The sequence below is a fragment of the Methylobacterium sp. AC315 genome, assembly GCF_979253755.1.
Window position 1 is genome coordinate 109,987 of record NZ_CEEDEA010000009.1, and the last position, 57,010, is coordinate 166,996.

Annotated in this window: 48 protein-coding genes and 1 tRNA gene (2 of these 49 running past the window's edge); 19 read left to right on the plus strand and 30 right to left on the minus strand. The window is 69.1% G+C overall.

Going from position 1 to position 57,010, the window contains the following annotated elements; all coding sequences use genetic code 11:
* The 3 genes from AC0IY0_RS16885 to AC0IY0_RS16895 form a co-directional block, all read right to left on the minus strand.
* Positions 1-236: the 5' end (the start) of a hypothetical protein gene (locus AC0IY0_RS16885; protein WP_471764716.1), read on the minus strand. 523 nt of this gene lie to the left of the window's left edge; 236 of the gene's 759 nt are visible here — the first part of the coding sequence; it begins with the start codon at positions 234-236; its stop codon lies beyond the left edge, outside the window.
* Between the two features lie 118 nt (positions 237-354).
* Positions 355-430, minus strand: a tRNA-Lys gene (locus tag AC0IY0_RS16890).
* Positions 431-533: 103 nt separating this feature from the next.
* The gene (locus AC0IY0_RS16895) at positions 534-2,099 is read right to left on the minus strand and encodes a 2-isopropylmalate synthase (RefSeq protein WP_471764717.1); all 1,566 of its coding nucleotides are present in this window, start codon (positions 2,097-2,099) and stop codon (positions 534-536) included.
* 411 nt (positions 2,100-2,510) lie between these two features.
* On the opposite strand from AC0IY0_RS16895, the gene leuB reads away from it, so the two are divergent.
* The 3 genes from leuB (at position 2,511) to ubiB (ending at position 6,119) form a co-directional block, all read left to right on the plus strand.
* On the plus strand, positions 2,511-3,620 hold the full coding sequence (leuB, locus tag AC0IY0_RS16900) for a 3-isopropylmalate dehydrogenase (protein WP_461230986.1): 1,110 nt from the start codon (positions 2,511-2,513) through the stop codon (positions 3,618-3,620).
* Between the two features lie 86 nt (positions 3,621-3,706).
* On the plus strand, positions 3,707-4,489 hold the full coding sequence (gene ubiE, locus AC0IY0_RS16905; RefSeq protein WP_147853575.1) for a bifunctional demethylmenaquinone methyltransferase/2-methoxy-6-polyprenyl-1,4-benzoquinol methylase UbiE: 783 nt from the start codon (positions 3,707-3,709) through the stop codon (positions 4,487-4,489).
* A 67-nt stretch (positions 4,490-4,556) separates the two neighbouring features.
* Positions 4,557-6,119 (plus strand): 2-polyprenylphenol 6-hydroxylase, encoded by a 1,563-nt coding sequence (gene ubiB, locus AC0IY0_RS16910; RefSeq protein WP_461230985.1) that lies wholly within the window; start codon positions 4,557-4,559, stop codon positions 6,117-6,119.
* A gap of 58 nt (positions 6,120-6,177) precedes the next feature.
* Here ubiB and AC0IY0_RS16915 read toward each other — a convergent pair whose 3' ends face one another.
* Together AC0IY0_RS16915 and zapE are read right to left on the minus strand one after the other, a co-directional pair.
* Positions 6,178-9,132: a response regulator gene (locus AC0IY0_RS16915; protein ID WP_419829465.1), complete on the minus strand. Its 2,955-nt coding sequence runs from the start codon at positions 9,130-9,132 to the stop codon at positions 6,178-6,180.
* Positions 9,129-10,361 carry a cell division protein ZapE gene (zapE, locus tag AC0IY0_RS16920; protein ID WP_187193563.1) on the minus strand — a complete coding sequence of 411 codons (1,233 nt, stop codon included), beginning with the start codon at positions 10,359-10,361 and terminating at the stop codon, positions 9,129-9,131. The genes AC0IY0_RS16915 and zapE overlap by 4 nt, the downstream gene beginning before the upstream one ends.
* Positions 10,362-10,670: 309 nt before the next feature.
* On the opposite strand from zapE, the gene AC0IY0_RS16925 reads away from it, so the two are divergent.
* Positions 10,671-11,264: a GNAT family N-acetyltransferase gene (locus AC0IY0_RS16925; protein WP_419829463.1), complete on the plus strand. Its 594-nt coding sequence runs from the start codon at positions 10,671-10,673 to the stop codon at positions 11,262-11,264.
* A gap of 6 nt (positions 11,265-11,270) precedes the next feature.
* On the opposite strand, the gene AC0IY0_RS16930 is transcribed toward AC0IY0_RS16925, so the two are convergent.
* Both AC0IY0_RS16930 and AC0IY0_RS16935 read right to left on the minus strand, forming a co-directional pair.
* Positions 11,271-12,032 carry a ComF family protein gene (locus tag AC0IY0_RS16930; protein ID WP_471764721.1) on the minus strand — a complete coding sequence of 254 codons (762 nt, stop codon included), beginning with the start codon at positions 12,030-12,032 and terminating at the stop codon, positions 11,271-11,273.
* Positions 12,033-12,050: 18 nt separating this feature from the next.
* A complete protein-coding gene (locus tag AC0IY0_RS16935; protein ID WP_419829461.1) occupies positions 12,051-12,296 on the minus strand; it encodes a hypothetical protein in 246 nt (81 codons plus the stop codon).
* Positions 12,297-12,477: 181 nt separating this feature from the next.
* On the opposite strand from AC0IY0_RS16935, the gene AC0IY0_RS16940 reads away from it, so the two are divergent.
* Entirely contained in the window at positions 12,478-13,371 is an 894-nt protein-coding gene (locus tag AC0IY0_RS16940) for a methyltransferase domain-containing protein (protein WP_471764722.1), read from the plus strand.
* A complete protein-coding gene (locus AC0IY0_RS16945) occupies positions 13,368-13,736 on the plus strand; it encodes a DUF427 domain-containing protein (RefSeq protein ID WP_419829459.1) in 369 nt (122 codons plus the stop codon). The genes AC0IY0_RS16940 and AC0IY0_RS16945 overlap by 4 nt, the downstream gene beginning before the upstream one ends.
* A 110-nt stretch (positions 13,737-13,846) precedes the next feature.
* Here the strand turns inward: AC0IY0_RS16945 and AC0IY0_RS16950 are convergent, their stop codons facing one another.
* The 5 genes from AC0IY0_RS16950 to fabA all read right to left on the minus strand — a co-directional run bounded on the left by AC0IY0_RS16950 (position 13,847) and on the right by fabA (position 19,128).
* Entirely contained in the window at positions 13,847-15,376 is a 1,530-nt protein-coding gene (locus AC0IY0_RS16950) for a DUF6880 family protein (RefSeq protein WP_419829458.1), read from the minus strand.
* Positions 15,377-15,405: 29 nt separating this feature from the next.
* Positions 15,406-15,645, minus strand: a complete 240-nt coding sequence (locus tag AC0IY0_RS16955) for a DUF2188 domain-containing protein (protein WP_007559814.1) — start codon at positions 15,643-15,645, stop codon at positions 15,406-15,408.
* Positions 15,646-16,020: 375 nt separating this feature from the next.
* Complete coding sequence (gene fabI / locus AC0IY0_RS16960) at positions 16,021-16,851, minus strand: enoyl-ACP reductase FabI (protein ID WP_147906123.1); 831 nt, start codon at positions 16,849-16,851, stop codon at positions 16,021-16,023.
* Between the two features lie 371 nt (positions 16,852-17,222).
* Complete coding sequence (gene fabB, locus AC0IY0_RS16965; RefSeq protein ID WP_147937729.1) at positions 17,223-18,449, minus strand: beta-ketoacyl-ACP synthase I; 1,227 nt, start codon at positions 18,447-18,449, stop codon at positions 17,223-17,225.
* A 142-nt stretch (positions 18,450-18,591) separates the two neighbouring features.
* On the minus strand, positions 18,592-19,128 hold the full coding sequence (fabA, locus tag AC0IY0_RS16970) for a 3-hydroxyacyl-[acyl-carrier-protein] dehydratase FabA (protein ID WP_147906125.1): 537 nt from the start codon (positions 19,126-19,128) through the stop codon (positions 18,592-18,594).
* A 223-nt stretch (positions 19,129-19,351) separates the two neighbouring features.
* On the opposite strand from fabA, the gene irr reads away from it, so the two are divergent.
* A complete protein-coding gene (gene irr, locus AC0IY0_RS16975) occupies positions 19,352-19,867 on the plus strand; it encodes a Fur family transcriptional regulator Irr (protein ID WP_147854769.1) in 516 nt (171 codons plus the stop codon).
* A 516-nt stretch (positions 19,868-20,383) separates the two neighbouring features.
* Here the strand turns inward: irr and AC0IY0_RS16980 are convergent.
* Complete coding sequence (locus AC0IY0_RS16980) at positions 20,384-20,947, minus strand: SH3 domain-containing protein (RefSeq protein WP_147906127.1); 564 nt, start codon at positions 20,945-20,947, stop codon at positions 20,384-20,386.
* A gap of 358 nt (positions 20,948-21,305) precedes the next feature.
* Here AC0IY0_RS16980 and AC0IY0_RS16985 point away from each other — a divergent pair, with 358 nt between their 5' ends.
* Entirely contained in the window at positions 21,306-22,304 is a 999-nt protein-coding gene (locus AC0IY0_RS16985; protein ID WP_147906128.1) for a 2-hydroxyacid dehydrogenase, read from the plus strand.
* A gap of 15 nt (positions 22,305-22,319) precedes the next feature.
* Here AC0IY0_RS16985 and AC0IY0_RS16990 read toward each other — a convergent pair whose 3' ends face one another.
* Together AC0IY0_RS16990 and AC0IY0_RS16995 are read right to left on the minus strand one after the other, a co-directional pair.
* Complete coding sequence (locus AC0IY0_RS16990; RefSeq protein WP_147906129.1) at positions 22,320-22,946, minus strand: cyclic nucleotide-binding domain-containing protein; 627 nt, start codon at positions 22,944-22,946, stop codon at positions 22,320-22,322.
* Between the two features lie 90 nt (positions 22,947-23,036).
* Entirely contained in the window at positions 23,037-24,374 is a 1,338-nt protein-coding gene (locus AC0IY0_RS16995) for a flavin monoamine oxidase family protein (protein WP_471764778.1), read from the minus strand.
* Positions 24,375-24,563: 189 nt separating this feature from the next.
* Between AC0IY0_RS16995 and AC0IY0_RS17000 the strand changes: the two genes are divergently transcribed.
* Complete coding sequence (locus AC0IY0_RS17000; protein WP_147906130.1) at positions 24,564-25,268, plus strand: sulfate transporter family protein; 705 nt, start codon at positions 24,564-24,566, stop codon at positions 25,266-25,268.
* A gap of 91 nt (positions 25,269-25,359) precedes the next feature.
* Positions 25,360-26,658 (plus strand): efflux RND transporter periplasmic adaptor subunit, encoded by a 1,299-nt coding sequence (locus tag AC0IY0_RS17005; protein ID WP_471764725.1) that lies wholly within the window; start codon positions 25,360-25,362, stop codon positions 26,656-26,658.
* A gap of 289 nt (positions 26,659-26,947) precedes the next feature.
* On the opposite strand, the gene AC0IY0_RS17010 is transcribed toward AC0IY0_RS17005, so the two are convergent.
* Positions 26,948-27,325 (minus strand): cupredoxin domain-containing protein, encoded by a 378-nt coding sequence (locus AC0IY0_RS17010; protein WP_471764726.1) that lies wholly within the window; start codon positions 27,323-27,325, stop codon positions 26,948-26,950.
* 211 nt (positions 27,326-27,536) lie between these two features.
* Here AC0IY0_RS17010 and AC0IY0_RS17015 point away from each other — a divergent pair, with 211 nt between their 5' ends.
* On the plus strand, positions 27,537-30,416 hold the full coding sequence (locus tag AC0IY0_RS17015) for an EAL domain-containing protein (protein ID WP_471764727.1): 2,880 nt from the start codon (positions 27,537-27,539) through the stop codon (positions 30,414-30,416).
* A 38-nt stretch (positions 30,417-30,454) separates the two neighbouring features.
* Here AC0IY0_RS17015 and AC0IY0_RS17020 read toward each other — a convergent pair whose 3' ends face one another.
* From AC0IY0_RS17020 to AC0IY0_RS17050, 7 genes are all read right to left on the minus strand, one after another.
* On the minus strand, positions 30,455-31,837 hold the full coding sequence (locus AC0IY0_RS17020; RefSeq protein WP_461230974.1) for a class II 3-deoxy-7-phosphoheptulonate synthase: 1,383 nt from the start codon (positions 31,835-31,837) through the stop codon (positions 30,455-30,457).
* Positions 31,838-32,255: 418 nt separating this feature from the next.
* The gene (locus tag AC0IY0_RS17025) at positions 32,256-32,576 is read right to left on the minus strand and encodes an RNA polymerase sigma factor region1.1 domain-containing protein (protein WP_147906134.1); all 321 of its coding nucleotides are present in this window, start codon (positions 32,574-32,576) and stop codon (positions 32,256-32,258) included.
* Between the two features lie 54 nt (positions 32,577-32,630).
* On the minus strand, positions 32,631-34,013 hold the full coding sequence (gene gor, locus AC0IY0_RS17030) for a glutathione-disulfide reductase (protein ID WP_419829454.1): 1,383 nt from the start codon (positions 34,011-34,013) through the stop codon (positions 32,631-32,633).
* Positions 34,010-35,281: an O-antigen ligase family protein gene (locus AC0IY0_RS17035; RefSeq protein WP_471764779.1), complete on the minus strand. Its 1,272-nt coding sequence runs from the start codon at positions 35,279-35,281 to the stop codon at positions 34,010-34,012. Before AC0IY0_RS17035 ends, gor begins: the two co-directional genes overlap by 4 nt.
* Positions 35,282-35,481: 200 nt before the next feature.
* Entirely contained in the window at positions 35,482-36,045 is a 564-nt protein-coding gene (locus tag AC0IY0_RS17040) for a DUF2059 domain-containing protein (protein WP_147906137.1), read from the minus strand.
* Between the two features lie 31 nt (positions 36,046-36,076).
* Positions 36,077-36,790: a ribose-5-phosphate isomerase RpiA gene (gene rpiA / locus AC0IY0_RS17045; RefSeq protein WP_471764729.1), complete on the minus strand. Its 714-nt coding sequence runs from the start codon at positions 36,788-36,790 to the stop codon at positions 36,077-36,079.
* Positions 36,791-36,920: 130 nt separating this feature from the next.
* Positions 36,921-37,385 carry a hypothetical protein gene (locus AC0IY0_RS17050; RefSeq protein WP_147906139.1) on the minus strand — a complete coding sequence of 155 codons (465 nt, stop codon included), beginning with the start codon at positions 37,383-37,385 and terminating at the stop codon, positions 36,921-36,923.
* Between the two features lie 128 nt (positions 37,386-37,513).
* Here AC0IY0_RS17050 and gph point away from each other — a divergent pair, with 128 nt between their 5' ends.
* Positions 37,514-38,212 (plus strand): phosphoglycolate phosphatase, encoded by a 699-nt coding sequence (gene gph, locus AC0IY0_RS17055; protein ID WP_147906140.1) that lies wholly within the window; start codon positions 37,514-37,516, stop codon positions 38,210-38,212.
* 4 nt (positions 38,213-38,216) lie between these two features.
* On the opposite strand, the gene AC0IY0_RS17060 is transcribed toward gph, so the two are convergent.
* Both AC0IY0_RS17060 and AC0IY0_RS17065 read right to left on the minus strand, forming a co-directional pair.
* On the minus strand, positions 38,217-39,371 hold the full coding sequence (locus tag AC0IY0_RS17060) for a pyridoxal phosphate-dependent aminotransferase (RefSeq protein ID WP_147906141.1): 1,155 nt from the start codon (positions 39,369-39,371) through the stop codon (positions 38,217-38,219).
* Positions 39,372-39,449: 78 nt separating this feature from the next.
* The gene (locus AC0IY0_RS17065) at positions 39,450-40,109 is read right to left on the minus strand and encodes a DUF1345 domain-containing protein (RefSeq protein ID WP_471764731.1); all 660 of its coding nucleotides are present in this window, start codon (positions 40,107-40,109) and stop codon (positions 39,450-39,452) included.
* A gap of 135 nt (positions 40,110-40,244) precedes the next feature.
* Between AC0IY0_RS17065 and AC0IY0_RS17070 the strand changes: the two genes are divergently transcribed.
* The 4 genes from AC0IY0_RS17070 to aat all read left to right on the plus strand — a co-directional run bounded on the left by AC0IY0_RS17070 (position 40,245) and on the right by aat (position 44,100).
* Positions 40,245-41,051, plus strand: a complete 807-nt coding sequence (locus AC0IY0_RS17070) for a DsbA family protein (protein ID WP_147937743.1) — start codon at positions 40,245-40,247, stop codon at positions 41,049-41,051.
* 261 nt (positions 41,052-41,312) lie between these two features.
* Entirely contained in the window at positions 41,313-41,780 is a 468-nt protein-coding gene (gene accB / locus AC0IY0_RS17075; protein WP_147906144.1) for an acetyl-CoA carboxylase biotin carboxyl carrier protein, read from the plus strand.
* A 195-nt stretch (positions 41,781-41,975) separates the two neighbouring features.
* Positions 41,976-43,328: an acetyl-CoA carboxylase biotin carboxylase subunit gene (gene accC / locus AC0IY0_RS17080; protein ID WP_471764732.1), complete on the plus strand. Its 1,353-nt coding sequence runs from the start codon at positions 41,976-41,978 to the stop codon at positions 43,326-43,328.
* Positions 43,329-43,416: 88 nt separating this feature from the next.
* Complete coding sequence (gene aat / locus AC0IY0_RS17085; protein ID WP_471764734.1) at positions 43,417-44,100, plus strand: leucyl/phenylalanyl-tRNA--protein transferase; 684 nt, start codon at positions 43,417-43,419, stop codon at positions 44,098-44,100.
* Positions 44,101-44,103: 3 nt separating this feature from the next.
* Here aat and AC0IY0_RS17090 read toward each other — a convergent pair whose 3' ends face one another.
* Positions 44,104-44,760, minus strand: a complete 657-nt coding sequence (locus AC0IY0_RS17090) for a DUF2155 domain-containing protein (protein WP_147906147.1) — start codon at positions 44,758-44,760, stop codon at positions 44,104-44,106.
* A gap of 231 nt (positions 44,761-44,991) precedes the next feature.
* Complete coding sequence (locus AC0IY0_RS17095) at positions 44,992-45,408, minus strand: NADH:ubiquinone oxidoreductase subunit NDUFA12 (RefSeq protein ID WP_471764735.1); 417 nt, start codon at positions 45,406-45,408, stop codon at positions 44,992-44,994.
* A 514-nt stretch (positions 45,409-45,922) separates the two neighbouring features.
* Here AC0IY0_RS17095 and AC0IY0_RS17100 point away from each other — a divergent pair.
* Complete coding sequence (locus AC0IY0_RS17100; protein WP_471764737.1) at positions 45,923-49,654, plus strand: vitamin B12-dependent ribonucleotide reductase; 3,732 nt, start codon at positions 45,923-45,925, stop codon at positions 49,652-49,654.
* Positions 49,655-50,135: 481 nt separating this feature from the next.
* Here AC0IY0_RS17100 and AC0IY0_RS17105 read toward each other — a convergent pair whose 3' ends face one another.
* Entirely contained in the window at positions 50,136-50,438 is a 303-nt protein-coding gene (locus AC0IY0_RS17105) for a DUF3862 domain-containing protein (RefSeq protein ID WP_471764738.1), read from the minus strand.
* Between the two features lie 67 nt (positions 50,439-50,505).
* On the minus strand, positions 50,506-51,717 hold the full coding sequence (locus AC0IY0_RS17110) for an efflux RND transporter periplasmic adaptor subunit (protein WP_471764739.1): 1,212 nt from the start codon (positions 51,715-51,717) through the stop codon (positions 50,506-50,508).
* 135 nt (positions 51,718-51,852) lie between these two features.
* On the opposite strand from AC0IY0_RS17110, the gene AC0IY0_RS17115 reads away from it, so the two are divergent.
* Together AC0IY0_RS17115 and AC0IY0_RS17120 are read left to right on the plus strand one after the other, a co-directional pair.
* The gene (locus AC0IY0_RS17115; protein ID WP_471764741.1) at positions 51,853-55,005 is read left to right on the plus strand and encodes an efflux RND transporter permease subunit; all 3,153 of its coding nucleotides are present in this window, start codon (positions 51,853-51,855) and stop codon (positions 55,003-55,005) included.
* 241 nt (positions 55,006-55,246) lie between these two features.
* Positions 55,247-56,239 (plus strand): DUF808 domain-containing protein, encoded by a 993-nt coding sequence (locus AC0IY0_RS17120; RefSeq protein ID WP_471764743.1) that lies wholly within the window; start codon positions 55,247-55,249, stop codon positions 56,237-56,239.
* 249 nt (positions 56,240-56,488) lie between these two features.
* Here AC0IY0_RS17120 and AC0IY0_RS17125 read toward each other — a convergent pair whose 3' ends face one another.
* A protein-coding gene (locus AC0IY0_RS17125; protein ID WP_471764744.1) for an SDR family NAD(P)-dependent oxidoreductase crosses the window boundary here: on the minus strand, positions 56,489-57,010 show its 3' portion. Its footprint extends 207 nt past the window's final position; 522 of the gene's 729 nt are visible here — the last part of the coding sequence; its start codon lies beyond the right edge, outside the window; its stop codon occupies positions 56,489-56,491.

The following is a 57,010-nucleotide window of genomic DNA, read 5'->3' on the forward strand; positions in this document are numbered from 1 at the left end:
ATGTAGAGCCGGCCCGTCGCGATCGCCGCGAGGGTGATCTCCGGCGCCGCCGAAGCGGGTCCGCACCACGCCAGGGCGCCTGCTCCTGCCGCGGCGACAATCGAGGCGAAACGAACCAACCGACAAATCTCCGAGTTCAGCCCGCGATATGCGACAGCCAGACCATCTTCAGGCGGAGATAGTTCTAAACCCGAAATTGCACAGGCAAAACAAATTGTCTTCAGCTCTTTCGCCAAAGAATTGTTTTCGTTGTGCGTGGGTTGCGGCACGACGATGCAAAGCCGCCACGGCCCCGCGCAGCCTGTGCGGCGTCGATCCGACGAATGAGATTGTAAGGACCGTTCCGGGAAGTCTTGGTGGGCGCACTAGGGTTCGAACCTAGGACCCGCTGATTAAGAGTCAGCTGCTCTACCAACTGAGCTATGCGCCCGATCGCGTCTGCGACCCGCCCCGGTGGCCACCAAGTCCGTCCGGGGTGGCGGGCTGATACCAACGCATCCGGGGGCTGTCCACCCCCGAACGCGGGTTTTTTGCTATTCTGCTGCCGCGTGCTGTGCATGAACCCGCACGGCGTGGGCCGCGAGCTTGTTCAGGGCCGAGAGATAGGCCTTCGCGGACGCCACCAGCGTGTCCGGGTCGGCACCCCGGGCGGTGACGCTGCGGTCGCCGTCGCGCAGGCGTACCGAGACCTCGGCCTGGGCGTCCGTGCCGCCGGAGACCGCCTGCACCTGGTACAGCTCCAGTTCGGCCTTGTGCGGCACCAGGGCGGTGATCGCGTTGAACACCGCGTCCACCGGTCCGTTGCCATCGGCTTCCTCGATCCGGGTGCCGTCCTCGTCGGCGATGCGCAGGGTGGCGCGCTGGGGGCCCCGCGTGCCGGCGATGACCGAGAGCGAGACCAGGCGGATCCGGTCATGGGCGGTGGCGAGGTTCTCGTCGACCAGGGCCTCGATATCCTCGTCGTAGACGTGCTTCTTGCGGTCGGCCAACGCCTTGAACCGCTCGAACGCGTCCTGGAACTGGTTGTCGGACAGGTGCAGGCCGAGGTCGTCGAGCTTGGAGCGGAACGCAGCCCGCCCCGAATGCTTGCCCATCACCAACGCGGTCTTGCTCAGGCCGACCGAGGCCGGCGTCATGATCTCGTAGGTCTCGGCGTTCTTGAGCATGCCGTCCTGGTGGATGCCGCTCTCGTGCGCGAAGGCGTTGCGGCCGACGATCGCCTTGTTGAACTGCACCGGGAAGTTGGTGGCGTGGCTCACCAGCTTGGAAGCGCGGGTCAGCATGGTCGATTCGATGCCGGTCTCGTAGGGCAGCACGTCGGCGCGGGTACGCAGCGCCATGACGATCTCCTCGAGCGCGGCGTTGCCGGCCCGCTCGCCGATCCCATTGATCGTGCACTCCACTTGCCGGGCGCCGCCCTCGATGCCGGCGAGCGAGTTGGCGATCGCGAGGCCGAGGTCGTTGTGGCAATGGACCGAGAACACCGCCTGGTCGGCGTTCGGCACCCGCTCGCGCACCGCCGCGAACATGTCGCGGTACTCGGACGGCGTGGCGTAGCCCACTGTGTCGGGCAGGTTGATCGTGGTGGCGCCGGCGTTGATCGCGGCCTCGGCGCACCGGCACAGGTAGTCGATCGGCGTGCGGGTCGCGTCCATGGCCGACCATTCCACGTCCTCGACGAGGTCGCGCGCTTGAGCCACGGTCTTGAGGATGATCTCCAGCACCTCGTCCTGGGTCTTGCGCATCTGGTGCGCGAGATGGATCGGCGAGGTCGACACGAAGGTGTGGATCCGTCCGCGCTTGGCGTGCCGCACCGCCTCGCCGGCCCGGGCGATGTCGGCGGGAATCGCGCGGGCCAAGCCCGCGATGGTCGCGCGCTTGGTGCGCCGGGCGATCTCCGACACAGCCTCGAAGTCGCCGATCGAGGCGATCGGGAAGCCCGCCTCAATGATGTCGACGCCCATCGTGTCGAGGAGCTCGGCGACCGCCAGCTTCTCGTCATGGGTCATGGTGGCGCCGGGGCACTGCTCACCGTCGCGCAAGGTGGTGTCGAAGATGACGATGCGTTCGCGGGCGGCGGTGGTGCTGGTGGTGGTCATGGCTTTACCCTGTCGCGGGCCGCCCGGCATATTGCGCGGAGCGGCGTGGTGCCCCGGGAGGGGCTGAGGTTCGCGAGTTCCGACAATCCCCTGAAGGCCCAGGCGCGCGCGCCCGGACGGCCCTCAGGGGCGGGTAAGCAGAAGCGGAAGACGAAGCCGGGCACCAGGCGCGCGCAACCGCAACGCCGACGAAGCGGCGTGGGCGGTCTCGGACGCTGAGCCGGCTCTGGCCAAGGCTCGTCTCTCCCGGGTGAGTCGCGGACGGCGTGAAGCGGCATCCGCGCGAAGGGCCGCAGAGGTAGCCCCCGCGTGCCGGAAACACAAGGGCCGCCCTTGCCCGCCGCCTTGCCAAGCGCGGTCCGCCCTGGATAAAGCCCGCCGGCACGTCGAGAGAGAACCCGCGAGACCGCCATGGCCAGCTACAAGCTCCTGCTCCTGCCCGGCGACGGGATCGGCCCGGAGGTCGCGGCCGGCATGCAGGTCGTGCTCGGCGCCCTGAAGGAGACCGGCCTCGCCACGTTCGAGACCGAGACCGATCTCGTCGGCGGTTGCGCCCTCGATGCCCACGGCAGCCCGCTCTCGGACGAGACGCTGGCGCGCGCCAGGGCGGCGGACGCGATCCTGCTCGGTGCGGTCGGCGGTCCGAAATGGGCGGGCGTGTCCTACGAGAATCGTCCCGAGGCCGGCCTGCTGCGGCTGCGCAAGGATCTGGAGCTGTTCGCCAACCTGCGGCCGGCGATCTGCTACCCGGCGCTCGCCGATGCCTCCGCGCTCAAGCGCGAGCTGGTCGAGGGCCTCGACATCATGATCGTCCGCGAGCTGACCGGCGGCGTCTATTTCGGGGAGCCCAAGGAGATCACCATCCTGGAGGACGGCTCGAAGCGGGCGGTCGACACCCAGGTCTACACGACGGGCGAGATCGAGCGGATCGCCAAGGTCGCCTTCGATCTGGCGGGCAAGCGTTCCGGCCGGGTGGCCTCGGCCGAGAAGCACAACGTCATGAAGTCCGGCGTCCTCTGGAAGGAGGTCGTCACCAAGGTTCATGCCGAGCACTACGCCGACATCGAGCTGGAGCACATCCTGGCCGACAACTGCGCCATGCAGCTGGTACGCAGGCCGAAGCAGTTCGACGTGCTCGTGACCGACAACCTGTTCGGCGACGTGTTGTCCGACCTCGCCGCGATGCTCACTGGCTCGCTGGGCATGCTGCCCTCGGCGTCGCTGGGCGCGGTGGATGAAAGCGGCGTGCGCCGGGCGCTCTACGAGCCGTGCCACGGCTCGGCACCGGACATCGCCGGGCAGGACAAGGCGAACCCGATCGCCATGATCGGCTCGCTGACCATGTGCCTGCGCTACTCGTTCGGCCTCGGCGAGGCCGCGGACGCGCTGGACGGCGCCGTCATGGACGCGTTGGCCGGGGGGGGCCGTACCGCCGATATCGCCGGCGAGGGCACCAACGCGATAGGCACACGCGCCATGGCGAACGCCGTGGCGGACGCCCTGCGTGCCCGCGTCGGCTGAGGATCTGGCTCCGTCCGCGTCATAGGACGCATGGCGGATGGGCGCGGCCTTCGCTAAGACGCGCGGACGTGAGGAACGGGAGCGTCATGAAGGCCGGGGACGGGGCGACGGAGCGCGAAGGCGCAGATTTCGGTTTCGAGCGCGTGTCGCTCGACGAGAAGCAGGGGCGCGTCGACAGCGTCTTTCACTCGGTCGCCCGCCGCTACGACGTCATGAACGACCTGATGTCGGCGGGCCTGCACCGGGCCTGGAAGGCGCAGCTCGTGTCGATGCTGCGGCCGCCGCAGGGCCGGCCGTTCGCGCATCTCGACGTCGCCGGCGGCACCGGTGACGTCGCGTTCCGGGTCCTGGCCGCGGGCGGGCCGAAGACGCGGGTCACGGTGCTCGACATCAACGAATCGATGCTGCGCGTCGGCGCCGAGCGGGCCCGGGAGAAGGTCGAGGGCGCGGGCGACCGGATCGCCTTCGTCACCGGCAACGCCGAGACGCTGCCGCTGCCGGACGCCGCCTTCGACGCTTACACGATCGCGTTCGGCATCCGGAACGTGCCGCGGATCGAGACTGCCCTCGCCGAGGCGCGCCGCGTGTTGAAGCCCGGCGGCCGGTTCCTGTGCCTCGAATTCTCCGCCGTCGACATCCCGCTGCTCGACAGGATCTACGACGCCTATTCCTTTCACGTGATCCCGCGGATCGGTGCCCGGGTCGCCGGCGATGCCGAATCCTACCGGTACCTGGTCGAATCGATCCGGAAGTTCCCGAGCCGGGGTGCGTTCAGCGGCATGATCGAGCGCGCCGGCTTCCGCCACGTCACGGACCGGCCGCTCTCGGGCGGGATCGTGGCGATCCATTCCGGCTGGAAGGTCTCCTGATCTTGGCCGTCGAGCGCGATCTGATTCCCACCCCTGCATTGGGGGGCGGGAAGGTCTCGGTGCGTCCATGATCGGCGCCGCGATCAACCTGTTCCGCGGTGCCCGGGTCGGTTTCGTCCTGGCCCGGGAGGGGGCGCTCGCCCTCGCCGACCCGTCCGAACTGCCGGCCCACCTGCGCTTCGCCCTGAAGCTCGGACGGTCCCTGGAGCGCCGGGGTCTGGATGACGGCGCCGCCGGCCTGTCGTCGGCCCTGACACGGCTCGGTCCGTCCTACGTGAAGTTCGGCCAGTTCCTGGCGACCCGCCCCGATATCGTCGGCATGCAGGCGGCCTCGGACTTGGAACGCTTGCAGGACCGGGTACCGCCGTTCCCCCAGGCGACCGCCCTGAAGGTGGTCGAGATGGCGTTGGGCAAGCCGGTTCACGCGCTGTTCGTGTCGTTCAGCGAGCCGATCGCCGCCGCCTCGATCGCGCAGGTCCACAAGGCCGTCGTGCAGGATGCCGACGGCACGCAGCGGGCGCTAGCCGTGAAGGTGATGCGCCCGGGCGTGCGCGAGCGCTTCATGCGCGACCTCGAAGTCATGCGGTTCATGGCCCGGGTGGTGCACGCCCTCTCTCCGCAGGCCGAGCGGCTGCGCCCGCGCGAGGTGGTCGAGATCCTCGCCCGCTCGGTGCTGATGGAGATGGATTTCCGCCTGGAGGCGGCCGCCGCCTCGGAGATCGCGGAGAATACCCGGGACGACCTCGATTTTCGGGTGCCCAAGCCCGAATGGGAGCTGACCGCCCGGGAGGTGCTGTCGGCCGAGTGGATCGAGGGCGTGCGCCTGCACAGCGCGGCCGATCTCGTCGCGGCCGGCCACGATCCGCAGGCGATCGGGCGCACGGTGATCCAGAGTTTTCTGCGCCAGGCGATTCGCGACGGCTTCTTCCACGCCGACATGCACCAGGGAAATTTGCTGGTCGACGCCGAGGGCCGGCTGGTGGCGGTGGATTTCGGCATCATGGGCCGGCTCGGCCTGAACGAGCGGCGGTTCCTGGCCGAGATCCTGCTGGGATTCATCCTGCGTGATTACCGCCGGGTGGCGAAGGTACATTTCGAGGCCGGCTACGTGCCGGCGCATCATTCCGTCGAGGATTTCGCGCAGGCGATCCGGGCGATCGGCGAGCCGATCCACCAGCGCCGGGCCGACGAGATCTCGATGGCCAAGGTGCTGACCCTGCTGTTCGACATCACCGCCCTGTTCGACATGAGCACCCGCACCGAACTGGTGATGCTCCAGAAGACCATGGTGGTTGTCGAGGGCGTGGCCCGCTCCCTGGATCCGCGCCTCGACATGTGGACCACGGCCGAGCCGGTGGTGCGCAGCTGGATCGCCAAGAATGCAGGCCCGCTCGGGCGTGCTCAGAGCGGCTTCGAAGCCCTGCGTGTGCTCTCCGACGTGGTCGGCGACATCCCTGACCTCGCGACGCGGCTCAAGCGCGTGCTGATCCGCCTCGACGAGAGCGGGACGGGCGACGCCCAGCGCCTGGAGCGCTTCGCCCGCAACGAGCGCCGACGTGCGATCTGGTCGACGCTCGCCCTGTGGGGCATCGCGGTAGGGGCGCTGGTGATGGCGTTCCGGGGCTTCTGATCAGAAGGGAGACCGACAATCCCAACCGCACATCGTCCTGCTCGGGACGATGTGCGGGTCAGGCGACCTCGGTGTGCCCCGGCATCAGTGCCCGCAACTCGCGGGCGAGCTCGCTCAGTCCGGTCGTTCCCTTCGCGAGCACGCGGTCGGCCTGGCCGGCGAGGCGGCGGCGGTCTTCGGCGGTGATGTCCTTGGCGGTGAGGACGACCACGGGGATGTCGCGCCAGTCGGCCCGGGCGCGCATGGCCCGCAGGAAACCGAAGCCGTCCATCTCCGGCATCATCAGGTCGAGCAGCACCAGGCAGGGGCGCTCCGCCTCTAAGGTGTCTAGAGCGCGCAGGCCGTTCTCGGCCTCGACCACGGGAAAGCCCTCGCGGCCGAGATAGGCGCAGAGATGGGCACGCACGTCCGCCTCGTCCTCGACCACCAGGATCGGGCCGTCCACGGTCACCGGCCGGAAGCGGTCGATGACCTGCCGCAGGCTGCCCCAGTCGATCGGCTTCTGAAGATAGTCGGTGGCGCCGAGCGAGAAGGCGAGGTTCTGCTCGTCCAGTACCGTGACCATCACGATCGGCGTCGCGCCGATCTCGGGATCCGCCCGTAGGGCCCGTAGCACCGCCCAGCCGTCCATCTGCGGCATGGTCACGTCGAGTAGCACCGCCCGGGGGCGCAGGGCGCGGGCGCGTTCGAGGCCCCGGCGCCCGTCCTCCGCCACAGCCACGGAAAACCCCTCGCGCTCCAGGAAGCGGGCGAGCAGGTCGCGGGTCGCGGCATCGTCGTCCACCACCAGAATGGTCCGGCGGTCGCCGACGCCTGCGCCGGCCGCGTTCGCATGTTCGGCCTCCGGGCCCTGGAACTGCGCCGGCAGGGTCAGCGTGAAGACGGTGCCCTCCCCTTCCCGGCTCTCCACCACGATGGCGCCGCCGAGCATTTCCGAGAAAGCCCGGGTGATCGACAATCCGAGGCCGGTACCGCCGAAGCGGCGGGTGGTCGAGGCGTCGGCCTGGGTGAAGCGCTCGAACAGGCGCCCGACCTGCTCCGCGCTCATGCCGATGCCGGTATCCGCGATCGTGAAGCGGAGGGCCTCCGTGGTGCGGGCGACCCCGAGCGTGATCCGGCCGTTCTCGGTGAACTTCGCGGCGTTGCTGAGGAGGTTGATCAGGCACTGGCGCAGCTTGGTCACGTCGGTGTGCGCCGTGCCGACATCCGCCGCCAGGTCAAGCGTGAGCGTGTTGCCCTTCTTGGCGATCAGCCCCTCGACGGTGGCGGCGACGTCGTGGACCACTTCGGCGACGTCGAAATCCTCCGCGTAGATCTCCACCCGGTCGGCCTCGATCTTGGAGATGTCGAGCACGTCGTTGATCAGGCCGAGCAGGTGCCGGGCGTTGGATTCGATCTTCTTCATGTCGGCGATCAGGGCGGCCTCGCCCAGATCTTCGAGCTCCTCCTGGACCATCTCGGAATAGCCGATCACCGCCGAGAGCGGCGTGCGCAGCTCGTGGCTCATGTTGGCCAGGAACTGGCTCTTGGCTTCGTTGGCGGCTTCGGCCGCAGCCCGCGCCGCCTCGATGGCGGCCTCCGCTTCCTTGCGCTCGGTGATGTCGGTGTGGGTGCCGACCCATTCCCGCAGCGTGCCGTCCGCTTCGAGGATCGGCACGGCGCGCACGCTCATGTGCCGGTATGCGCCCGAGCGTGCGCGCATCCGGTGCTCGGTAGCGTAGGGCTGCAGGGTGGTCACCGCGCGGGACCAGTCGGCCTGGGTGTGGGCGCGGTCGTCGGGATGAATCACGTCGAGGAAGCCGAGGCCGGCATAGGCGGTCTCGTCCTGGCCGGTGAAGCGGCTCCAGGCAATCTGGCGCCGGTGCAGGCTGCCCTCCGGGTTCGCGGTCCACACGATCGCCGCGCTGGCCTCGATCAGCGAGCGGAAGCGCTCTTCGCTGCGCTTCGTCCGCACCTCCGCGAGGTGGCGGATCGTGTCGTCGACCACGACCAGGCCCACGCCCTCGACGTCCTGCCCGCTATCGGGCCCGGTCGCCTCGCCGCGCAGGGGGTAGAAGCTCATCGAGAACTGACGGACGCCCCCGGGCGCCGAGGGTGTCGGGATTGCCACCGGCACGTTGGGCGAGACCAGGCCCTCGTTGAGCGCCGCCGCGAGCTTGGGCGCCAGCGCCTCCTGCAGCGTCGGCAGCATCGCCCAGATCGGCGCCCCGAGATCGGCCCCGAAGCCGCGCTCGCTCATGGTGGCGAGCGCCCGGTTCATGTGACGGATCTTCAGGTCGCGGTCGAGGAATCCGAGGCCCACGGGGGCGTTGGCCAGCACCCCATCGAGCAGCCGCGACATGCGCAACGATTCCTGCCGCCGCACCAGGGCGAGGCGGGCGAGCAACACGATCGCGCCGAGCGCGGCCGCCCCCGAGAGCAGGAACAGGATCAGTCCGCGCCAGCGCTCCCGGGTCTGCACCTCGTCGAGGTGCTGGGCCGTGATCGCCTGGCGGGACGTCGCCTCCGCGCGGATCGCGTCCATCAGCTGCTTGCCCTCGCCGGTGCGCACGAGGTCGGTGGCCGCGTCGAAGCCCCGGTCCCGGCGCGCCGCGACCACCCGGGTGGCGAAATCGCGCTTCTGAGCCACGAGCCCGGCAAGCGACGGGCCGCCGCGTCGGACCGGCTCCTGCGCGGTCGCCCCGAGGGCGGCGAGCTCGGTCTCGAGCTTGCCGAGCGCGAGGGTGTAGGGCGTCAGGTAATCCTCGCTGCCGACCAGCACGAAGCCGCGCTCGCCGGTCTCCAGGTCCTTGACCTCGGAGAGCAGGCGCTCGACCCCCGTGATCGTGGCGTTGGCCTGCGCGGTGGCGCCCCGGTCGGCCTCACCGGCGATGTAGTTGGCCGTGCCCGCCGCGAGCGCGACGACCAGCAGGACGAAGGCGGCCGGCGAGCCGAGGAGCGGCCCGAGCGGACCGGCTCCACGCCAGTTCGGCCGACGCAGGCGGAAGATCGAGCCGACTCCCGGTCGGCTCATGTCTCCACCAGCCCGGTGCTGGCACCCGAGGCCTCGGAATCGGCCCGTCCGTGCGGCAGGGCAAGGTATTCCCGCGAGCGCATCTCGATCAGCCGGGAGACGGTTCGGTCGAACTCGAACGCCTCGCGCCCGGTCTCCGCCGTGTAGAGGTCCTGCGCCTCGGCCGCCGCCGAGGCCACGAGCTTCACGTGCCGGTCGTAGAGGGTGTCCACAAGGGTGATGAAGCGCTTCGCCTCGTTGCGCTCGGCCTCCCCGAGCACCGGGATTCCGTCGAGGATCACCGTGTGGAAGGCCCGCGCCAGGGCCATGTAGTCGGAGGCGCCGAGCGGCTGCCGGCAGAGATCGTCGAAGCCGAAGCGCGCGACGCCGTTGGCCTCCTCGGGGATCGCGACGTCTCGACCCTGGACCTGGATCGTCGCGGTGCGGCCTCGCGCCTTGCCGGTGAGCCCCTTGAAAGCGGCGTCCAGGGCTGCCCGGGCGGCCGCATCCGCCGGCACGTGATAGACGGCGGCGCCGCCGAGCTTCTCCAGCCGGAAATCGGTCCGCGAATCGAGCCGCACCACGTCCACCTGCTCTTTCAGCGTCGCTATGAATGGCAGGAACAGAGCCCGGTTGAGGCCACCCTCGTAGAGCCGGTCGGGCTCGACGTTGGAGGTCGCCACCACGATCACGCCGCGCCGGAACAGGTGGCCGAACAGGCGCCCCAGGATCATCGCGTCGGCGATGTCGGTCACCGTGAACTCGTCGAAGCACAACAGGGTCGCTTCGTCGGCGAGCTGGTCGGCGACGGGTCCGATCGGGTCGTCGCCCTTCACGGTGCCGGCTTTCAGCGCCTGTCGGTAAGCGTGGATGCGCGCGTGCGCGTCGGCCAGGAACCCGTGGAAGTGGACCCGCCGCTTGGGTCCCGGCGCGGCCTCGTGGAACAGGTCCATCAGCATGGTCTTGCCGCGGCCCACCGAGCCCCAGATGTAGAGCCCCTTGGGAGCCGGAGCCTCGTCCTTGCGCCGGAACAGCCAGCCCAGCGCGCTGGTCTTGTTGGCGCGCTTGCGGCGTCCGAGATCCTGGATCAGCCGGTCGAGGGCGCGCACCAGTTGCGCCTGGGCGGGATCCCGCTCGATGGCGCCGGTGCCGACCAGCGCCTCGTAGCGGTCATGGACCGGGCCGGGCGACACGGCGCTGGCCCGCGCCTCCGCGGATGGCGCGTGTTGCTTCCCGGATTGCTCGCTCACGCCACCGGTCCCCTGAAACACGATACGGCGCCGGACCCGGCACCCCCCGCCCCCGGTCGACCGTTCCCGCCGGGGGCGCATCCCTGTGCCGCGCAAGCTCGACGCGAATCAAGCCCGCGCGCCGAGGCAACCTGGAACACGGCGCAGCGAACCGTTCCAGAAAGCCGGCGCATGGCAGGCCTCCCGTGACCGCGCTCATTCATATTGCTGCATTGCACAACAAGCTCGGGGATGCGACATCAGCCTCGTCCTTCGGGAGGAACGTCCGGACCAACTTGCGCAACAACGCGCAGAGACCGGAGACCCACCATGGCCGTTCGACACCTCGCCGTGTCGGCCCACACGGTCCGGCGCCTTTGGCCGGCCGACCGCGTTGCGGTCCTCGACTACTTCCTGCGGCTCGATCCCGAGGCACGCGCGAATCGCTTCATGGGCAATGTCAGTGAAGCCGGCGTGCGGGCCTATGCCGCGCAGGCACTCACCGCCGACGGCGTGATGTACGGCGCCTTCGTGAGTGGAGAACTGCGCGGCTTGGCCGAGCTACGGCCGATGGCCCTCGGAGCGTCGCCCTACGGTCTTGGCCCACGGGCGGAGGCGGCCTTCGCGGTGGAGCGCGCCTACCGCCGTCAGGGTATCGGCGCGTCCCTGTTCGCCCGGATCGCCCGCGCCGCCCGCCATCGCGGCGTGGCCGACCTGCACGTGCGCTGCCTGTCCGGGAACGGACCGATGCTGCGGCTGGCGGCCAAGCAGGGTGCGGCGCTGCAGCGTGCCGGCACCGAGACGGAGGGCGCGCTTCATCTCGCCCGGCCGACGCCGTTCTCGCTCTGGCACGAGAGCATCGCGGAGGCGTTCGACTTCACTCTGGCGGTGAGCTTTCCGCATCGTGAGCGGGCGACCGTCTGAACCGCCTCATCCGGCTGCGTCACCGACCAGCGCGAAGGTGAGCACGTCTACGGACGCCGCCCCGCCGCGCAGCAGGGCCCGGGACGCGGCGTTGCCGGTCGCCCCGGTCGTCATGACGTCGTCGATCAACAGGATCCTCCGGCCGCGGATGAGGTGCGCCCGGGCGGCGTCCACCCGGAAGGCACCGCTCAGGTTCTCGGCGCGGGCCGGTCGGCTCAGGCCGACTTGCGAGCGGGTTGCCCGCACCCGGACCAGGGTGGAGGGCTCGAACGGAAGCTCGGCGCCCCGGGCGATCACCCGACCCAGAAGGGCGGCCTGATTGAAGCGGCGGCGCCAGAGCCGCCAACGGTGCAGCGGCACAGGGACGATACAATCCGCCTCGGCGATGAGGGCCCGGCCGCTCGCGGACATCATCCGGCCCATCACGGCGGACAGGTCGAGCCGATCCTCGTATTTCAGCCGGTGGACGAGGCGGCGGGCGACATCATCATAAAGGGCGACCGCACGCGCGCGTCCGAAGACCGGTGGTTCCGCGATGGCGCGGGGGGAGAGCAGAGGCCCGACCCCGAGATCGACCGCGAACGGCGTGCCGAAGCGCGGGCACAGGGGCGCCTCTATGAGACGCAGGCCGGTCCAGCAGTCTGAACACAGGCCTCCGGGATCGGCGGTGGCGCCGCCGCAGCCGGCGCACGTCGGCGGGTAGATCAACGACAAGGCCCCGCGCGGCAAGCCGCGCAGGGCCGATGCGACGGCCCGCAGGGCCGTCATCCGGGTCGCAGACGGGCGCTAGCGGGCCGAGACGGGACGCGCGCCCCGCTGATCGACCTGCTGATCCATCTCCCGGGCCTTGGCGTTCGCCCGGTGGCGGCCGATGGCGCAGCCGGCGGCGGCACCCATCAGGCCGTGATGGCCGGCATAGTGGCCGGCGATGCCGCCCACGATCGCACCCTTGATGCAGCCCTTCGCCTCGGCGCCGCCCGCGGCGGTGAGGGTGGCCAGCGCCATTGCGGCTCCGACGAGCATGCGCTTCATGACCTGCACTCCATAACCAATCTCGGCCTTGCGGCCAGTCGCAGCAGGAACGGCGACCCCGCCGAGTCGTTCCGCCACGTTATCCTGCCTCACGGCTCTGTGTGTGACGGCGATCGATCGGTTTCACAGGTGTCTTCGAGGGTGCTGGCAGGATGCGTTCGAAAGCGCCATCTGCACCGTCATGGATTCCCCGGCCGCCCTGTTCGACACCGTCCTCGCCCGCGCACGCCTCGCCCGTGCCGAACGGAACGGCTATGCCGGATTCCTGCTCGACCGCGTCGTCGAAGACATGGACGACCGCCTTAGGGCGGTGCTGCGCAATTTCGCGACGGTGCTCGACCTCGCGACGCCGGGTGCAGGCGCGAGGTCGGTATTGGCCGCACGCTACCCTGACGCCATGCATCTTCGCTTGGCTGCCCTGCCCAAACCCCGCGGGCCGAACCTGATCGTCGGCGATCCGGAATTGCTGCCCCTGGCGGCCGGAAGCCTCGACCTCGCGGTCTCGCTGCTGGCGCTCCAGGCCGTCAATGACCTGCCCGGCACGCTGATTCAGCTGCGCCGGGCGCTACGGCCGGACGGCCTGTTCCTTGGTTGCCTGCTGGGCGGTGCCACCCTGACCGAGCTGCGTCAGAGCTTCGCCCAAGCCGAAAGCGAGATCGAGGGTGGGATCAGTCCGCGGGTGGCGCCGTTCGCGGCGGTTCGCGAGGCCGGCGCCCTGCTGCAGCGGGCGGGCTTCGCCCTGCCGGTGGCCGACACCGACACCCTGACGGTGCGCTACGCCGACCCGTTCGGGCTGATGCGGGACCTGCGGGCGATGGGCATGACCAACGTGCTCACCGAGCGACGGCGTACGCCCCTGCGCCGGGCGACCTTGGTGCGTACAGCGGAGGTCTACGCCGAGCGCTTCTCCGATCCGGACGGACGGGTGCGGGCGACCTTCGAGGTGTTGTGGCTGTCGGGCTGGGTGCCGCACGAGAGCCAGCAGAAGCCACTTCGGCCCGGCACCGCCAAATCACGCTTGGCCGACGCCCTCGGTACTGTCGAACTGAAGCCCGAACCCGGGAGAACGCCGTGAAAAGCCCAAGCGCCGACCATCCGATCACGATCACGCCTGAGGCGCGCCGGGTGCGCGTTCTCGTGGCGGGCGTACCCGTCGCCGAGACGCGTCATGCCCTGCGCCTTCAGGAATCCCGCTACGAAGCCGTGTTCTACATCCCGCGGGCCGATATCCGAGCCGATCATTTCGTACCCACGGCACGGACCAGCCACTGCCCGTACAAGGGCGATGCCCGCTACTTCGATCTTCTGGTCGACGGCACGCGGCGATCCGATGCGGTGTGGAGCTATGAAACGCCCTTCCCGGCGGTGGCCGCGATTGCGGGCCACGTGGCGTTCTATCCCGATCTGGTCGATGTCATCGAGGTCTCGGACGCGCCATAGCGGGCGGCCATCCCGCTGGCGGCATCAGGGCGACACGACCGAAAGTCCTGCTCTATCGGGCTCTCTCGCGGCGAACACGCAACGTTGACGCGAACGGCAACCGGAGCCGTTCAATCCCTGAGCAAACCCCAGAAGGCGTGCTTGCGGCCGTGATCGCATCGAACAGCCTCCCGATAGGCAGCCGGGGCCGGGCTGATCGCACCCGTCTCCAGACGCTCGGCGAGGGTGTCGAGTTCCAGAAGGTAGCGGGCGCCGTGCGTGTACGCGGCGCTCCGGCCGGCATCGAGGATGCCGTCGAGCAGCCGCCGATACAGAATCGTGGCCGCCAGCGGATGATCCTGGGCCAACGCGTCGGCGGCCGGGGCCAGAACGGGATAGTGCTCGCCCTGCCAGACCTCCCGGTTCCCCTCGACCAGTCTGGCGGCCCGCATGAGGTCCGGCCAGGTCACCAGGAAGGCGAGTGCCCGGTGCGGATTGGCGAAGGATTCCACGTGATCCAGCGCCTTGAGAAGCGCTTCCTCGTCCTCGAAATCCGGGAGCTTGGCGAGGTAGGCGCGCAGCATCGGGGCATCGAGGTCGCGCGCGAAGAGCGCCCAGCGCAGCGCCTGCGCTTCATCGCTCCGGCCCAGTGCGTCGAGGATGTCTATCTCCAGCGCCTGGCGCTCGCGCTCGGGACCGCGCGGGTCGTAGCCGGCGATCAGGTCGGCCCGCGTGACGATGCGCAAACCCTTCTCCGGCGTGCGCCGGATCCAGTCCAGGGCCTCCTCGGCGCGGCCGGCAGCGAGCAGCCGCTGCGCGATCGACACGCGGTCCTCTCGACCCGAAGCGATCTCCGTCTCAATCGCGATGAAGGCGTCGGTATCGTTACGCCGGTCGGCGATGACCTGGCGCAGGCGCAGGATCTGGCCGCGGGCGGCGACGCGGCGGTATGCAGTCTCGTTCCGGGCTTCGCCACCCTTCGCCATCCCGAGAGCTGCCTCCGCGAGGGCGGCATCGATCTCCGAAAGGGTGTCCCCGTCGAGTAACAGGATGATCTCGCCGAGCAGCGTGCCGAGGGGACCGAACGGGTCGGCCGCGAATGAGCCGACGAGGCTGGTCGCGAGTTGAGCGACCGCTGCCGGCGGCAGATTGGCTGCTGTCTCGACGAAAGCTTCGCTGGCGCGCTCGTAGACGCCCTGCACCGCACCGGTGCTGTCGTCGACCCGGTTCAGCACCGCGTCGGCGCCGTCCAGGAACCGCCGGAGCCGCTCCAGGGCGGCGCTGGCGTCGAGGGGGCGCAATTCGTCGACGATGACCGTCACGGTGGCGTTGAGATCGGCCGCGAAGGCCCTGCGCTTCTGCCAGTCGATGTAGCCCTGCGCAGATTCCAGCGCAGCCAGGCGCCGGTCGATCATCGCCGCCACGGCGTCCGGCCCCTGCAGGGCGGCGAGCGCTGCGGTGACCAGCTTCTTGAAGGTGGAGTTGCGCGCGGTCTCTCCCAGGATCAGCCCGATCAGACGGTCGGGCCCCAGGGCCGCCAGCGTCTCGGGCGACGGGGTCGTGCGGCGGGCGCCCTTGGGGCGCGCCGCCTTCGGAGAGGCCTCCGGCTTCGACGGGGCCTGACGCCCCGCCCCCCGGTTCATGGCCTTCGCGCGTGCCATGGCACCACCCGCCGATCCGCCGGATCGGCCTAATCGACCACCTTGGCGCGGGGGCGGTCGCTCCCCTGCGCCGTCTCGTCGTGCCAGCTGCCGGCCTGATCCTGGTAACGGATACCCTCGGTCGAACCGGGGACCTGCTGCTCGGCGGCGGCAGCCTGGGCGGCCTGCAGTGCCTCCTCGCGGCTCGGGAAGGTCTCGGAGAACACGTCGCCGACCTTGTAGGCGAAGCCGCCATCGTGCTCGACGATGCGATAGGTAACCTCGGACATCTCGACTCCTGTACGCGCTGGGATTCGTTGAGCGCGAACACGTCGCGCGCCGCCGGGTTCCCGACCGGCCTCCGATCCGCCGGAAAGTCGAGCTACGGGCGACCGATGACGACGACGCTTCGACCGATCCTGGCCCTCGGCCTCCTCATTGCTTCGACAAATGTCCACGCCGAGGAGAGCTTTTTCGACTCCCTCTTCGGCGGCTCTTCGCGGTCTGCGCCGCCGAATCCGTTCGCTTCGAACTACCCGTCGGCACCCCCGAGCCCGGACGAGGTCCGGATCGAGCGCCAGCGTCCATTGGTCCGGGGTGAGCGTTCGCGCAGCCGCGGACCGGTGCCGCCAGGGCGGGTCCCGGAGGAGTAGCCGGCTCGCGGTTCAGGCGTCGCCGACGACGCCGGCCGCGTCCTGGGCCTGGAGCACGTCGGGGCGCGGCATCGAGATGATGTTGTAGCCGGCATCGACGAAATGGACCTCGCCGGTGACTCCGCCGGAGAGCGGCGACAGCAGGTAGAGGGCGGAGCCGCCGACATCGTCGAGGCTGACGGTGCGGCGCAGCGGAGCGTGGGCCGCTTGGTGGTTGAACATCAGGCGGGCGTCGGCGATGCCGGCGCCGGCCAGTGTCCGCATCGGGCCGGCCGAGAGAGCGTTGACCCGGATTCCGTCCGGGCCGAGATCGCTCGCCAGGTAGCGCACCGAGGCCTCCAGCGCCGCCTTGGCCACGCCCATCACGTTGTAATTCGGCATCACCCGGGTCGAGCCACCGTAGGTGAGGGTCAGCAGCGAGCCGCCGTTCGTCATGCGCTTGGCCGCGCGCTGGGCGATCTCGGTGAACGAGAAGCACGAGATCGTCAGGGTCCGGGCGAAGTTCTCGCGGGTGGTGACGTCGACGTAGCGGCCCTTGAGCTGCGCCTTGTCGGAAAAGCCGATGGCGTGGACGACGAAGTCGAGCCCGCCGTCGAAGCGCTCGTCGAGGGCCGCGAAGGTCGCGTCCACCGAGGCGATGTCTTCCACGTCGCAGGGCATGACGATATCGGAATCGAGCCGTGCCGCCAGCGGTGCGACGCGCCGGCCCAGGGCGTCGCCCTGATACGTGAAGGCCAGGCGGGCGCCGTGGGCGTGGAGGGTCCGGGCGATGCCCCAGGCGATCGAGTGATCGTTGGCGACGCCCATGATCAGGCCGCGCTTGCCCGCCATCAAACCTGTCATGCCGACTCACATTCCGTACGAGCACGCCGCCACCGAGGACCGGCGACGGGTCGCGATGCCGTTGTTCGGGCCGCGACGAGGGTGCCTTAACGCGGCTTGCCGCGCGATCCAAACCGGACCGGTCTCTGCATCGGGCAAAAAAAAGCCCCACCGGCGGGCGGGGCGTTCATCGCTGGGTGGATGAGCGGTCTAGAAATACCCGTCCGTATGCGAACGGGCTTCCTCAATCAGCGCTTGTTTGGCGTAGATTGCGGCGCAGCTTGCGAGCATCAGACCGCCCAGTGCACCGATCAGGAACGTACCCATCGTCACCACCTCATTCACCAAACCGTAAACGCCGCCCCCGTCGCGGTGGTTCCGAGAAGAGACAGTCAAGCGTCCAGTTGCTTCAGGACCAGGGTGGCGTTGGTGCCGCCGAAGCCGAACGAGTTGGTTAGGACGTGGCCGAGCTTGGCGTCGTCCCGGCGCTGGCGCAGGATCGGCATGTCGGCGAAAGCCGGATCGATCGTATCGATGTGGGCGCTCTCGCAGATGAAGCCGTTCTGCATCATCAGCAGGCTGTAGATCGCCTCCTGCACGCCGGTGGCGCCCAGCGAATGACCGGTCAGCGACTTGGTCGCCGAGATCGGCGGGCAATCCTCGCCGCGGCCGAACACCTCTCGGATCGCCTCGATCTCCTTGTCGTCGCCGACCGGGGTCGAGGTCGCGTGCGGGTTGATGTAGTCGATCCGGGCGCCCTTCAGACCTTCCATCGCCTGGCGCATGCAGCGCACCGCGCCCTCCCCCGAGGGGGCGACCATGTCGTGCCCGTCCGACGTGGCGCCGTAGCCGGCGACCTCGCCGTAGATCCGCGCGCCGCGGGCCTTGGCGTGCTCGAGTTCCTCGAGGACCAGCACGCCCGCGCCGCCGGCGATGACGAAGCCGTCCCGGTTGGCGTCGTAGGCGCGCGAGGCCCGGGCCGGCGTGTCGTTGTACTTCGACGACATGGCACCCATGGCGTCGAAGAGGGACGACAGCGTCCAGTCGAGATCCTCGCAGCCGCCGGCGAAAATTATGTCCTGCCGGCCACCCTGGATGATCTCGGCGGCGTTGCCGATGCAGTGGTTGGACGTCGCGCAGGCCGACGAGATCGAGTAGTTGACGCCGCGAATCTTGAACCAGGTCGCCAGCGTCGCCGAGGCGGTCGAGGACATCGCCTTCGGGACCGCGAACGGACCGATCCGCTTCGGGCCCTTGTCACGGGTGATCGCGGCGGCATCCACGATGATCCGGGTCGAGGGACCGCCGGACCCCATGATGATGCCGGTGCGCTCATGCGAGATCTCGGCCTGCTCCAGGCCGGAATCACGGATCGCCTGATCCATCGCGACGTGGTTCCAGGCGGAGCCGCCGCCGTGGAACCGCATGGCGCGCCGGTCGACCACGCCCTCGGGATCGAGGCTGGGCTTGCCGGAGACCTGGCTGCGGAAGTTGTGCTCGGCGTAGCTCGCGTCGCGCGCAATACCAGAGCGCGCCTCGCGTAAGGAGGCGAGCACCTCCTGCGTGGTGTTGCCGATGGATGAGACGATGCCCATCCCGGTGATGACGACGCGGCGCATGGTCGTGACGATTCCTCCGTCGCGGCGCCGGTCGCCCGGGCCGCGTCCCGGTCAGCTAAGGTGACGCGGACATAATCTCAACTGCCGAGGGCGCCGGGCGTTGCCGCCACGATGCGAAAGACGCCCCCGGAACGCGACTCGATCAGCTCTGGAACAGGCCGACCCGCATGTCCTGGACCTGGTAGACCCGCGCCCCGTCGGCCTCAAGCCAGCCGTCGCCGATGCCCAGCACCAGCTTGCCCTGGCGAACGCGCTTGACGTCCACGTTGTAGACGACCTTCTTCATCGACGGCAGCACCTGGCCGGCGAGCTTCACCTCGCCGACCCCGAGCGCGCGGCCGCGGCCCGGAGAGCCGAGCCAGCCGAGATGGAAGCCCAGCATTTGCCACAAGGCGTCGAGCCCGAGGCAGCCCGGCATGACCGGATCGCCCTGGAAGTGGCAGGGGAAGAACCAGAGGTCGGGGCGGATGTCGAGTTCGGCGGTGACGTGGCCCTTGCCGTGGGCGCCGCCCTCCTGGCCGATACTGGTGATCCGGTCGAACATCAGCATCGGCGGCAGCGGCAGCTGCGCATTCCCGGCGCCGAAGAGTTCGCCGCGCCCGCAGGCCAGTAGATCCTCGTAGGAATAGTGCGACGTGCGGCTCGCGGCCTGGGCTGGCGTCTCGGCGTCTTGCGGCATGAAGGTCGCTGTTTCCTCTGGATTGTCTTGGCGGGCAGGCACGCGATACGCGACAGGCGCCCGGTCGTTCGGCGCGCGGGTTAGCACGGGGCGCAGCACCGTCAAAGCCGTCAACGCCTCCGGTGAGCGTGTGAGCCGGCTCGGGTTGCGACCGCATGTCCAGTTCCGTATAGTATGACGAATCCCATTCCTTCAGGGTCCTCGTCGAGCGTTCAGTCCCGAAATGTCCGAACTGCTGCCCCTTCAGGCGATCCTCAACGGCCGGGTCCCCGCCCCCCAGCTGGAAGCGAACGGCATGCCGCGTCGCGGCTGCCCGCTGTCCGATCTGCGCGACCGTCTGCGCCGGGCCGGCTTGCGGCCGACCCGTCAGCGTCTGTCCCTGGGCTGGCTCCTGTTCGGCCGCGGCGACCGGCACCTGACCGCCGAGATGCTGTACGACGAGGCCATGCGCGCCAAGGTGCCGGTCTCGCTGGCCACCGTCTACAACACGCTGCATCAGTTCACCGAGGCGGGGCTTCTGCGCCAACTCGCGCTCGACGGGTCGAAGGCCTATTTCGACACGAACCCGAGTGAGCATCACCACTTCTATCTCGAGGACGAGAACCAGGTGATCGACATGCCGGATTGCGGCATCACGGTCGATTCCCTCCCTGAGGCCCCCGAGGGCATGGAGATCGCCGGCGTCGAGGTGATCGTCCGCCTGCGCCGCAGCCGCCCGGCTTCCCGCCGCCAGAGCTGAGTTTTCCGGGTCGGCTTCGGCCACCTGGACCGGCTTTGAGCCGCCCGATATCGGGCGGCTTTTTTATTGCGCGCCGGTTCTGGCCGAATGAGTGGCGGGTCCCCTCTCCCGTGCGGGAGAGGTCTGCTCTCGCAGAGAGCCAAGTGAGGGATGCGCCCGTTCCGGAGAGACCTGTCCCCTCACCCCAACCCTCTTCCGCACGGGAGAGGGGGCACGTGACGGACTGCATGAACAGGGTCTGAGAACCCGCGGCGCGTACGTGGGACGAGGCCTGCACCCCGCTTCGCGAAGGCGAGCGCCTGCCGGTCCTCAACCGAACGGCTGTCGGCCATTCTAAGCGCCGACCCTCCACCTCTGCCCCTCATCCTGGGACCACGGAACGCAATGGAGGCCTCGAAGGCGCGCTCCAGCGATCGCGCGGGTGTTGGAGGGGTCCGTCGCGGGCGAGTCGACACGCCGCCCCCCTCGGGACGAGCGAGGGATTTGCAGAAGCCGGGTCGCCGCAACCACGAAAACCTACTCGACGACTTCGTTCGGATACACGCCCCAGAGGCGGTTCTGGCGGATGTAGCCGTCCACCTCCCGGCGGTTCGGCAGGGTCACGATCAGCCGGCACCAGCCGCTGCTGCAATTCTTCACGTTGCCGATCACGCCGGTCTGGAGCCGTGCCTCGTCCGCCGCGCCCTCGTCCGCCTTCGCGCGCAGTGAGATCGCAGCCTTCTCGGCGCCCTTGTCGGGGCCGGCATTGACGATCGCGGTCCGGCGCCCCGAGAGCAGCGAGTGCAGCACCCAGCCCTCCGTGCCCTCCGAATCACGGATCCGCCGCCAAGTCTCGAACTCGCCGACGATCTCCACCGGCAGGCCGGCCCGCTGGAACACCCACAGGGTGCGGTGATCCTTGGAGGGACCCTCGCGCAGGTTGACGCGATCGGTCTTGAGGCTGGCGTAGCGCGGCAGCGGCAGCTTGGTCACGGGGCCGACGCCGGTCTCAGGCGTGGCGACCGGCGGGGCCGCGGCCGCCGGGGCGAGGCCGGCCAGCAGCAGCGCTGCGACGGCGAAGCTCAGGCGTGACGCGCGCATGGTCTTCTCCTTTTCCCGGGTCCAGGTGCCGTACGGAGCCGCCTCGGGCCGATCCGCGCGGTCGGTTGATTTTGCATCCCGCGAACCGGCAAGATCCCCCGTACGGGCCAGGTCTCCTGAACGGGCACGGGATGTCGACAGGACGGCCCGTCGATGCGCGGATCCCGCCGGCATCCGATTGTGTTCCGGCCCACCTCTGGTAGAGAGGCCGATGGGTCGGAACAGGCTCCGGGCCCGGTGCCTCGCACCTGACCTGTCTGGCCGAGTTCGGTTAACGGACGCTTGCCGCGGATGGTCCGGAACGGGGCCGCCGGGCGGGGATCGCCAACACGGCCGCGAGGCTGACGGGGAGAGAGACGTGTCGAAGCGCAAGCCGCTGGTGGTCGTGACGCGGCGCCTGCCGGATGCCGTCGAGACGCGGATGCGCGAACTCTTCGACGTTCGCCTCAGTCACGACGATGCCGCGATGCCGGCCGACGCCCTCGCGGCGGCGCTGCGCGAGGCCGACGTGCTGGTCCCGACCGTCACCGACGAGATCGATGCCGGGTTGCTGGCCCAGGCCGGCCCCAACCTGCGGTTGATCGCCAATTTTGGCAACGGCGTCGATCACATCGACGTGGCCGCCGCCCTGGAGCGCGGCATCACGGTCACCAACACGCCCGGCGTCCTGACCGAGGACACCGCCGACATGACCATGGCGCTGATCCTCGCGGTGGCCCGCCGGGTCACCGAGGGTGCGCGGATCATCCCGGACGACGACTGGACCACGGGCTGGTCTCCGACCTGGATGCTCGGGCGCCGCATCACCGGCAAGCGGCTCGGCATCGTCGGCATGGGCCGGATCGGCCAGGCGCTCGCCAAGCGCGCACGCGCCTTCGGCCTCCAGGTCCACTATCACAACCGCCGTCGGGTCCCGGCCGCGATCGAGAGCGCGCTCGACGCGACCTACTGGGAATCCCTCGACCAGATGCTGGCCCGGGTCGACATCGTGTCGGTGAACTGCCCGCACACCCCCGCGACCTATCACCTGCTCTCAGCCCGGCGCCTGAAGCTGCTCAAGCCCGAGGCGATCGTCGTGAACACCGCCCGCGGCGAGGTCATCGACGAGAGCGCGCTCGCGCGGCTGATCGAGGCCGGCGACGTCTCGGCGGCCGGACTCGACGTGTTCGAGCAGGAGCCGGCGGTGAGCCCGCGGCTGGTGAAGCTCGCCCGCCAGGGCAAGGTCGTGCTGCTGCCCCATATGGGTTCGGCGACCTACGAGAGCCGCACCGACATGGGCGAGAAGGTCATCATCAACATCAAGACCTTCATGGACGGCCACCGCCCGCCGGACCGCATCCTGCCGAGCATGCTCTGAGCGCAGGCGGCGACGCTACAGCGCGTCGCCGTGGGCTGCCACGGGCTGCGGGTCGTTCTGCACGCTCTGGAAAAGCCGTTCGCTGGTGAGCTTGAGGAAGTAGAATCCGAATTCCGGGTTCTGGTAGTAGAGCTGTTTCACGTCGGAATACGACACGCACAGCGCGTTGCCGGCCTCGATGCAGACCAGCGAGGCGGTGCGGGTGTTGCCGGGCGCGAGCAGGCCGAGCTCGCCGACGATCCCGCCCCTGCGCACCTCGATTCCGACCTCGGGGATCCGGAACGCGCCGCTCTCGACGTAGTACATCTCGCCGGCCGCCTCGCCCTTGCGGAACACCACCTCGCCGACCCCGAACGGGCGCTGCGACCCGAACGGACGCAGCCATTCGAGGGAGAGATTGCCGTCGGCTGCGGTCTCGACATCGCGCACCAGCCGCATCATCTGCCAGAGACGATAGGCGTTGAACGGGATCTGGATCGCCTCGGTGAGCACCACCGGCATACTGCCGATCAGGATGCCGTAGGTGATCACGGCGCAGCTGGCACAGAGCGAGATGATCCGCAGCGGGATCATGGTGCTCATCGCCGAGGCCGAGATGGTCAGCGCGGTACCGAGGTAGCCGATCGCCTCAATCCAATCCACGCGCGCCTCCACCACGTCCCGAGCTTGAGCGGGATGCCCGTCCCGCCGGGCTCCGGCAAGGCGCGCGGCCGTGGGCGGTGCGCGTGCGCCTCAGCCTGTGCCCGCGCGGATACGCTCGGCGGCGGCCGCGGCGGCGCGGGCGCCCTCCTCGTAGGCGCCGCCCACGGTGCCCCATTGCAGCCGCGACAGCGCCTCGCCGGCGAACCAGACGGTGTCGGCGAGCGGCGCGCGCAGGAAAGCGCGGGCCGGCGCGTGGCCGGGGGGCACCACCGCCCAGGAGCCGCGGGACCAGGGATCGTGCCGCCACGCGCTCACCGCCGGGATCGTCAGGTCGCGCAGCCGCCCCCGGCCGAACTGCTCGGCCAGGACCGCTCGGACATGGCGGCGCACCCCGTCCGGGCCCGAGCCAGCCGCGTCGAGTGCCTCGGCCTCGTGCACGTCGAGCTCGTAATAGTGGAACGGCGTATCGTCGATCCGGGTGAGCAGGCCGGCCGGCGCCGGTCGCGTGCCGTGGATCGCCGCCAGCCGGTCGCGGCCCCGGAACGGGCTGGACGGCCAGTGCAGCACCGCGTGCTCGTAGATCCCGGTGGAGAAGCCGTCGATCGCCGCCCGGACCGCGTTCGGCAGCGGCGGCGAGAAGGCCGGGCCGTTGCGCAGCACCATGACCGGCACCGTCACGATCACCGCCCGGGCCCGATAGGCGGTGCCGTCGGCCGTCTCCACGCGCACCGTGCTGTCCGACCAGTCGATGCGGGTCACCGGGCTCGCGAGCGCGATCGGCAGGTCGTTGGCGAGCCGGGCGATGTAGCTGCCGTAGCCCCCGGCCAGAAAAAAGTTCTCGCTGTATTCGAGGCTCGGGAAATCGTGGAGGGAGACCTCGTCGAGCGCTCGGCCCGAGACCAGCCCGTGGACCTGCGCAACGCGGTTGCCCCAGGTGCCGAGCCCCTGGGGAAGCGTGGTCTTGGCCGGGCGGTCCGGCCCCGGCTGCGCCGCGCCGCGGGTCATGGCCTGGTCCGCCCGGTCGAAGGCCCGGGCGTTGGCCCGGATCTCCTCGGGGCTGCCCCGGCGGCGGTCGACCCAGACGTGGCTCTCCTGGGGAGCCAGCTTCAGGCGCTCTTCGCGCGTCCGGCCCAACGCGACCAGCGGGTTGATCGGCCCGGCATGGAGCCAATGGGCCCCGAGGTCGAGGGCATGGCCGCGAATCGACACCGTGAAGGCCCGGCCGCCGATCCGCTCGCGGGCCTCCAGCACGGCGACACGCACGCCCTGCTCCACCAGGGTCCGTGCCGCGCCGATCCCGGCGGCACCGGCGCCGATCACCAGCACCTCCGGATCCCTGGGCAGCGGCGCCAGGCGCGGCCGGTAATCCGGCGCGCGCGGCGGATCCGCGGAGCGGACCTCAGCATGCGATGAAGTCGAGACCTTCACCCTGGTATCCTGCACGCGCGCTCCTGTCCGCTCGCTCCGGTGCGGCCGTGCCCGGCCTTGCGCCGGTCGCCACACCGCTTCACAACGCTGCCGCGCCGCTTCCGGCGCCGCGTCCCCGAGGTCTCGCGCTCCTTCGCGCCGAACCGGTGTCTCATCGGCGGCAAGCGCTCAAGCCGGAAACCCCGCCCGATGATCGTCGAGTCCGCCGCGGCGGCTTTGCGCCAGACCTTCTCCCCGCCGCTGCGGGCGATCCTGTGGAAATCCCTGAGCCTGACGCTCGGGCTCCTGGTCCTGCTCTGGTTCGGCCTGACCCACCTCGTCGAGGCGTTCCAGGCGAGCCACCACATCTCCGCCCAGTACCCGATCCTCGACAACCTCGCCTACTACCTTGCGGGCTTCGGCTTATTCGTGGTGCTGGCCTACCTCATGCCGGCGATCTCGATCCTGGTGGCCGGGTTCTTTCTCGACGATGCCGCCGCGATCGTCGAGCGCACGGACTTCCCGAACGATCCCCCGGGCCGGCCGATGCCGCTCGGCACCGCGCTCTTCTACGCGGTGCGCTTCGCGGGTGTGACGCTGCTCGTCAACCTGGCGGCCCTGGTGATCTTCTTCGTGCCGGTCATCGGGATCGCGGCGTTCTTCGGTGCCAACGCCTACCTGCTGGCGCGGGAATATTTCGAGATGGCGGCGGCCCGGTTCCGGCCACTCCCGGAGGCCGCCGACATGCGCAAGACCTTCGCATTCCGGACGCTCGGCGCCGGCTGCCTGATGTCGGCCCTGATGGTTGTGCCGATCCTCAACCTGCTGACGCCGCTGTTCGGGATCGCCCTGATGGTCCACCTGCACAAGCGGCTCAGCCGACGCCTGCGCTTGGAAGGGCCGGTGGCGCGATAGTCGCGATGCGGCGAAGCCTCGCTCTGTTCGTCGCGGTCTTCGGCCGCTACCGTGACGAGAAGAGGCGGTATTCGCGGCGGAGAGCCGAACGATGAAGGCGCAAGACGCGGCTCGAGACGCGGCTGAGGGTGGCCCTAAGGATATCCCCCCGCCGCCCGGCAAGCGCCCCTTCGTCCTCGTGGGCCTCACCGCGCTCGGATTGCTGGGTTACGGCGCCTACAACCACTGGCAGCGGGACGTCGAGGCCACCGCGACCCTGGAACGGATCAAGACCCTGGTCCCCCAGGTGCGCACCGTCGTGGCGGAGCGGGCCAACGGGCCCCTCGACCTGATGCTGCCGGGCGAGACACAGGCTTTCACGACCGCGGCGATCGCGGCCCGCGCCACTGGTTACATCGCCGAACGACGGGTCGATATCGGCTCCCGGGTCAAGGCCGGCGACCTGCTCCTGCGCATCGCGGCCCCGGACCTCGACCAGCAACGCGCGCAGGCCGAGGCTCAGGTCGGCCAGCTGAAGGCGCAGCTGCTGCAGGCTCAGGCGCAGGTCGAGCAGGCCCGGGCCAACGTCAACCTCGCCAACCTGACCAACAACCGCACCTCGACCCTGGCCGTCCAGGGCTGGGCCTCGCGCCAGAACGCCGACACGTCGCAGGCGAGCGTGCTCTCGCAGGCCGCAACCCTTGCGGCCGCCGAGGCGGGCGTGAAGGTCGCCACCGCCAACATCACGTCGCAGGAGGCCGTGGTCGACCGCCTAAAGGCACTCACGGCGTTCGAGCGGGTGGTCGCACCCTTCGACGGCGTGGTGACGACCCGCAACGTCGATGTCGGCGATCTGGTGAGAGCCGATAACGGCGGCACGCCGCTCCTCAGCATGGACCAGGACAGCGTCCTGCGCATCACCGTGAACGTGCCGCAGAACGATGCCGTGGGCGTCAAGCCGGGCGTCCAGGCCGAGATCAGCGTCCCGCAGATCCCGGGCCGCCGTTTCGGCGGCTTCGTCGAGCGCAGCTCGGTGGCGTTGAATGCCGCCTCGCGGACCCTGACCACGCAGGTGGACGTGCCCAACCCCGACCGGGCGCTTCGGGCCGGGCTCTACGCCACCGTGACGCTGAAGATCCCGCGCACCGAGGAGAGCGTCTCGGTTCCAGCCGAGGCGACCGTCTTCAACCGCAACGGTTTTCAGGTCGCGGAAGTCGGCGAGGACGACCGGGTGACCTGGCGCACGATCAAGGTCCGGCGCGATCTCGGGCGGAGTCTCGAACTCGAATCGGGCTTGGCAGCCGATAGCCACATCATCTTCAGCCCGCCTCCGGAGCTGCGCGACGGCCAGACGATCGAGCGCCTGAAGCCGGCACAGCAGACCAAGCCGATCCGGGCCGCGGAGCGGTGATCGGTTGAGGCTGGAGGAGGGTTCTCTCGGCGCCCTCGCCTCTACGAACTCTCTTTCATACCGGGCTGCTTCTCGGCACCCCGAGAGGCGTGGGAACTGATCCTCCGGCGCTCGGCGTCGCGAGTTGGCGGAACCTTCGCCGCACGTCCAGCCACCTTGCGAACGTAGCCGCGCAAACCACGGAGGCGTCACGGTCTGAGATCGCGCGCGGCACTGGATGGCTGCGTTGCGCGAGCAAAACGGCCTGAGATCAGAAGCAAAGGGGCTTCCCCGGACCGTCGAACCGGTCTCAGTTCACCCGCACCACGAGCTTCATCTTCGGGTGGATGCCGCAGAGCACCTGAAAGGTACCACGCTCGGTGAAGGTGACCGGCGTGCGGCTGCCCGGCTCCTGATCGCCGGAATCGAAGCTGAACGTATCCGATTCCACGAACACGTGGTGCAGCAGGTCGCTGTCGTCGTTGACGAACGTCACCGTCTCGCCGCGGCTGAGTGCGATGTTTCCCGGTTGGAACGCGCGGCCTTTCTGAGACACCAGCAATCCGGAGGCTTCCAGGTTGCCGACCAGGATCAGGCCGCAGATCAGGCCGAGGGCCAGCGCGAGGGTCGCCGGCAGAGCCGATTTCCAGCGGAGCGGGACGGGCATACTCGGCGCAGCGGGGGCCATGGCATTCCTCGGGCTGATCGAGGCAATCTACCTGAGACTTTATTGCGAAATCATTTTCGAAAACCCGCACGTTCCACGGAAATGGGCTGTTTGCGAGACCAGAAACGGCCCAAAACGTTTATCCATAAGACGAACCGATAATCGCTCCGGCTAATCGGCTCTTAACATGTGGCAATTACGGTTCATGGAACCTGTCACACGGCGCGGTGCGATGCGAGACCCCGAGAGAGCGACGGCTGAGCGACCGCCTTCGGGTCTGATGCGCTTTATGCGCGGCATCACGGGCGTTTCGGCGACGATCCGCGGTCGGATCTTCGTCGCGTTCCTGGGCATGAGCCTGCTCTCGGGCGCGCTCGGACTCTATGCCGTGGTGGCGATCTCGCATGTCGGGGCGCTCGTCAATCGCACCTATGACGAGTCGCTGATGTCGATCAATTACGCCCGGGCGACCGCGGCGGATTTCGCGAAGATGCGCAGCGTCTTCGCGCGCCGGACTCATGTCCGCGACGCCGCCCAGGCGGCTAAGCTGGATGCCGAGATCGCCGATCTCTCGACGACGCTCGCCGAAGACCTGACCATCGCCGTGGAGCGCTCGCAATCGGACCGGTCGGTGCGCACCGCGGGCGCTGTCCAGGCCGCGGTGGCTGCTTGGGAGGAGATGCGCCGCGGCCTCGACCCGGCCACCGCCCGTCCCGAGCGCTGGGACGCGCTGGACCAGTATGCCAGCGTGGTCGACAACCAGATCGACCTGCTGGTCAACTACACGGCGGGCGACGGCTTCACCTTCCGGCAGGCGGCCCGGATGCTGGTGGCCCGGGAGATCCACGTCAACGCCATCGCGGCGGGGCTGGCGGTGTTCGCCTGCGCGCTGATCGCCTGGCTGCTCAACCGCCGGATCACCGGCCCCCTGGCCGATGCCTCGGCGGCAGCGGAGCGGATCGCCAGCGGACGCCTCGACGACCGGATCCCGGCCGGCGGCCGGGACGAGCTCGGCAGCCTGCTCCGCGCGATGGCGGTGATGCGCGACAACATCCAGGCGATGATGCAGCGCGAGGTCAGCCAGCGCCGGGTCGCCGAGGCCCTGGTGACGGACGCGCTGCAGACCTCCCGCGAAGGTGTGGTGGTGGTCGACGCCGTGGGGTGCATCGCGCTCGCCAACGCCCAGGCGCTGCGCTTCTTCGACGGCCTCGAGGCCGCGATCCTGGCCGGCATTTGCCCGTCGGATACCGAGGACGGTTCCGGCACCGGCTCGCAATCCCTCGACGAGTGCTTCCTGGCGCTCGCCCGCGACGGCGACATCCGGCTTGCGGACGGCCGCTGGCTGCGGGTGAGCCGAAGCGCCACCCAGTCAGGCGGCTTCGTGGCCGTGTGCAGCGACATCAGCCTGCTCAAGGAGCAGGAGGACCGGCTGACCGAGACCAACCTGCGGCTCGACGCAGCGCTGGACAACATGTCCCAGGGCCTCTGCCTCTACGACGCGCAGCATCGCCTGATGGTGGTGAACCGGCGCTACAGCGAGATCTACGGCCTGGCCCCCGGGACGATCGTTCCGGGGATGTCGGCGCAGGACGTGATGCGGGCGAGCCTCGTGGTCGGCAACCATCCCGGCAGCGACCTCGCCGCCCTCCTCCACCAGGAGCACGAGGCGCATCGCGGTGGCATCTGGCACACGCAGTTCCAGGAACTCGCCAACGGCCGCACCGTCTCGATCGACCGCCGCGAGACCGCCGATGGCGGCTTCGTAGCGACCTACGAAGACGTCACCGAGCGCCGCCGCGCCGAGGCCCGCATCGCCTTCCTGGCGCACCACGACACGGTGACCGGCCTGCCGAACCGCGAAGCCCTGGGCCAGCAGATCGAGATGGCGGTGGCGCAGGCCGGACGCGATTCGGGCTTCGCCGTCTTCGCGATCGACCTCGACGACTTCCGCCCGGTCAACGAGACGCTCGGGCACGGGGTCGGCGACGAGCTGCTTGCGGCCGTCGGCGAGCGGCTCACCGCCTGCGTGCGCGAGATCGACTGCGTCGCCCGGCTCGGTGCGGACGAGTTCATCGTCGTCCAGCGCGGCGTCGACCGCCCGGAGGAGGCCGCGATCCTGGCCCGCCGGATCATCGCGGTGTTGAGCGCGCCCTACAGCCTGAGCAACCACGAGATCAGCGTCGGGCTGACCATCGGCATCACCCTGGCACCGAGCGACGGGGCCAGCTGCGAGAAGCTCCTGAAGAACGCTGAGGTCGCCCTCGACCGCGGCAAGACCGAGGCCCGGGGCTCGTTCCGGTTCTTCGAGCCCGAGATGGATGCCCGCCTTCAGGCGCGGCGGCTCTTGGAGCGCGATTTGCGCGACGCGCTGATCCGCGAGGCGTTCGAGGTCTATTATCAACCGATCTACAGCCTCGACACGGACCGGATCTGCGGCTTCGAGGCGTTGCTGCGCTGGGACCATCCGACCCGCGGCTTCGTCTCGCCCGCCGAGTTCATCCCGATCGCCGAGGAGCTGGGCCTGATCGTCCCGCTCGGCGAATGGGTTCTGCGCCGGGCCTGCGAGGAGGCCGCACGCTGGCCGGACGGGCTCAAGGTGGCGGTGAACGTCTCTGCGGTGCAGTTCACCTCGGCGAGCCTCGTCACCGCGGTGCGCGAGGCCCTCCGCCGGACCGGCCTGCCCGGCCGCCGCCTGGAGCTGGAGATCACCGAATCGGTCCTGGTAGCCAATCCCGGCGCGACCACCGCGATCCTGCACAGCCTGAAGGCGCTCGGCGTGCGGGTCTCGATGGACGATTTCGGCACCGGCTACTCGTCGCTGAGCTACCTGCGCAGCTTCCCGTTCGACAAGATCAAGATCGACCAGTCCTTCGTGCGCGACCTGTGCGTGAAGGACGGGACCGACTTCATCGTCCGGGCGGTGATCGGGCTGGGCTCCAGCCTCGGCATGACCACCACCGCCGAGGGTGTGGAGACGGAAGCGCAGCTCGCGCATCTGCGCGCCGAAGGCTGCGATGAGGTCCAGGGCTACCTGATCAGCCGGCCGGTCCCGGTCGCCCAAGTCAGCGAGGTCATCCAGCGCTGGAACGGCGCCGCCCGGGCGATCGCCTGAAAGCATCCCTCCCCCGGCGCGGGGGAGGGATTGGCGCCTTACTCGGCCGCGTCGAGGCGCGGGCGCTCGATGTGGCTCCGCTCGGTCTTGACCAGCTCGGCCGTGCGGAACGCCACCTCCAGCGCCTGCTCGGCGTTGAGGCGCGGGTCACAGTAGGTGTGGTAGCGGTCCTGCAGGTCGTCGGCCGTGAGCGCCCGGGCGCCGCCGGTGCACTCGGTCACGTCCTTGCCGGTCATCTCGAGGTGGATGCCGCCCGCGAACGTGCCCTCGGCCCGGTGGACGCCGAAGAAGCCCTCGATCTCCTGCATCACCCGGTCGAACGGCCGGGTCTTGTAGCGGCCCGCCGCGACGGTGTTGCCGTGCATCGGGTCGCAGATCCAGACCACCGATCGCCCTTCCCGCTCGACCGCCCGGATCAGGCCCGGCAGGTGGTCGCCGACCTTGTCGGCGCCGAACCGGCAGATCAGGCTGAGCCGGCCGGGCTCGTTCTCCGGGTTCAACTGATCGACCAGCCGGATCAGGCCGTCCGCCTGCATGGACGGACCGCATTTCAGGCCGATCGGGTTCTTGATCCCGCGGGCGTATTCGACATGCGCATGGTCCGGCTGCCGCGTGCGGTCGCCGATCCATAGCATGTGCCCGGAGGTCGCGTACCAATCGCCCGTGGTCGAGTCGACGCGGGTCAGCGCCTCCTCGTAGCCGAGCAGCAGGGCCTCGTGGCTGGTGTAGAAATCGGTGGTCCGCACCTCAGGGTGGGTTTCCGGGTTGATGCCGATCGCCCGCATGAAGTCGAGCGCGTCGGTCATGCGGCCGGCGACATCCTGGTAGCGCGAGGATTGCGGCGAATCCTTCACGAAGCCCAGCATCCAGCGGTGCGCGTTCTCCAGGTTGGCGTAGCCGCCGGTGGCGAAGGCGCGCAGCAGGTTCAGGGTCGCGGCCGATTGCCGGTAGGCCTCGACCTGACGGCGTGGATCCGGCGTGCGGGCTTCCTCCGTGAAGCCGATGCCGTTGACGATGTCGCCCCGGTAGCTCGGCAGGCTCACGCCATCGAGGGTCTCGGTGGGTGACGAGCGCGGCTTGGCGAACTGGCCGGCGATGCGCCCGACCTTCACCACGGGCGAGCCGCCCGCGAAGGTGAGCACCATCGCCATCTGCAGGAACACCCGGAAGAAGTCGCGGATGTTGTCGGCCGAATGCTCGTCGAAGCTCTCGGCGCAGTCGCCGCCCTGCAGCAGAAAGGCTTCGCCCGCCGCGACGCGTCCGAGCGCCGTCTTCAGCTTGCGTGCCTCACCGGCAAAAACCAGCGGGGGAAAGCTCGCGATCTGGGCTTCGACCGCCTGCAGCGCCGCCGAATCCGGATAGGCGGGGACCTGCTGGATCGGCAGGTTCCGCCAGTTCTTCGGTGTCCAACGCTCGGCCATGACCTCTCTCCGCGCACGTTCGTCGTGCGATCGCGCATGACGCGCGAAGCGCGGCTTATAGAGAGGTTCCCCAGCGCATGCGAGGGGCGGATTCCTGAGGGCTGGCAGGAGCCTGAAGCAGAGTTGGGGCCGGGTTTGCCTGCGGGAGATGGTTTGGACGCCAAACCGAGCGCGTGAGGAACATGCCCCCTGCAGGTTTGAAGGTTCACCGAGGCGCGAACATTATTCCCGTCATCCCGCGGTCGCGAAGCGGAACCCGGGATCCATAATCACCGCCGCCTCAAGCCCTTGCGTCCTCGGCGTCTCTGGATCCCAGGCACGCCTCAGGCGCCCCGGAATGGCGGCGGGAATTCTCCCGCGGCGTGAGCAAGCCGCATTCACGGATGCCTCAAGGCGCCTGTGTGGAGTCCCCGCTCGCTCAGGCTTCGCCGTCCTCGACCTCGATCCCGTGCTCGGCCAGAATCCAGAAGATCGCTTCCAGATCCTCCGCGGAGACGTCGCGCGGCGGAAGCGCCTCCTCGAGGTCGTCGTAGGTCAGGCAGCGGCTGCGCTGGGTCTCGGCCTTCGCGAGCAGCCGGTCGATCGCCCGGCGGATGTCGGCGGGCAGCGCGTCGTGGCTCGGCACCCGATAGCTGAAGGCCGGCCGGAGGGCATCGGCCAGGAGGCCGTCTATGATCGCCTGACGGCGCGCGTACGCGTCGTCCTCGCGATTGCCCTTGCCTGCGCCTTGCTTACCCATCCCCCTGATATGGCTCGGCCGCGCACCGCGTCGAGACCCCGCGACGCGGGGAACTTACCCGACGCCGACCGGATGCTTGGTCACCTCCGGCACCCGCATGGTGACGAGTTCTTCGGCGGCGGTGGGGTGGACCGCGATCGTCCGGTCGAAATCCGCCTTGGTGGCGCCCATGGTGACGGCGATGCCGACGGCTTGGATCACCTCGCCGGCATCGTGGCCGAAGATGTGGACGCCCACCACCCGGTCGCTGGCGCAATCGACCAGCACCTTCATGAGGATCCGCTCCTCACGGCCCGAGAGCGTCGCTTTCATGGGTCGGAAGCGCGCCTTGTAGACGTCGATCTTGCCGTAGATTTCCCGGGCGGCAGCCTCGGTATGGCCGACGATGCCGATCTCCGGCGTCGAGAACACCGCGGTCGGGATCAGCCGGTGGTCGACGCAGGACGGCCTGCCCCCGTAGACCGTGTCGGCGAATGCGTGGCCCTCGCGGATCGCCACCGGGGTCAGGTTGGCGCGGTTGGTGACGTCGCCGACCGCGTAGATCGACGGGACCGTGGTCTGGGAATAGGCGTCCACCGGGATCGCCCCGGCGGCGTCGGTCTCGATCCCGACCTTCTCCAGACCGAGCCCGGCGACGTTCGGGCGCCGCCCGGTGGCCACCAGGACCTGATCGACCAGGATCTCGGAGCCGTCGTCGAGCTGCGCGCACAGACCGGCTTCGCGCCGGTCGATCCGGATCAGCGTACGGCCGAGCCGCAGATCCATGCGCTGGCGATAGGCCTCGGCGAGGGCATCGCGGACCTCGTCGTCGAAGCCGCGCAGCAGCCGGTCGCCCCGGTGGAGCAGGGTCGTGCGGCTGCCGAGCGCCGCGAACACGCCGGCGAATTCCACCGCGATGTAGCCGCCGCCGATCACCAGGATTCGCTCGGGCAGGCCCTCGAGTTCGAACACCTCGTTCGAGGTGATCGCGAACTCGATCCCCGGCACCGCGGGCTCCTTCACCGGATGCGCGCCGACCGCGACCAGGATCCGCGCCGCCCGCACCGTCCGGTCCGAGCCGAGCAGGCGGATCGTGTGCGGATCCTCGATCACCGCGCGCTCGGGCAGGATCTCGACGCCGGCGCGCATCAGGTTGGTGTCGTAGATCCCTTCGAGCCGGGTGACCTCCGCGTCGCGGCGCCGCTTGAGGACGCTCCAGTCGAAACGCGGCTTATCGACCGTCCACCCGAAGCCCGCGGCATCCTCGAATTCGTCGGCGAAGCGGCCGGCATAGACCATGAGCTTCTTCGGCACGCAGCCGCGGATCACGCAGGTGCCGCCGACCCGGTACTCCTCGGCCAGCATGACCTTGGCGCCGTAGCCGGCCGCGATCCGGGCGGCCCGGACGCCTCCGGAGCCGCCGCCGATGACGAAGAGGTCGACGTCGAAAGCGCTCATGCGGGGCCGTCCATCTCGCGTCTCGTATCCGTGCGGGACGTCGCCGCCTCACGCATCCAAATGGCTTCGCGCATCCACGTGATGGCAGCGCCGAGCCCGGCCGTCCACCACGCCGCCCAGCCATTGTGCTCGACGAACGCGATGGCGGCCGCGCCGGCGACGAGACCCAGTGCCGCGGCGCGGTCGGGCTGCCGCATCCCGGCGACGCGGCCGAGCATCAGCATCAGGACCAGCGCGCCGAGGAGCGCACCGGGCAATCCCAGTTCGGCCCAGACCTGCAGGAAGCTGTTATGCGGGTGGCCGACCCCGAGGAGGACCCGCATCTCGGGCGCGACCACCCTGGCCGCGGGAGCCTCGGCGAATCGCGCGCTGGTCCCGAACCCGGCCCCGCGCCACGGATCGGCCGCCACGGCCGCGCCGAAACTGCGCGCGATGGCGACCCGCGCCCGCGAGGAGGATTGCACCAGACGCTCATGCGCGGCGTCCGGCATGATCCGGGCGAGCAGGTCGCCCTCGACAGGGGCGAGTGCCACGGCGAGGCCGAGGCCAACGCCGGCAAGCGCGATCCCGACCCGCGTCGGGAGCAGCCGGGCCAGGCCGAACAGCCCGGCCCCGGCCAGGAGCCCCAGCTGGGCGGCGCCGCTGATCGAGCGCAGAATGCCGAGAGCCGCGAAGACCAGGCTGGCCGCCGCGAGGCCCCGGGACCAGGCGCGCCACAGCACCAGCGCGACGGGACCGGCGACGAGGTCCAGCGTCAAAGCCGGGCGATTGTGCACGAAGGCGGCGACCCGGCGTCCGAGCGCCCGTTCGAGGGCGAGGTCCGCGGCGAGGTCGACCGCGATGACGAGGCCCGCCAGAGCGGTCGCGGCCGCGGCGAGGCGGGGCGCGAAGGCCGGGATCCGCCCGGGGGCGAGGCAGGCGAGCAGGTAGGCGGCGGCCAGGGTCGGCAGGAATTCGCCGAGCACCCGCAGCGACGAGCCAGGGAACGGCGCCCAGGCGAAGGAGACGAGGCACCAGGCCAGGAAGGCGAGCGCCGCGATGCCGAGTGGCGTGCCCAGCGGAGCCAGCAGCCGGGGCACGAGGGTACGGCGATCCTCGAAGAAGCGTCCGACGAGGAAGGCGAGCGCGGCGAGGGCGATGACCGCCGGGCTCGACCTGTTGGCGAGCACCATGGCAAGCGGCAGGACGGCAAGCAGGATCGCACCCGCCGTGTAGAGGCGGCTGGCGAGCTTCTCGGAGGCCCTGTGGGCGTTAGACGGCGCTCGCATGACGTTCAGGGGCAACGGATCTCCAAACGACCCCCTCATCCCGAGGTGGGAGCACAGCGAGCTTCGAAGGAGTCCTCCAGACGGCCGTGCGATCTTTGGACGGCTTCAGACGGGCCTCCGCTGCGCTCCGTCGCCTTGGGATGAGCGCGTGGGTGGGACAGTCGGGGATGCAGCCGATCTCGCGACCGCCCGCGCTCCCTTCACTGCATCTGATGGCCGCGCTTGCCCATCTCGGCCCGAACCCGGACCATGACGTATTCGGACACTTCCTGCGTCCAGTCCTGCATCTCCTGCACCATCTCGTCGAGGAGCTGCGGCTGGGCCTCGACGTAGTGCTTGCCGGCCGGCGAGCGGAAGAAGGTCGCGATCTCCTTCAACTCGGGCTCCGGGAACTTCGCCGCGTAGGTGCGGGCGGCGATGTCGATCATGCGCTGCTTCTGCAGCTCCATCTCGGGCTGGAGGGCGGTCAGCACCTCGTCGAGATCCTTGGCGAGTTCCGGCCGGGTCACCGTCTGCTTGCGGATTTGGTCGGCGAAGGCCGGCAGGACCGAATCGAACGAGCGGGCGATGCCGGAGCTGAGCATTACCTCGCGGGCAAGAGCGAGGTGGCTCGCCGTGAAATTCGGCGTCGCGGCGGCCGGCGTGTTCGGCTGCGCCGCGGGCTTGCCCGGGGCCGGCTTGTTGGCTTGGGCCGAAGCCGCATGCGGGAGAATTGTGGCCGCGGCGAGCGCGAGGCCGAGCGCGGCGGTGAGGCGTCGGGACATGCTGAATGTTCCTGCGAAAGGGTTTGGCGCTTCAGACCAAGCTGCCGAGAATGGTGACCTCGGCCCGCCCACCGCGGTCCGCCGCCAGGATCGCGGCGTCGGCGATGCCGAGGAACAGGCCGTGCTCGACGACGCCCGGCACCGACCAGAGGGCGGCTCCGAGCGCGTCCGGATCGGGGATCGCGCCGAGATGGGCGTCGAGGATGTGGTGGCCGCCATCGGTGAGAAGCGGCTTGCCGGCCGGATCGCGGCGCAACCGCACCGGGCCGGAGCAGCCGACCTTGGCGACAGCCGCCTCGACCGCGCGGTGCGTGGCGGTAAGGCCGAACAGGTTCACCTCGATCGGCAGCGAGAAGGCGCCGAGCCGGGCGACATGCTTGGCCGCATCGGCGATCACAACCATGCGGCGGCTGGCGCAGGCGACGATCTTCTCCCGCAACAGCGCGGCGCCGCCGCCCTTGATCAGGCGCAGCTGGTCGTCCACCTCGTCGGCGCCGTCGATGGTCAGGTCGAGCTCGGGCTGTTCGTCCAGGGTAGCGAGGCGGATGCCGAGGGTTTCGGCCTGCACCCGCGTCGCCTCTGAGGTGGGCACGCCGACGATGTCGAGCCCGTCGCGGACGCGGTCGCCGAGCAGGGCCACGAAGGCCGCCGCGGTCGAGCCGGTGCCGAGGCCCAGCCGCATGCCAGGCTCGACCAGGTCGAGGGCGCGCGCCGCCGCCGCCCGGCGCAGGTCCGGTCCGCTCACCGCAGGGACGCCCGGTGAGCGGGGTGGATCGAGATGTCGCGCATGCGGGGCAGCCGGGCTTCCTGGGTCGGTCGCGCGGCCCCTAGCATGCCGCAGGGCGGACCGGAACGGCTCCGCGGGGCCGCTGGCTTCAAAAGCGGCCGCCCTGTGCCGGCGTGGCGCTGGCCCCGGCCCTGCCGGGCGCGGGTCCGGTCAGCGGCGCATCGGAGGCGCCCTCGGCGCCGGGCTTGGCCTGCTGAGTGCAGACCACCTGCTCCTTCTTCACCAGCACGAAGCAGATACTCATTTCGCCGGTCCGGTAGTTGACCCGGAACACGCCGGCCTCGCGTGTGTGGCGGCTTGCGACCAGCCCGTATTCCGACGGCGCCTGAGCCCCGGCGCCCTCCCCGGGGCCGAAGCACACGGTCTGGCCGATGCCGCCGGCCGATTCCTGAAGCCCGTACTGGCACGAGGTCACCTCGCCGGTAACCTTGTCGACCCGGTACATCCGGTTCAGGTCGGTCTGCGGCGCGGGCACGAACTCGAACGAGGTCGCGGCGGCCGGCGCGCTGGCGAGCGCAAGGCAGGTGGCAAGCAAGAGCAGAGACGGTTTCATCACGGGATCCGGGAACTGACGCCCCTCGCCTTTCGCTGGGCTTTCGGGCGAGTGTGGGGCGCCGCGCCGCCTTGCACCCGCCTCCGGCCGGCTTTAGCGAGGCCGTAGCCCAGCAGGAGCCCGTCCCGATGCCGCCCGAATCGACCGCCCGTCCGCCGATTGCCGTGTTCGACCTGGACGGGACCCTGGCCGAGACCGCGGGCGACCTCATCGGCACGCTCAACGTGCTGATGAAGCGCGAAGGCCTGGCCGAGCTGCCCCTGTCCCAGGCCCGCGGCCTGATCGGGGCCGGCGCCAAGGCGCTGATCCGGCGGGGCTTCGAGGCGGAGGGCCGCGCGCTCTCGCCGGAGGACCACGAGCGGCTGTTCAAGGCCTTCATCGCCCATTACGGCGAGCACCTCGCCGACACGTCGCACCTCTATCCCGGTGTGGCGGAGGCGCTGGACACGCTGGAGGCGGCGGGCTTCCGGCTGGCGGTCTGCACCAACAAGTTCGAGGGCCAGTCGGTGGAGCTGCTGCGCCTGCTCGGGATCGGCCATCGCTTCGCGGCGATCTGCGGGCGCGACACCTTCCCGGCCTACAAGCCCGATCCGAGCCACCTCACCGGCACGATCGAACGCGCTGGGGGCGACCCGGCCCAGGCCGTGATGGTCGGCGACTCGCGCACCGACATCGACACCGCCAAGGCTGCCGGCATCCCGGTGGTGGCGGTGACGTTCGGCTACACCGACGTGCCGGTGGCCGAGCTCGGGCCCGACCGGGTGATCGAGCATTTCTCGGATCTGGCCGAGGCGGTCCGCGCCCTGGTGCCGGTGGGCGCGGCCTGATCGTTCAGCGCAGCCAGGTCCGCAGCCGCACCACCGCCTCCCGGCACTCGGCCTCGGAGCCGGCGAACGAGAACCGGACGTGGTGGTGGCCGAGATCCGGATCGAAATCGAGCCCCGGGGTCGCGGCGACGTTGGCCTCGTCGAGCATGCGCCTGCAGAAATCGGTGGCGTCGTTGGTGAGGTTCGCCACGTCCGCGTAAAGGTAGAAGGCGCCGTCGGCCGGGTGAACGCGCCCGAGGCCGAGGCCGGGCAGCGCGTCGAGCAGGATCGCCCGGTTGCGGGCATAGCCGTCGCGGACGGCGTCGAGTTCTTCCGTGGCGTCCAGCGCGGCGAGCGCGCCGATCTGCGAAAGGTAGGGCGCCGAGATGTAGAGGTTCTGCGCCAGCCGCTCGATCGGGCGGACCAGAACCTCCGGCACCACCATCCAGCCGACCCGCCAGCCGGTCATGCAGTGGTATTTCGAGAACGAGTTGATCACCACCGCGTCGGGGTCGAACCGCAGGGCAGTCACGGTCGGAACGCCGTAGCTGAGGCCGTGATAGATCTCGTCCGAGATCAGCGGCAGGTTCAAGTCGCGGGTGGCCGTGCAGAGGTCCCGCAACGCGTCCTCCGTGATCACCGTGCCGGAGGGGTTGGCCGGGCTCATCACCAGGGCGCCGGCCACCGGTGCGCGCGCATGGGCCTCGCGCAGGAGCGCGGCCGTGGGAGCGAAACGGTCCTCGACGCGCAGCACCATCGGGGCCGGCACGAGATCGAGGGAGGCCAGGATGCTGCGGTAGGCCGGATAGCCGGGCTGCGGCACCGCCACCCGGGCGCCGGCATCGAACAGGCTCATGAAGGCCAGCACGAAGCCTGCCGAGGAGCCGGTGGTGATCACCACCCGCTCCGGGCTCACCGCGACGCGATGGCGCTCGGCATAATCCCGGGCGATCCGCTCGCGCAGAGCCGGCAGGCCGAGCGCCTCGGTATAGGGGACGCGACCGGTGGCGAGCGCCGCCTGCGCCGCCGCGATCACCGCCCGCGGGGCCGGCGCAGAGGGCTGGCCGACCTCCATGCGCACCACGTCGTCGCCGCGCCGGGCCTTGGCGGCGGCCGCGGCCATGACGTCCATGGCGAGGAACGGCTGGACGGCGGCGGCCCGTCGGGAGATCGGGATCATGCTTTCCTGACGGGGCGCGAGGGCGGAGGCGGTGCAGTGCTCGGGGTTAGCCCCTGACGGCCCAGCCCTCAACCGGTGTCAGTGCGGCGCGAAGCCGGCAGCCATGTTGACCACCAGAGCCAGGATGCCGGTGTTGAAGAGGTAGGCGCCCACCGTCTGCACCGTCGCGATCCTGCGCATCCTCTTGCTGGTGAGGTTGGTGTCGGAGGTGGCGGCCGCTGCCCCGATGGTCACGGTGAAGTACAGAAAATCCCAGAAATCCGGTTCGGTCTCGCCGTGGAAATCCAGGCCTCCGCGCTCGGCGCCCGCCTCGTCCTCGGCGCCGTAATAGACGTGGGCGTAGTGCACCGTGAAGATCATCTGCACGAACACCCAGGTGCAGAGCAGGCTCGTTCCGGCGAGCGCCAGGGCGTAGCGCGCGCCGGGCCCAGCGATGCGGCCGCCGACGACCAGCACCGCCACCGAGCCGAGGCTCGCGGCCGCCGCCAACAGGGCGAAGACCGTGATCACCCTGGCGCTGTCGTCGAGCCGGGCGGCCTCGCGCCGCATGGCGTCCCGGGTCTGGCCGGTGGCTCGCCGTATGACGAGGCCGGCATGGACGATCACGCCGGCGCACCAGCCGACGAGCAGCCGCATCCCCGGGTCGAGGCCGGGCACCAGCAGGGTGGCGGCGACCGCCACCAGGATCGCGCAGAGCAGGTGCGGGCGTAGCCAGAAGGCGCGGAACAGCTTGGGCATGACGAACCGGATGACGCGCGGCGGGCGGGATCTCCCGGCCGGGATCGCGATTTGACCCGGCGCCGCGAAAACGCCTAACCCACCCTTTACCGCTTGCGCCACGCGCGGGCCGGCTTGCCGCGCAAGCGAGGATCCATGCTCTTCAACCGCTCCCTGCCCGCGCTGGCCCTGGCGCTCGGTCTCGCCGCCGTCCCGGCTTCGGCGCAGGACGCTACGCAGTCCGCCGCTCCGGCCGCCGCTGCCGTGGGCTCCCCGTTCACGGACGCGCAGCGGGCCGGCATCGAAGCGATCGTCAAGGACTACCTGATCAAGCACCCCGAAGTGCTGCAGGAGGCCCTGGCCGAGGCCGAGAAGCAGCAGGCGGAGACGCAGCGCCTCGCTCAGACGGCGGCCCTCAAGGAGGCCCGCGAGGCCCTGATCAACGGCCCGCACGATGTCGTCGCCGGCAACCCCGCGGGCGACGTCACACTGGTCGAGTTCTTCGACTACAATTGCGGTTATTGCCGCAAGGCGCTGATCGACGTGCAGACCCTGATCAAGACGGACCCGAAGCTGCGGGTGGTGATCAAGGACTTCCCGGTGCTCGGTCCGGAATCCCTCGAGGCGAGCCAGGTCGCGGTCGCGGTGCGCCAGCAGCTGAAGGGCGACAAGCTGTTCGAATTCCACCAGAAACTGTTGGAGACCAAGGGCCGCGTGAACGGTGCCCGGGCGATCCAGGTCGCCAAGGACCTCGGCGCCGACACGGTCAAGCTGCAGAAGGACATGGCCTCCCCCGAGGTGAAGGCCGCGCTCAGCGAGAACCGCGGCCTGGGTGACCGGCTCGGCCTGTCCGGGACGCCGGCTTTCATCATCGGCGACGAGGTGATTCCAGGCGCCGTCGGCGTCGATCCGATCCGGAAGACGATCGCGGATGTCCGCCAATGTGGCCACGCCTCTTGCTGAGGCGTCCCACCGGAGCTTTCCACCGGCGGATGGCGAAGGGCGCGGCCTTGTCCCCCCCGGCCGCCTTCGTCTAGACCATCATCGCGAAGGGCGGTTGCCGCCTTTCGGAAAAAGATGATGCAAAACCAAAGTTCTAGCGCTTCGTGCCGGTTCCGATCCCCGGAACGATGCGCTAAGAGCCGCCAGCCATGAGGCTGTGATCGAGTGCCAGCGCGCATGCCGGATGAACCGACCGCCGCGGCGCGATACGAAGAAGGCCGGATGCCCAAGAACGATCCCATCGATTCCGAGCTCGTCCGCGAACTCGCCAACCTCGTCACCGAGACCGGCCTGTCCGAGATCGAGGTCGAGAAGGGAGACCTGCGGATCCGCGTCGTGCGGCGGCTCGAGCCCGTCAACGTCCAGGTAGCGGCTCCCGCACCGGTCGCCGCCGCCGCACCGCCCGTGGCGCCGCCGACGGGGGCCCTGGCTCCGGCGGAGCCGGCCCGGGCGCATCCCGGTTCGGTACCGTCGCCGATGGTCGGGACCGCCTACCTGCGCCCCTCCCCGGAGGCCAAGGCGTTCATCGATATCGGCTCCAAGGTCGAGGTCGGCGACAAGCTGCTCCTCATCGAGGCGATGAAGACCTTCAACGAGATCGTGGCGCCCCGTGCCGGCACGGTGACGGCGATTTTCGTCGAGGACGGCCAGCCGGTCGAGTTCGGCGAGGCCCTCCTGGTCATCGCCTGAGCGACGCGCGGGGCGGCCTGTTCGCTTCGCCGGTCCGTCCGCCTGCTACGAGCAGGCGGCGATGACTTCCGTGTAGGCGGTTCGAGCGTCTTCCGCCGCATCGACCGCCACGTCAGGCCTGGAAAACGGCGCGCAACAAGAGGATAGATCATCCTGCGCGGTCCCGTCGGATCGCCTGGACGCTCTAAGGGTTCGATGTTCGACAAGATCCTGATCGCGAACCGCGGCGAGATCGCCCTGCGCATCCTGCGGGCGGCGAAGGAACTCGGGATCGCCACCGTGGCGGTCCATTCCACCGCCGACGCGGACGCCATGCATGTCCGTCTGGCCGATGAGAGCGTCTGCATCGGGCCGCCCGCCGCCCGGGACAGCTACCTCAACATCCCGTCGATCATCGCGGCCTGCGAGATAACCGGGGCGGACGCGGTGCACCCGGGCTACGGTTTCCTGTCCGAGAACGCCCGGTTCGCCGAGGTTCTGGCGCATCACCAGATCGGCTTCATCGGCCCCAAGGCGCAGCACATCCGCACCATGGGCGACAAGATCGAGGCCAAGCGTACGGCCGTGAAGCTCGGCATCCCGTGCGTGCCGGGCTCTGAGGGCGGCGTCGAGGATATCGACGACGCCAAGCGGGTCGCCGCCAAGATCGGCTACCCCGTCCTGGTCAAGGCGGCGGCCGGCGGCGGCGGTCGCGGCATGAAAGTCGCCCGCACCGAGTCCGAGCTGGAGCAGGCGATCGGCATGGCCCGCTCCGAGGCCAAGGCCGCATTCGGCGACGATGCGGTCTACCTGGAGAAGTATCTGGAAAAGCCCCGGCACATCGAGGTGCAGGTGCTCGGCGACGGCCGGGGCGGCGCGGTCCATCTGGCCGAACGCGATTGCTCGCTGCAGCGCCGGCACCAGAAGGTCTGGGAGGAAGGCGGCTCTCCCGCGCTCAACGAATCGATGCGCGCCGAGATCGGCGGCATCTGCGCCAACGCCATGAAGGAGCTGGGCTATCTCGGTGCCGGCACGGTCGAGTTCCTCTACGAGGACGGGCGGTTCTACTTCATCGAAATGAACACCCGCATCCAGGTCGAGCATCCGGTCACCGAGATGATCACCGGGATCGACCTGGTGATCGAACAGATCCAGGTCGCCTCGGGGGGCTCGCTCTCGGTGTCGCAATCCGACATCAAGGTCGAGGGTCACGCCATCGAGTGCCGGATCAACGCCGAGCACCCGGAGACCTTCCGGCCCTCCCCCGGCCAGATCACCCATTACCACACCCCCGGCGGCCTCGGGGTCCGGGTCGATTCCGCGGCGTTCCAGGGCTACCGGATCCCGCCGCATTACGACTCGCTGATTGGCAAGCTGATCGTGCACGGGCGCACCCGCAACGAGTGCCTGATGCGCCTGCGCCGGGCGCTGGACGAGTTCGTGATCGACGGTATCGACACCACCCTGCCGCTGTTCCGCACCCTGGTGCGTAACCCGGACGTCCAGAACGGCCTCTACGACATCCACTGGCTCGAGCATTTCCTCGAAGACGGCGGGATGAAGGTCTGAGCCCGGCCGGGATCGCACCGCCGGCTTGCGGCGATCAGGTCCGATGCCGGCTCTGGCATTTGGATCGGCGCCGCGCGACACTCGTCCCATGCACGATCCGACCCGCGTGGACATCACCCCCGAGATCCTGCTGAAGGCCTACGCGGCGGGCATCTTTCCGATGGCGGAGGATGCGACCGACCCGACCCTCTACTGGGTCGAGCCGCGGGCGCGCGGGGTGCTGCCGCTCGACGGGTTCAGGGTGTCCCGGCGCCTAGCCCGGACCGTGCGGTCCGACCAGTTCGAGGTCCGGTGCGACACGGATTTCGACGGGGTGATCGGTGGCTGCGCCGCGCCCCGCCGAGACAGCGAGAAGACCTGGATCAACGGGCGGATCCGTGAGCTCTACGGCGCGCTGTTCGACCTCGGGCATGTCCATACCGTCGAGGTCTACGCCGGCGCGGACGGGCGCCTGGTGGGCGGCCTCTACGGCGTCTCGCTGGGGGCGGCCTTCTTCGGCGAGAGCATGTTTCACGAGGTGCGCGACGCCTCGAAGGTCGCCCTTGTCCACCTGATGGCCCGACTGCGCGCCGGAGGCTACCGCCTCGCCGACACCCAGTTCGTGACCGATCACCTCACGCAGTTCGGTGCCGAGGAGTTGCCGCGGCACATCTACAAGCGGCGGCTCGCCATTGCCCTCGACGCGGACGCCGACTGGAACGTATGGCCCTGCGACGGGACTGTCCCTGGCGCGCGGGTGCTGGATGCGCTCGGCGTCGGCGCGGGCGACTGAGCTTCAGCGGAACAGCGCGTCGAACAGGTTTTGCGGCTGCGGCGGGGGCGGCGGGGCCGGAGCCGGTCCCTCGTTCGACGGGAAGAACTTTCGCGAGGGTTTCTGGCGCGGCTGCACCGGCACGCCGCGCGGCGCCTCGACATCGACTTGGCCGGCGGCGTTCAGCTGCTGGGCAGTCTTGGTCGAATCCCGGCCCGCGCGCTTCGTCCGCTCCGGCTTGGCCGCCACCGCCGGCACGTCCTCCTGCTCCTTCGCCTCGGCGATCACGTCGCTGCCGCCTTTGCAGTCGACCAGCCAGACATCGTAGATCGGGTGCTCGATGGCGTGCAGGCCGGGGCTCGACGCGAACATCCACCCGGTGAAGATGCGCCGGTACTTGTTGTCGAGGGTGACCTCATCGACTTCGAGGAACGCGGTGGTCTTGGCGCTCTCGGTGGGCGGACGCGTGTAGCAGACCCGCGGGGTCATCTGCAGCGACCCGAACTGCACGGTCTCGTCCACCGCGACCTCGAAGGACACGATGCGGCCCGTGATCTTGTCGAGGCCGGAGAAGACCGCGGTCGGATTCTTGATCTTGTCGGCCGCGGCAGGGCTGGCCCCGAGGGCCAATGCCAGACCGAGGGCCAGGACGGGGCGTGCGAGGGCTTTGGTGCGGCTCAAGGCTCGGACCCCTAATGCATCGTCCCGAAACGGGGTGGCCGACTCTCGGAAGACGACGATGCGGAACAAGGACCCCAGGGCCGCAGCCCGGATCCGGGACGAGGCTCTAGAGGAAGGCCGGTCGCGCCCTCACGGGCGCGGCGGTCGGATCGGGTGGCCTTGCGATGAACACCGGAACGGTGGCGGTAAAAGGGCGCCGCAGCCGCAAGCCTCCTGATCCGGCGTGCAAGCCTACTCGCCGGGCGTCCAGGACACGTAATCGCCGGTCGCGGCCGGACGGGAGCCCCAGGAAAGCTGCGAGCCCTGCGGCCGGTAGGCGTTCGGCGTGCCGGTCTGATTCTCGACATGTGGCTGCTGCCAGGCGCGCGGCGTATAGGCCTCCTCGCTCGGGGCGAGATCGACGTTGTGGCAGAGCCAGCCGCGCCAGCCGGGCGGCACCTTCGACGCGTCAGCGTAGCCGTTATAGACCACCCAGCGCCGCTCCGAGCCGACCGAGCGGTCGATCAGCGCGCCTTCGGCCTTGTAGTACTTGTTTCCGAAATCATCCTCGCCGACGAAGATGCCGGTGCGGGCGGTCTGGAGCGCGAGCGAGACGGTCTGGCCGTTCCACCACGTGAAGACGCGCAGCAAAATGTCCTTCAGCGCCATCGCCGGTCCCGGTAGCAAGCCGCGCCGCAGAGGCGCTTCTGGCGCCGTTATGGTGAGCGCGCGCGCCCGAGTCCAGCCATGGGGCCCAACTGTCGCTGCGCCGCAACGCCCACCCCGGACCTCAGTCGGCTATTTACGACCCGCGATAAAGTGCCTCTACTTCAGGGTGTGGATCGAAAATTTTTCCGCTCCGAATCCGGAATGCCAGAAGGGCACTTATCCAGGGCGCTGCGGATATCCACAGGTTTATACAAGCCGGCACAACATCTAGCGGGGAACCGCGCCGGCGCACACTACTTGTTGACGTGAGAGCGATGGCGGCGGTATTGTCCCTTCATCGGTCGCGCCGCCCCCCGTGGTGCGTTTCGGCAGGTTCGACCGCCCTAAAATCATCTTCGCTGAGTCGCCTCGCTTCCGGTTTCCGGGTGCGAGCGAACGCGACCCCCTTATTGGGAATCGACCCCGCGCCCAGCGGGGCCGGGACATCCGTGTCCCGACGGGAGAGGTGTGTCTTATGCGGTTCGAGCGTCGCTACACCACGGCCGGACAGTCGCCCTATACCGGTATTCCGTTCCGCAAGGCCCTGAGCGAAATTCGCAACCCCGATGGCTCGGTGGTGTTCCGCCTCGACGGCATCGACGTTCCGGAGAGCTGGAGCCAGGTCGCGAGCGACGTGCTGGCCCAGAAGTACTTCCGCAAGGCCGGCGTTCCGGCGCGCCTCAGGAAGATCGAGGAAAACGACGTCCCCTCCTTCCTGTGGCGCTCGGTCGCCGACGAGGCCGCCCTGGCCGAGCTCCCCGAGGAGGAGCGGATCGGCTCCGAATCCTCGGCCACGCAGGTGTTCGACCGCCTCGCCGGCTGCTGGACCTACTGGGGCTGGAAGGGCCGCTATTTCTCCTCTGAGGAGGATGCCGCGGCGTTCTTCGACGAGCTGCGTTTCATGCTGGCCAAGCAGATGGTGGCGCCGAACTCGCCGCAGTGGTTCAACACCGGCCTGCACTGGGCCTATGGGATCGACGGCCCGAGCCAGGGCCATTTCTACTGCGACTACCGCACCGGTGAGCTGACCCGCTCGGCGTCGAGCTACGAGCACCCGCAACCGCATGCCTGCTTCATCCAGGGCGTGCAGGACGACCTCGTCAACGACGGTGGCATCATGGACCTGTGGGTCCGTGAGGCACGCCTGTTCAAGTACGGCTCCGGCACCGGCTCGAACTTCTCCGCGCTCCGCGGCGAGAACGAAAAGCTCGGTGGCGGCGGCAAGTCCTCCGGCCTGATGAGCTTCCTCAAGATCGGCGACCGGGCCGCCGGCGCGATCAAGTCGGGCGGCACCACGCGCCGCGCGGCCAAGATGGTGATCGTCGACATCGACCACCCGGATATCGAGGCCTTCATCGACTGGAAGGTGAAGGAGGAGCAGAAGGTCGCCGCCCTGGTGACCGGCTCGAAGGTCGTCTCCAAGCATCTCGGCCTGGTGATGAAGGCCTGCACCCAGTGCGAGGCCGAAGGGGATGCCTGCTTCGATCCGGAGCGCAACCCGGCCCTGAAGCGCGAGATCAAGGCCGCCCGCAAGGCTTCCGTGCCGGACGCCTACATCAAGCGCGTCGTCCAGTTCGCTCGCCAGGGCTTCACCAAGATCGATTTCCCCGTCTACGACACCGATTGGGATTCCGAGGCCTACCTCACGGTCGCCGGCCAGAACTCCAACAACTCCGTCTCGCTGACGGACGATTTCCTGCGGGCGGTCGATGCGAACGCCGACTGGGAACTGACTCAGCGCACCACCGGCAAGGTCGCGAAGACCATCCCGGCCCGCGAGTTGTGGGAAAAGATCGGCGAGGCGGCGTGGGCCTCGGCGGATCCGGGCCTGCACTTCAACACCACGATGAACGACTGGCACACCTGCCCGCAGGGCGGCCGGATCCGGGCCTCGAACCCGTGCTCGGAGTACATGTTCCTGGACGATACCGCCTGCAACCTGGCCTCGGCCAACCTGCTGACGATGTACGACCGGCAGGCCAAGCGCTTCGATGTCGAGGCGTTCGAGCACCTGAACCGCCTCTGGACGGTGGTGCTCGAGATCTCCGTGATGATGGCGCAGTTCCCGTCGAAGGAGATTGCGGAGCTGTCGTTCCGGTACCGGACGCTCGGCCTCGGCTACGCCAACATCGGCGGCCTGCTGATGACCATGGGCCTCCCCTACGACTCCCATGAGGGCCGCGCCCTGGCCGGTGCGCTGACAGCCATCATGACCGGCGTGGCCTATGCCACGTCTGCCGAGATGGCGGCCGAGCTGGGCCCGTTTCAGGCCTACGACGACAACGCCGACGCGATGCTGAAGGTGATCCGCAACCACCGCCGCGCCGCCCACGGCGAGGCGGAGGGCTACGAGTTCCTGAGCATCGCGCCGGTGCCGCTGGACCACGCCAACATCCCGCAGGACAACCTCGGCGCCCATGCCCGCGCGGCTTGGGACCGGGCGCTCCAGCTTGGCGAAACCCACGGCTACCGCAACGCCCAGACGACCGTCATCGCGCCAACGGGCACGATCGGCCTCGTGATGGATTGCGACACCACCGGCATCGAGCCCGATTTCGCCCTGGTTAAGTTCAAGAAACTCGCCGGCGGCGGTTACTTCAAGATCATCAACCAGGCAGCGCCGGATGCGCTGCGGGCGCTGGGCTACCGCGAATCCGAGATCGCCGAGATCGAGGCCTACGCAGTGGGCCACGGCTCCATGGGCCAGGCCCCCGCGATCAACCCGACGACCCTCCGGGCCAAGGGCTTCACCGACGACAAGATCTCCGCGATCGAGAAGGGCCTGAAGTCGGCCTTCGACATCAAGTTCGTATTCAACCGCTGGACGCTGGGCGACGAGTTCCTGATCCAGACCCTCAAGGTCCCGGCCGAGAAGCTCTCGGACCCGACCTTCGAACTGCTGCCGTTCCTCGGCTTCACCAAGAAGGACATCGAAGTCGCCAACACCCATATCTGTGGGGCGATGACGCTCGAAGGGGCGCCGGGCCTCAAGCGTGAGCACTACCCGGTGTTCGACTGCGCCAACCCGTGCGGCCGCATCGGCAAGCGCTACCTGTCCGTGGAGAGCCACATCCGCATGATGGCGGCGGCCCAGCCGTTCATCTCGGGGGCGATCTCCAAGACGATCAACATGCCCAACGACGCCACGGTCGAGGATTGCAAGGCGGCCTACCGCCTGTCGTGGACCCTGGCGCTGAAGGCGAACGCCCTCTACCGCGACGGCTCGAAGCTGTCGCAGCCGCTCAACGCCGCCCTCATCGTCGACGAGGACGACGAGGAGGATGACGCCCTGGAGACGCTGATCCAGGCCCCCGCCGCCTCCAAGGCCGCTCAGATCGCCGAGAAGATCGTCGAGCGGGTGATCGAGCGGGTCGAGCACATCCGGTCCCGCGAGAAGCTGCCGGCCCGGCGCAAGGGCTACACGCAGAAGGCGGTTGTCGGCGGGCACAAGGTCTACTTGCGCACCGGCGAGTACGACGATGGCCGCCTCGGCGAGATCTTCATCGACATGCACAAGGAGGGCGCGACCTTCCGGAGCCTGATGAACAACTTCGCCATCGCGATCTCGCTCGGGCTCCAGTACGGCGTGCCGCTGGAGGAGTATGTCGAAGCGTTCACCTTCACCCGGTTCGAGCCGGCCGGCTTCGTTCAGGGCAACGACGCGATCAAGAACGCGACCTCGCTCCTCGACTACGTGTTCCGCGAGCTGGCCGTGTCCTATCTCGGTCGCGCCGACCTCGCCCATGTCAGCCCAGCCGAGATCGGCGGCACGGTGCTCGGCGGCGGCGAGGCCGGCGACACCACGCGCGACGGGTCCAAGCCTGCACCGGCCTCCTCGGTCGTCTCGCGCGGCCTGCTGCGCGGCTCGGCCGACCGCCTCACCCTGATCCAGGGCGGACCGGCTGGCGGCACGGTCGGCGTCGGTGCCGGAAGCACCGGCCAGACCTCTCCGGCCGGCGGGACCGTCCATGCGATCCATGGCACCTCGGCACTCAAATCCGAGCCGGCGGTGGCCCGGCAGACCGAGACGATCGCCGACACGCTCCCCTTCACCAAAGTGGAACGCACCGTCGCCGACCGGCGGGCCGAGGCGAAGATGAAGGGCTACGTCGGCGAGGCATGCCCGGAATGCGCCAACTTCACGCTGGTCCGCAACGGCACCTGCCTGAAGTGCGACACCTGCGGGTCAACGACCGGTTGCTCGTAAGCGCCGCGGTTGGATTGCCGCGAACTGGCGATTTCCATCGCTGATATCCGACGGGTGATAGGCGGCGGCGAAGCTTAGATTGGCCCGGTGTTCGAAAGCGTGACGGATCTAACCATCCGGGTGGCTGAACTGTTAGCCACCCGGATCGTTTCTGCGGAAAAGTGCGCGTTCGGTCGTGCGGAGTGCTTCGTCGCCCTGGCTCAAACCTCAGCCTGTCCCGCCGTGGCCTTTCGGTCGTAGCAAGCGGTAATGCAGGTTCTGACGCGCGCGGGCCGCGGATCGGCCGTTGTCCGTGCCACCACCAGGACTGGCGGGGAGGCGATCAACCGATTCCAATCGCTCCGATTCACCCTCAGAGGTGAACGACCAAGCGTGTTCTGCGCGATCTTTACGAGCTTAAGACGTGCCTGACCCGCATGCGCATGCGCGCCCCCGTCGGTCCCATCGATTGGCGCCGGACGCTGGAACGGGTCGGTCGCTCTCAGTTGAGGCCGAGCTGCGACTTGCTCGTGAGCCGACCATTGCGGAAGGACAGGTTCAGGTTGGCGCCGGTGCGGCCGGTTCCGCGCCAGGAATACGTCGCCCGCTGAACGGTGCCGATCTCCATGTGGGTCACTCGACGGCCCGGGCAGCCGAGGATCTTCACCGCCTGATCGTAGTGCGTCCCCTGCTTCAGCGACGCGTAGGCGTCGCGGGTGACCCGGCACTCGGCCGTGCGCGCAGTCGCGGGCAGGCTGCCAACGATCAATAGTAGGCCTGCGAGGGCCAAGTGAAGCTTTGACATGCAGAACTCGTCCCGTGACGACAGAATCTCGACGTGGCGCGAAAATGGACCGCGTGGCCAGCTAGGCTTACCCGGGCTCGCCTGAGGCGGGCGCGTCCCCGTGTCCGGGCTTCCGGTCGGGTTCGACATCCCCCGCCGACTGGGCGACGACTTTCAGGTTCTGCCGCATCTCCTGCAGGTGATCGACGACCACCTGGTCGCCATCCGCAAGCCCGTCCAGGATCGCCGTGTTCTCGCCGTAGGTGTCTCCCGTCGTCACGGGCTTCTGCTGAATCTTACCGCCCGCGTCGACCGTGTAGACGATCTGTTGGGCCAGCTGCGAGTCGAGGGCGGCGGTCGGCACCAGCAGCCTTTCCTTCGTGCCCGTCCGGATACTGGCGCGGACGAACTGGCCCGGCAGGAAGCGCTCGTCGTCGTTCGGCATCAGAGCCCGGACGAGGCGGCGCGCCGTCCGGGGATCGAACCGGTTGTCGAGCTGGTAGATCTTGGCCTCGCGCACCGGCTTCCCGTCCTCGCCGAGGACCGACACGGTGACGCCCCCATCCCGCATCGCCGCCCGGACCGCTTCTGAATCCTCCGAGGACAGGGCCATCTGGATGTCGATGGGATCGAGCTGGACCACGGAGACCAACTGGGTCTGGTTCTCGATGACGAGATCGCCCGGGTTGATGGTGGACAGGCTGGCGCGCCCGTCGAAGGGGGCGTTCACGACCGCGTAATCCAGATTGAGGTTCTGCCGGGCGATGGCGGCCTCCGCCCCTTGGACCTGTGCGACCGCCGAGGTCCGGTTCGCCTGGAGCTGCTGAAACCGCTGCTCGGTGGCGTAGCCCTTGTCCGCGAGCGTCTCAGTGCGGTCCACCTCCGCCTGGGCGAAGGTGAGCTGGGCCTGGGCCTGGGCCTGCTGCGACTTGGCGGTCTGCAGCGCCACCTCGAAGGGCCTCGGATCAATATGGAAGAGCACCTGCCCTTTCTTGACGTGGCCCCCCGGCTCGAACGGGCGCTCCGTCACGTTGCCGGTCACCCGCGCCTGCAACGTGGCATCCTGCTGGGAAATGATCGTTCCGGTGTACGTGAAGGCGATCGGGACCTTCACCTTGCGCACGGTGATGACCCGGACGTCCAGCGGCGGCTCGGCCGGTTCGGTCGCCGTGTCGCCGCCGGTGAACGGGAGCGCCGCGACCATCCGCTCCGGCGTGGGACGCCCTGCCGCGTACCAGCCCCCTGCGCCCGCCAGGACGATCAGCCCCGCCCCCACACCAACCTTGACTGCTGTCCGCACCACTGACGCTCCCAAGACCCGAGGCTCGGCCCTCCGCGATAGCGAGCGCCCGGCGGCAGAGGAACACGCTCATCGGCCAGACGTTGCAACGCGGCCTCCACGTCGGCGGCGCACGACCGGAAGTCACGATCCCGCATGTTCGCCCGCTTCGTCGATCGGCCGGTCCTGGCCGGCGTCATCTCCGTACTGATCACGCTGATCGGCGCGGTTGCCGGCCTGACCTTGCCGATCGCTCAGTTTCCCGAGATCGCCCCACCGATCATCAACATCCAGGCGACCTATCCGGGGGCCAGCGCCCAGCAGGCCTACGAGGCCATCGCGATCCCATTGGAGCAGGAGATCAACGGCGCTCAGAACCTGCTCTACATCAACTCGACCAGCAACACCGACGGCAGCGTCAGCATGGACGCGACCTTCGAGGTCGGCTCGGACCTCGATGCCGCGGCCGCCGAAGTGCTGACCCGCGCCAACCGGGCGGAGGCCAAGCTTCCGCCCTCGGTCAACGCCCAGGGTTTGGAGATCACGAAGAGCTCACGCCAGCGGCTCGGCAACATCGTCCTCTACGCTGAGGACGGGGCGCCCTACGACGAGCTGTTCCTGGCCAACTGGGCCGAGACGCAGGTGATCAAGCCGCTGCGCCGGGTCCAGGGTATGGGCCGCATCGTCAACTTTTCCAACAAGCGCTACGCCATGCGGATCTGGCTCGATCCGTTGAAGATGGAGGCCCTCGGCATCAGCCCGGGCACGGTCACGACCGCCATCACGCAGCAGAACGCGCAGATCACCACGGGCACGCTCGGCAAACCGCCGGTCGATCAGGCGACCGCCTTCGAGCTGCAACTCGTGACCCAGGGGCGCCTGCGAAAGCCCGAGGAATTCGGCAACATCCTTCTGCGTGCGAACCCGGACGGCTCCGTGGTCCGCATCCGCGACGTGGCACGGGTCGAGCTCGGCTCCGAACAATACGGCGTCCGCTCGAGCTTCGACGGGGCAGCCTCGGCCACGCTCGGGCTCTATCAGAATCCGGACGCCAACGCGGTTCAGGTGATGGACGGCGCCCGTGCCACGATGGTGGACCTCGCCAAGCGCTTCCCGCCGGGCCTCAAATACAAGATCGCACTCGACCGTACGGAATTCGTCAAGGAGGCGATCTTCGAGGTCGTGCGTACCCTGTTCGAGGCGCTCGTCCTGGTGGTGATCGTCACCTACCTGTTCCTCCAGAACTGGCGGGCGACCCTGATCCCGGCCATCGCGGTGCCGGTGGCGCTGGTCGGGACCTTCGGGCCGATGGCCCTGCTCGGCTTCTCGTTCAACACGTTGAGCCTGCTCGGCATGGTGCTGGCCGTGGGTCTCGTGGTCGACGATGCGATCATCGTGGTCGAGAACACCGAGCGCCTGATGGACGAGGGCATGGCCCCCCCAGCCGCTTCGCGGGAGGCCGTGACCGAGGTTGCCGGCCCCGTCATCGCCACCACCCTGGTCCTGGCCGCCCTGTTCGTACCGGTGGCCTTCATCCCCGGCCTCACCGGCAAGCTGTACAACCAGTTCGCGCTGACCATCGCCATCTCGGTGATGATCTCGGCGGTGGTTTCGCTGACTCTGACCCCGGCCTTGTGTGGGCTGATCCTCAAGCACCGTGAGGCGGACGCCAAGGATGAGAGCCGCTGGCGGGCATCCCTGCGCTGGTTCAACGCCGGTCTGGAGGGCGCGAGCCGCCGCCTCGTGGCTGCGATCGGCTGGCTGACCGGCCACATCGCCCTCGTCGCCATCGTGTTCGTGCTCTTCGCCGCCGTGACCGTGTGGATGACGATGCAGCGGCCCTCCGGCTTCGTGCCGGACGAGGACCAGGGCTACTTCTTCGCCGACGTGGTCCTGCCGAAGGGCGCCTCCGTGGCCCGCACCGATAAGATGGTCGACCGTGTCGGCGAGGCCCTGCGCGAGATCCCGAGCGTGGAGCACACGATCGGGGTGACCGGCCGCAGCATCCTCGCGGACGCGATCGCGCCGTTCTACGGGTTCCAGATCCCGACGCTGAAGCCCTGGGGCGAGCGCGACCAGAGCGTCACCGATGTCATCGCCACGGTGCAGAAGCGCTTCAAGCACGACCCCGATGGCCAGATCCGGGTGGTGAACCCCTCACCCCTCCCCGGGCTCGGCTCGCGCAGCGGCCTTACGCTGGAACTGCAGGACCGCAGCGGTTCCGGTGGGCTCAAGCTCGCGGAGGCTGCACAACGCTTCATCGCTGAGATGGAGAAGCTGCCCTCGGTCGGCCGTGCGATCCCCACGACCAGCTACGGCGTCCCGCAGATGCGCCTGGAGATCGACCGGGCCAAGGCCGAGCAGCTCGGTGTGCCGCTCCAGAACCTGTTCGACGCGCTGGGGACCTATGTCGGCTCGAGCTTCGTCAACCTCTTCAACCGGTTCGGCTACGTCTATCAGGTCTACGTGCAGAGCGAGGCCTCGGGACGTAGGACGATCGAGGATGTCGAGGCGCTCACCGTGCTCAACAATCGCGGCGAGCCTGTCCGCGTCGGTTCGCTGATCCAGACGCACTTCGTCACCGGCCCGACCGCTGTCCTGTCCTACAACACCTATCCCACCATCGAGATCGCCGTGGACACCGCGGCCAACGCCAGTTCAGGCACCGCCATCGCGGCGATCGAAGCCCTGGCCGATTCCAAGCTGCCGTCCACCTACGCGGTGGAATGGACCGACGTCGCCTACCAGGAGAAGATCGCCGGCGGCTACGCGCCTCTGATCTTCGGCCTCGGCACGCTGATGATCTTCCTGCTGCTGGCCGGGCAGTACGAGTCCCTGCGCCTGCCCTTCGTGATCCTGCTTGGCACGCCGATCGCGATCTTCGGCGCGGTGGGCTTCCTGGCCATCCGGGGGCTCGCCCTCGACATCTTCGGGCAGGTCGGTCTCCTGCTCCTGGTCGGGCTGGCGGCCAAGAACTCGATCCTGCTCGTGGCGTTCGCGGAGGATCTGCGCAAGCAGGGCGAGGACGTGCTCAAGGCCGCCCAGGATGCGGCGCGCCTGCGCATGCGCCCGATCCTGATGACCTCGTTCGCGTTCATCATGGGCTCGGTGCCGCTTGCCATCGCCAGCGGCGCCGGGGCCAACGCCCGGGTCTCGATGGGCACCGTGGTGATCGGCGGCCTCCTGGTGGCGACCTTCATCACCCTGTTCGTGACGCCGACCTTCTACGTCGCCTTCGAGCGGCTCCTGGGTAAGCCTGCCGCTTCCCGGGAGCACGACGACCGCTCCGCACCTCAGCCCGCCGAGTGACCCGGCGGTTCGGACAACCGACGCGGCCGCCTAAGGTTCGACCGTTCGGCGGATCGATGCGCCCCCGGCGCCTTGAGAGCCGCGTCGCATCCGATCGATAGCGCGCGAATCGGATCCCGAGCCTGTCAGGTCCCGGGTCGGCGCCTCCGGCGGCCTTGTCGCACCGACCTCCCTGTGTGACGGATCAAATCCGGTCGCGGTTCGTCTGTCTGGCGGACCGATCTTTGACGAGGGAAGACCTGTGAGCGTTGGATTGATCGCCCTGCTGGACGATGTCGCGTTCATGGTCAGGGCGGCGGCGGCATCCCTCGACGACGTAGCGGGGCAGGCCGCGAGGGCCGGAACGAAGGCGGCCGGCGTCGTCATCGACGATGCCGCGGTCACGCCGCGCTACGTCGTCGGCTTCGCGGCAGAACGCGAGCTGCCGATCGTCGGCAAGATCGCCCTGGGATCGCTCCGGAACAAGCTCCTGTTCCTGTTGCCCGGTGCCCTCGCACTCAGTGCCTTCGCGCCTTGGGCGATCACGCCGCTCCTGATGCTGGGCGGCGCGTATCTCTGCTACGAGGGCACCGAGAAGGTCTACGAGGCCCTCTTTCCTCATCATGCGCACGGCCACGACGCGGAAGGCCCGGGCGACGCAGGGAGCGACCAGGCCCGGGAAGACAGCCGCGTCGCGAGCGCGATCAAGACCGACTTCATCCTGTCGGCCGAGATCATGGCCATCACCCTGGCCGCGCTGCCGGAGGGCACCTTCTGGATGCGGGCGGCCGTCCTGGCCATCGTCGCTCTCGGCATCACCGTGGGGGTCTACGGCGTGGTGGCGCTCATCGTGAAGGCCGACGACGCAGGCCTTGCCCTCGCTGGCAGCGCGGCGGGACCGCCGTTCGGAATTCTCGTCCGTGGTCTCGGACGCGGGGTGGTTTATGGCATGCCGATCCTGCTTAAGATCCTTGCCGTCGTCGGCACGGCGGCAATGATCTGGGTCGGTGGCGGGATCCTGATGCACGGGATGGAGGCCTACGGCCTGTCGGCCCCGGCACACACCGCGCATCAGGCCGCGGTCGGCGCAGCCTCATCCGTCCCGTTCGCCGCGGGCATCGTCGAATGGCTCGTTACCGCGATGGCGTCGGGCCTGATCGGGTTGGCGGTCGGCGGATTGTTGATCCCGTTCACGGGCTTCGTGCTGGCACCGGCGTGGCGGACACTGTCGGGCGTGTGGAGGCGGGGCGTTTGACGCTGAAGTTTTAGTCCGTCGCCGAAGATCTCAGAGGACAATCGACTATAGCTCATGCCCTCGAACCGGCGAGGCGCCGCGCGCCGCAAAGATCTTCCGTAAAGCTGGATTTGCGACTCTATTATATCCGTCCTCGATTGCTGTAATGTGTGCTGAGCGGTCGACGGATATCGCTATCGAGGGGTTGCAAGCAGCGTTTGCCGGCCCAGCAGTTGGCCACCACCGGGCGCATCTCGGTCGGTACCGCGTTCAGGCTGGGATCCGCGTGCCGTCCCAGGCGAAGACGCCTCCGGTGTCCTTTGCCGCGAGGCTATCGAGCACGCGGAGGAGATGAGCCGCGCTCACGTCGGGCTGAACGACGCCGTGGGCGTTGGGATCCGACCGAAAAGGCCGCGACAACTCGGAAGCGACCGTCCCCGGATGCAGGCCGACGACGAGTGCCTCCGGCCGGGTGCGAGCCACTTCGATCGCAAGCGTCCGCAGGATCTGGTTCAACGCCGCTTTCGACGCGCGGTAGGAGTACCAGCCGCCCAAACGGTTGTCCTCGATGGATCCGACCCGCGCCGACAAGGCCACAAACACGCAGCGTCCCCGGCGCGCCAGCAAAGGCACGAAATGCTTCGCCACGAGCGCCGGGCCGATCGTGTTGACCGAAAAGACGGTCGCCATCGCGGCGGGATCGAGCGCCTTGAATGTTTTCTCAGGCAAAACGCCGTCTTGATGAAGGAGTCCGGTTGCGACGATGACCAAGCCGACAGGTCCGGCCGCACC

Bases quoted from the DNA above. Each gene is read 5' to 3' on its own strand.
- AC0IY0_RS16895 (WP_471764717.1), bottom strand. From the start codon at position 2,099: ATGACCACCACCAGCACCACCGCCGCCCGCGAACGCATCGTCATCTTC.
- leuB (WP_461230986.1), top strand. From the start codon at position 2,511: ATGGCCAGCTACAAGCTCCTGCTCCTGCCCGGCGACGGGATCGGCCCG.
- ubiE (WP_147853575.1), top strand. From the start codon at position 3,707: ATGAAGGCCGGGGACGGGGCGACGGAGCGCGAAGGCGCAGATTTCGGT.
- ubiB (WP_461230985.1), top strand. From the start codon at position 4,557: ATGATCGGCGCCGCGATCAACCTGTTCCGCGGTGCCCGGGTCGGTTTC.
- AC0IY0_RS16915 (WP_419829465.1), bottom strand. From the start codon at position 9,132: ATGAGCCGACCGGGAGTCGGCTCGATCTTCCGCCTGCGTCGGCCGAAC.
- AC0IY0_RS16925 (WP_419829463.1), top strand. From the start codon at position 10,671: ATGGCCGTTCGACACCTCGCCGTGTCGGCCCACACGGTCCGGCGCCTT.
- AC0IY0_RS16930 (WP_471764721.1), bottom strand. From the start codon at position 12,032: ATGACGGCCCTGCGGGCCGTCGCATCGGCCCTGCGCGGCTTGCCGCGC.
- AC0IY0_RS16935 (WP_419829461.1), bottom strand. From the start codon at position 12,296: ATGAAGCGCATGCTCGTCGGAGCCGCAATGGCGCTGGCCACCCTCACC.
- AC0IY0_RS16940 (WP_471764722.1), top strand. From the start codon at position 12,478: ATGGATTCCCCGGCCGCCCTGTTCGACACCGTCCTCGCCCGCGCACGC.
- AC0IY0_RS16950 (WP_419829458.1), bottom strand. From the start codon at position 15,376: ATGGCACGCGCGAAGGCCATGAACCGGGGGGCGGGGCGTCAGGCCCCG.
- AC0IY0_RS16955 (WP_007559814.1), bottom strand. From the start codon at position 15,645: ATGTCCGAGGTTACCTATCGCATCGTCGAGCACGATGGCGGCTTCGCC.
- fabI (WP_147906123.1), bottom strand. From the start codon at position 16,851: ATGACAGGTTTGATGGCGGGCAAGCGCGGCCTGATCATGGGCGTCGCC.
- fabB (WP_147937729.1), bottom strand. From the start codon at position 18,449: ATGCGCCGCGTCGTCATCACCGGGATGGGCATCGTCTCATCCATCGGC.
- fabA (WP_147906125.1), bottom strand. From the start codon at position 19,128: ATGCCGCAAGACGCCGAGACGCCAGCCCAGGCCGCGAGCCGCACGTCG.
- irr (WP_147854769.1), top strand. From the start codon at position 19,352: ATGTCCGAACTGCTGCCCCTTCAGGCGATCCTCAACGGCCGGGTCCCC.
- AC0IY0_RS16980 (WP_147906127.1), bottom strand. From the start codon at position 20,947: ATGCGCGCGTCACGCCTGAGCTTCGCCGTCGCAGCGCTGCTGCTGGCC.
- AC0IY0_RS17000 (WP_147906130.1), top strand. From the start codon at position 24,564: ATGATCGTCGAGTCCGCCGCGGCGGCTTTGCGCCAGACCTTCTCCCCG.
- AC0IY0_RS17005 (WP_471764725.1), top strand. From the start codon at position 25,360: ATGAAGGCGCAAGACGCGGCTCGAGACGCGGCTGAGGGTGGCCCTAAG.
- AC0IY0_RS17010 (WP_471764726.1), bottom strand. From the start codon at position 27,325: ATGGCCCCCGCTGCGCCGAGTATGCCCGTCCCGCTCCGCTGGAAATCG.
- AC0IY0_RS17015 (WP_471764727.1), top strand. From the start codon at position 27,537: ATGCGAGACCCCGAGAGAGCGACGGCTGAGCGACCGCCTTCGGGTCTG.
- AC0IY0_RS17020 (WP_461230974.1), bottom strand. From the start codon at position 31,837: ATGGCCGAGCGTTGGACACCGAAGAACTGGCGGAACCTGCCGATCCAG.
- AC0IY0_RS17025 (WP_147906134.1), bottom strand. From the start codon at position 32,576: ATGGGTAAGCAAGGCGCAGGCAAGGGCAATCGCGAGGACGACGCGTAC.
- gor (WP_419829454.1), bottom strand. From the start codon at position 34,013: ATGAGCGCTTTCGACGTCGACCTCTTCGTCATCGGCGGCGGCTCCGGA.
- AC0IY0_RS17035 (WP_471764779.1), bottom strand. From the start codon at position 35,281: ATGCGAGCGCCGTCTAACGCCCACAGGGCCTCCGAGAAGCTCGCCAGC.
- AC0IY0_RS17040 (WP_147906137.1), bottom strand. From the start codon at position 36,045: ATGTCCCGACGCCTCACCGCCGCGCTCGGCCTCGCGCTCGCCGCGGCC.
- AC0IY0_RS17050 (WP_147906139.1), bottom strand. From the start codon at position 37,385: ATGAAACCGTCTCTGCTCTTGCTTGCCACCTGCCTTGCGCTCGCCAGC.
- gph (WP_147906140.1), top strand. From the start codon at position 37,514: ATGCCGCCCGAATCGACCGCCCGTCCGCCGATTGCCGTGTTCGACCTG.
- AC0IY0_RS17060 (WP_147906141.1), bottom strand. From the start codon at position 39,371: ATGATCCCGATCTCCCGACGGGCCGCCGCCGTCCAGCCGTTCCTCGCC.
- AC0IY0_RS17065 (WP_471764731.1), bottom strand. From the start codon at position 40,109: ATGCCCAAGCTGTTCCGCGCCTTCTGGCTACGCCCGCACCTGCTCTGC.
- AC0IY0_RS17070 (WP_147937743.1), top strand. From the start codon at position 40,245: ATGCTCTTCAACCGCTCCCTGCCCGCGCTGGCCCTGGCGCTCGGTCTC.
- accB (WP_147906144.1), top strand. From the start codon at position 41,313: ATGCCCAAGAACGATCCCATCGATTCCGAGCTCGTCCGCGAACTCGCC.
- accC (WP_471764732.1), top strand. From the start codon at position 41,976: ATGTTCGACAAGATCCTGATCGCGAACCGCGGCGAGATCGCCCTGCGC.
- aat (WP_471764734.1), top strand. From the start codon at position 43,417: ATGCACGATCCGACCCGCGTGGACATCACCCCCGAGATCCTGCTGAAG.
- AC0IY0_RS17095 (WP_471764735.1), bottom strand. From the start codon at position 45,408: ATGGCGCTGAAGGACATTTTGCTGCGCGTCTTCACGTGGTGGAACGGC.
- AC0IY0_RS17100 (WP_471764737.1), top strand. From the start codon at position 45,923: ATGCGGTTCGAGCGTCGCTACACCACGGCCGGACAGTCGCCCTATACC.
- AC0IY0_RS17105 (WP_471764738.1), bottom strand. From the start codon at position 50,438: ATGTCAAAGCTTCACTTGGCCCTCGCAGGCCTACTATTGATCGTTGGC.
- AC0IY0_RS17115 (WP_471764741.1), top strand. From the start codon at position 51,853: ATGTTCGCCCGCTTCGTCGATCGGCCGGTCCTGGCCGGCGTCATCTCC.